This window comes from Nakamurella lactea DSM 19367, from assembly GCF_000426645.1.
Lineage (GTDB): Bacteria > Actinomycetota > Actinomycetes > Mycobacteriales > Nakamurellaceae > Nakamurella > Nakamurella lactea.
The window spans coordinates 114,944-171,964 of sequence record NZ_AUFT01000019.1 but is presented as its reverse complement, the minus strand read 5'-3'; the positions used below and the strand labels follow the sequence as shown (position 1 = coordinate 171,964).

Genomic DNA, 57,021 nt, shown 5'->3' with positions numbered 1-57,021 from the left:
CGCCGCACGGTTTCGGTCAACATCACCCCGCCGGCGTGGGACACCACACCCGACGCCCTCTGATCAACGCGGACCCGCGGATACAACGAGGTAGAGTTCGACACCAGAAAGGTGCTCCTGATCTTCAGCACGGACGGTCCCTAGACAAGACCAATCCTTGCAGGTCAGAGCACCTTTCTTCATGATCAACACACACCAGCGGTGCTACCTCGACGAAAGCACGAGGTTAATCCCGGCCCTGATAACAAGCGAAGTCGCCCCGCATCCGCCGCCTTGGCGACCCGTCGCTGACCACGAGCGAGCCTCCCCTCGGGTGGCGACTCGCCGCCCCAAGCAGCAACTACTCGGGTTCGGTCCCGTCATCTGGCACCGGTGATGAATCGTGGATCTGTGCTGTGTCCTGCACCGGAGATGGCACCTCGGCCTCGCTCGTCGCGTCGAGCTGCTGCCGCAGCGCAACGATCTGTGCGAGCAACTCTTTCCTGCTCGGCCCATCGGTAAGCGGTGAAGACGTCTGTGCCCGGACGTAGCGCGCGAATGCCGGCGTGCTGAACCCGATCTCTCCCCACCCCGCGGGTTGAAGGATCCCCTTGTCGATCAGGCTGCTGCGCTGTTGGCTGATGTCCTTGGTCGTGCGCTCCAGATCGCTGGCCACATCACTGATCTGGGCAATCCCTGCGGGGTTCAGACGTCGAACGACGGCCGTGAGAACCTGCTTCTCCATCGGTGTGGCCCGCTGCCACCTCGTCCGGAACATCCCGTGAGTAAGTTCTTCGCTGGCCACCGCCAACCCGCGCCGTGCGTGCTCGACGGTCAGCATTTGGGGGCGGTCCGGGGCGGCCGCCACCCACGTCTGATCGCCAAGCAACTGGATGAGATACGGGGATCCATCTGCCTCAGCCAAGATCAGGCCAACAGCGTCGTCGTTGAATCCCACGCCCAGGCGATTCGCCGGGGCGAGCAGAGCCTCAGCGGCCTCGCTCTCGGACAACCCGGGCAGCCTGCGATAGGTAAAGCGCTCGGTGAACGTTCCGGCGACCGTCAATGAATCCGAACTATTGGGTAGTCCAGCGCTGATGATGGTGGCAGGCACGGGAGCGTTGGGATCCTCCCCGAGGGACTGCAAGACGTGGCCGATGGTGATCCTGCCCGAGCGTGAAGCACTCTGGATCTCATCGATGGTGATCAACAGGCCGGGCCGGTTCTGCTCCCGGACGATCTGTGCGCTGCTCGCGATCAGCTCGTGCAGCACGTGCGGCTCGATGTGGCCGTCGGGACCCGGGTCCGCCTTCTTCGTGACGGTGACCAGGCCGGCCAGGTTGACCTGGACGTCGAGCCTGGCCAGACGGTCCTTCCACTGCTGCCAGGAGCCAGCAACGCGATTGCCAGGCAGATCGGCCAGGGCCTTCCCGATGGTGGTGGCCACCAGCTGGGGCACCGACGTCTCGGAGTTGGCCCTGACTGACGCCACGACAAAGCCACGGTTCTGCGCCTCGATAGCGACCTGCCGAAGCAGCACAGTCTTGCCCATGCCCCGGATCCCGGTGTACACCAAGGGTGCCCTCCCGACGGCGCCATAGTTCTCGATCCGTCTGAGCAGGGTGAACGCCTCGCTGAACTCGGCCTGGCGGCCCGCGATCTGCGGCGGTGCCAGGCCCGGGCCGGGCTTGTAGGGGCTCTCGAGTGACATCCCGCCTCCGTAGAAGTGCATAGAAATGGGCCACTTTCTATACAGTTCTATCAAACTGGGCGCCTCGGGTGACTCCGTTTAGGGTGATTCCGCGGAATCGCTTGTACCAGAAGCGGTGGCCGCGACGAGGCCAGTCGTCTGGCCGAGGTCGCACCCTCACCTTGAGCGGGAGGAGTGCCGGCGAATTCAAGTCCCAACGCCGGCCCACGGTGGCCGAACCGGCCCGGCCGCCCCGCCCAAGGTCAGTTGGGCGGAGAGCAGAACGCTGCGCATACAGTGTCCGGCTCGACCAGCATCTGCCGGTGAACGCCGCAACGGTTATGGGTCATGAGCCAGACCGTCATCGAAGGCGACCTGTCGACCGAACCCGAATGCCCCATCGCGGGATCGGGCGCCTGCTGGGTTCACTCATGGTCATCACCAGCCTGTGCTGCAAAGCTCGCGACGGCTACTGAACCGTCGGGCCGACAACCGCCGGCTAGGTCCAGGCATTCCGACGGCTCGCCCAACACATCACCGACAGCGTCGGCAACGGCCGAAGGGCTGTCGACGGCCTGTCGGCCAGCGAACCAAGAGGTTGTTGTCTAACAGCTGTCCACTTTCGTCCTGCGGATCAGCATGCTCCTAGTACAGACTCTCGATCCGAGAGCCAGACTCGATGTAGCGCGGTTGCTCAGGCGACCAGCCGAGCGTGCCAGTTCCGATATCCAGGCACGCCGGCCGTCCGCCGGGACATCGCGCCATCGGATCCGCATCTCAGGTGCATGGAGGAAACAATGAGTCATTCGCAGAGTCAGTCCCTTGATGCCGATGATGGCAACCGGCTCCTGAGCACCGACGAAGCGGCTGCCTACACGCCCTACAACGCACGGACTCTCGTCAACCTGCGAAGCGCGGGGAAGGGCCCGGCCTTCATCAAGGTGCGGAATGGCGCTGTCGCCTATCGTCTTCGCGACCTGGTCACTTGGCAGACAGAGTGGCGCCGGAGCACGCTGGACCAAGATTGAGGTCGGCAGCGCCGAACACGCCTACGGCCCCTCCGAGAACAGCCAACTTTGGGTTGGGACGCATCGCAAGCTGCACACATGCCTTGCCACACAGGACGCACAAGGCATCGCCATGGCTGAGGGCCTCGACGTTGAAGTGAGTGTTGGGCGCGCGAATACTTGTTGACCGCCTGAGGCGCACAGGCCGTGATGCCGCCGGACCACAGTATGGGGCCGCTGGCTGACGTCTGCTCCCAGTCGCTGACTATCGTCGCCCGACGAACGTTCTGCGCGAGCAAAGACCCTGGTAGTCAGCTCACCGGTCCGGCTTCGTTAGCGTTGTGGTTGTCATGACGTCTGCTCAGACCTCGTAATTGTGACCAACCGACGGGTCCGGTGCGTCCGCCTTACAGCCAGATCCGTGGCCGGCCCGGGCACATCGCAATGACACGTTTACTACACGCTTTCAAAGGGCGCTGCAGTGAGCTCGAGTGATGCCTCGCGACGTCTGCGTCGACGCCAAGCGTCGACTTGCAGACATACACGGACGCCATCTTCCTAGTCATGTCGCCTGGGGTAGGTTCATACAGCGGGTGTCGCAAGTTCGAATCTTGCTGGGGGCACCATCCGGCCTGACATCACGGTTTCCGGCCGATCACGGCACCGTTCGCGCCGGCGGCCTCGAACCAGACCGTACGGATGTCTTGGAAGCCCAGGTCACCGAGCCATGCGCGGTACTCGGCGGATGTGTAGTTGCGGCCCTCGGTCTCGACCAGCATGTTGAGGCTCATCAGTGCCGCGGACGGGGGTCCCGTCTGCTCGTCGTTGACCAGCAATTCAGCGATGACCACCACACCACCGCTCGGCAGCGCAGCCCAGCACTTCTGGAGGATCGCCCGGCAGCGGTCCTCGGCCCAGTCGTGCATGATCATCGACAGCAGGATCGTGTCGTGCCCATCGGGCAACGATGAGTCGGCGAAGAAGTCGCCGGTCACCGTTTCGATCCGCCCTGAAAGGCCTGCTTCCGCGACCTTTTCGGCCGCGATGTCGACGACCTTCGGCAACTCGTACACCGTCGCGGTCAGGTCTGGGTTGAGCCGGCACAGTTCGATGTCGAACGCCGCGGATCCACCGCCGACATCGAGCAACCTGCGCTGACCGCTCAGATCGATGGCCTGGCCAAGGGCGCGCGCGGTGAACGTCGACAGCGAGTGCATCGCCTCCCAGAACACGGCAAGCAGCCGGGGATCCTCACCGTCGAAGAGCGAGCTCTGCCGGTCGGGATCCCACGTGGTCGGGCGGTTCGAGCGGATCGCTTCGGTCAGCCTGGCCCAACCCGGGTACAGCCGCTGGTCGAGCATCTGCACCCAGCCGCCGAAGTAGTAGGGCTTGCCGCGGACCAGGAACTCCTCGGCCAGCGGGCTGTTGGCAAAGCGCCCGTCCACCTTCACCAGCAGCCCGAGTGCGGCACACCCGGTGAGCAGCATCGCGGCCGGTCGCTCCTGGATCGCCAATGCCTCGGCAAGGTCCCCGGCGGTCGTACCGGTCGTGCCGGACAGGCGGTGGAACAGGTCGAGCTCATGGGCGGCGGCGAGCGTCTTGAACGCCCAGAAGCCGGTCGTCAGTTGCATCAGTGGAACGGGCGACAACGCATGATCGGGGTCCGCGGTCATGCCGGCCGCGCCCGTCCGAGACTTGTCGTCGTTTCTCATCTCATCCTCCTGTGATGGGTGGAACGTCAACGGTGCCGATTCGGGGCCCCAGGCACATCCGTGGCCAGCACGGAGGCGTCGCCCACCGGTCGTGGGCTGGACTGATGAGGTGACCGTTGACAGGCAGACGACCCAGGAATCGACGCAGGCCGCCGGTGACGTCGTCGAGGCGAACAAGTACCTCGTGCTGGCCACCGCCACTCCGGGCGGTACGCCCTGGGTGACGCCGGTCTACTTCGCCCATGACGATTTCGCGTCGTTCTGGTGGGTGTCGCGGCCGCTGGCTCGGCACTCGCGGCTGATCTCGATGAACCCCCAGGTCGCCATCACCGTGTTCGATTCATCGGTCCCGGTCGGACGGGCCGCCGCGGTGTACGCCGAGGCGTGGGCAGCGCAGTGCTCCGACAGCGACGCGCGTCGCGAGATCGGTTCCTATTCGGAGCGTTCGCAACAACACGGCAACCGGCCGTGGACGGTCGACGACGTCTCCGGTGATGCGGAGTTCCGCCTCTACCGCGCCCGGACAGCCCGGCTGTGGCTCCTCGCCGACGACGGCGGCCCGGATCACCGCATCCCGATCGCCCTGGACACCCTGGCAGGGGCAGCGCGGGCCACACCATCGACGAACCCGGGTACCGACGACAGCATCAACCGGTGAAAGGACATCCACATGAGCAAGACCGTCTTCGACATCAGCATGTCCCTCGACGGCTACATCACGGCCGCCGAACGCAGTCCCGACCAACCGTTGGGCCGCGACGGTGAGCAACTGCACCAGTGGCTCCTCGGCGACGACAGGACCAGCCTGGAGTACTTCGCCCGGGTTTCGAAGGCCAACGGTGCCGTGATCACCGGACGGCGGAACTATGACGATTCCCTTCCGTGGTGGGGCGCGGACGGCCCGACCGGCGACCTCCGTCTCCCGGTCGTCGTCGTCACGCACTCGACGCCGAGGGCAGTGCCCGAAGGTGGTGTCTACCGGTTCGTCACCGATGGGCTCGAGTCGGCGCTCGAGGTGGCGCGGACGGCCGCAAAAGGCCGGGACGTCACCGTGATGGGCGGCGCCAGGCTCGCCCGGAGCTTCCTGACCGCGGCCCTGATCGACGAGATCTCGCTTCACATCGTGCCGGTCCTCTTCGGCCAGGGCACCCGCCTGTTCGACGAGTTGCCCGATCGGCACTGGGAGCTCGAGTTGATCGAGGCCGTGCCGGCGGCCCGGGCGGTGCACGTGCGCTACGCCGTACGCCGGCAGCCGCCGAGTCCCTAGCGAGACAATGTCGACGTGACTCCTGATTGGCTGGGATCCGTCACCCCGCGCGAGGCCGAGGTCCTCGCAGGCATCCGCGCGCACCAGACCAACGACCAGCTCGCCGACCAGTTGTTCGTCTCGGTGCGGACCGTGGAGAGTCACGTCACGTCGCTGCTGCGTAAGTCCGGAGCGGCGGACCGACGCGAGTTGGCGCGGTTCGCGGACGACCTCGACCGCACGCCCGCAATGATGGGGCTCCGGACCTTCGAGACCAGCTTCATCGGTCGCGACAGCGCGGTCGACGAGCTGGCCGTCCGCGCGGAGCGGGGGCGCATCGTCACGGTCGTCGGCCCGGGCGGAGTTGGCAAGACCCGACTTGCCCACGAAGTGCTCGCTCGGCTCGCCCGATCGTGGGATCTGGTGGCCGCCGTCGACCTGTTGCCGGTCAGCGCCGGCACTGCCGCGAGCGCCATCGCCGACACCCTCGGCGTTGCCGAGGAAGCCGGCGTTCCGGCGCGGACCGCTCTGGGCCGTGCACTCGGGGATCGGCGAGCCTTGTTGCTCCTGGACAACTGCGAGCACCTGTCCGCCGAGGTCGCCGACCTGGTCGGCGTGTTGCACTTCGGCTGTCGCCGAGCGACCGTGCTGGCCACCTCGCGCGAACCGCTGCGCCTCCCCGGGGAGGACGTGATGGTGTTGACGCCGCTGGTGGCGAGTACCGGCGCCGCCGTCAGACTGTTCTGTGACCGATCCGGCCTCGACCCGTCCCCTGACCTCGTGGACATCGTGGCGCTCCTGGAGGGCGTCCCCCTCTCGATCGAGCTTGCCGCCGCGCGGGTTCACACCTTGGGTCTCGATGGTCTGCGCGCCGGGCTGCACGGCCGCCTCCCAGCTCTCAGCGGCGGCCGGGATCCCGACCTGCGTCACCGATCGGCTTCTGCCACCGTCGCGTGGAGCCTCGCCCTCCTCGACCACGAGCAACGGGAACTTCTGCGCATCCTGGCTCGCTTCCAGCACGCCGTGGATCTGGACACCGCAGCGGCGGTGAACGGGACCTCGACGCAGCAAACCGCGCTGTTGCTGTCGGAGTTGGCTGCCAAGAGCCTGCTCCAGGTGCATCGAAGCGAACACCACACGCGTTGGAGCATGCTCGACCTGGTGCGTCACTTCGCCGGCGAGGGACAGGCCGGCGGCACGGTAGGCGAACGCATCGCCGGCTGGGCCGCCCGACGAGCGCGATGGTTGCTCGATACCGATGACACTCGGCCCGTTCGAGAGCTTCCCGACCTCGTCAACGCCGCCCTGAACTCCCCGCCCCGACCGGATCCATCAGTGCACGCACTGGTGCGTGATGTCGCCGCGTTGGCGCTGCGGGCGGGTCGTCTCACCGATGCCCTGGAATGTCTGGTCGCAGCCGCCGACCGCTCTCCCGATTCCCGGCTCGCCGTCGACGATCTGATGGATGCGGCGGCGGTCGGGGCGGCTCGCGCCAGCAACGACGCCACGCACCGATTGTTGGTTCAGGCAGGCGAACGAGCTGACGCCGCCGGCGACCGGGCTTCTCGCTCGCGAGCCCTGTCGTCAGCCATCGTCGCCTGGTACCGCTATCCCCCGGAATCACCCGCGACCGGTCCGTGCGGTCTTCCGATCGAGGACGTGCTGGCTATCGCCCGGCGCGACGTCGGGGACGACCCGGAGGACAGCGCAGCGCTGTCCGCCGCGGCGGCCTGGCACGACGGTGGCAGCGACGCCGCCGAACAGGCAGTTGCCGCTGCCGAGCAGACTCGGGACCCGGTTCGGGTCGCCGCCGCCCTCGACGCCCTCACCGTCGCCTGCATCGCCGAGCAACGCCTCCGCGCGGCGCGCGACGCCGCCCTCCGACGCGTCGAGCTGTTGCGCGGACAGGCGCATGCCACTCCTCGCGGTCTGGAGGAGGCGGTCGACGCCCTGCACGCGGCGGCCAGCACGGCGCTGATCGTCGGGCGACCGGTTGAGGCCCGCGGCCTGGAGGCCATCGGGCCCGGGCCGGGCCAGGACGGCCAGGAGTTGCCCCGCGAGGTCCGCGCGCTGACGCTGCTGGGCCGCCTTGACGACGCCACCGCAGCCGCGGAGACGATGTGGCGCAGGTGGCTCGTCGACGGCTGCCCGGCCCGTGCCTGGATGTCGACCGCCGGAGCCTTCACCGTCCTGGCAGTCGGACTGGCCGATAGACCCGGCGAAAGCGTCTGGCGGCAGCGCACTCTGCGACTCGCCGGCGTCGACGTGGCCGACCGCTCCCCCACACTGGCTGCAGTGTCGGCGTACGTAGACGCCCGCCTCGCCCTGCACCGCGGCGAACTCACGAGCGTGCCCTACCTTCTCGACCGCAGCCGGCAGGCCTTCGTCGATCGTCAATATGAGGGCTTCGCGCGCGCGGCGGGCGCTGAGCTGGCGGTCGCGGCGGGACACCCCGAGGCGGCTGCCATGGTCGACCGCCTGGCCGCGCCGGCCAAGGAATCCGACTGGGTCGACGCCATCCGCGAGCGGTGCCTGGCGCGGCTCGAGTCGGACAGCGGCCACGGCTCGCGTGCGCTTGCCCGATGGCAGGCGATGGGGGCGCGGTTCGAGGCCGACGCGACAGCGCGGCTGATCGCAGGTTCCGATGAGTCGGGGCGGTGAACCGGACGCGCACGTCGTTGCCGGGCTCCTACGATGGGCGGGTGGCTTTTCAGATCTCCGGCATCGACCACATCGTCCTGAACTGCGCCGACATCGACGCCACTGCCGCCTGGTACCAACGAGCCCTCGGCGTGCAGGTCGAAACCTACGGCGCTGGACGGACCGCTTTGGTATTCGGATCGCAAAAGATCAACCTGCGACCCGTCGGCGCTGACGGCTGGGAGACGGCTACCAGTGAGACGCCCGGCGCTCTGGACATCTGCTTCGAGACCGACGCAACGGTGGCGGAGATCCTCGCGACCTGGCAGGCCGCTGAGATCGCCGTGCAGGAAGGACCGGTGCAGCGAAATGGCGCCCGCGGACCGATAACGTCCATCTACACCCTTGATCCGGACGGCAATCTCGTCGAGGTTGCACACTATTCACGCCCGTAGGGCGGGGTCAGCGTGCGACTTGACCGCTCGTGGCCGGGTTCGCTGCTGTCGCGGCGTGAACCTTCTGCGCACCCGCGTCGTTGCAGACAGTGAACAGGTGTTCCCAGGACCGGCTGCCATGCTGGACCTGTGCCGGAACACCGGCCACGACCGAGAGGACACCTGACGATGCCGGGATCGCCCAGCCTGCCCAACCGCCGCACCGTACTCGCCGTCGGCGGTGGCGCCGCTGCCGCCGCGCTGGTCGCCGCGTGCGGCAGCAGCCCGACCGCGACAACCACCACCGTGGCGAAAGGCGCCGAATTGGCCGCCGTCAGCGACATTCCCGACGGTGGCGCGCTGGTCGTCGATCAGGTGGTGCTCGCCCGCACCGGCGACACGGTGACCGCCCACTCAGGGATATGCACCCATCAGGGGTGCGCGGTCGTCGCCGCACAGTCGGGCGACGAGGTCGACTGCCCATGCCACGGTTCCCGGTACACCGCCTCCACCGGCGCCGTCCTGCAGGGGCCCGCGACGGCGCCGCTGCCCGAGGTCCAAGTCACCGTGAAGAACGGCACTGTGCTTCAGGGCTGAGTTTCTCGGCTCCCCGGCGGTAACGGTCGGTCGCACAGGAAATACACAGCCGGGGCCTAGCCGCGGCACACCAGGATCACCGAGGATCGTCGGTATGACCAGCGCACCCATGTCCGGGGCCACCGGCGTCTCCCGGCCGACCCGCGAGATCCTGTCCGGACCCGACGGCCGGCCGATCCGCGTCCTGGTGGTCGACGACGAGCCGACGCTGGCCGAGCTGGTCGGCATGGCGCTGCGTTACGAGGGGTGGCAGGTGCAGGCGGTGCACGACGGCCGATCCGCCGTCAGCGCCGCCCGCAGCTTCAAACCCGATCTCATCGTGCTCGACGTGATGCTGCCGGACATGGACGGCTTCGAGGTACTGCGCAGGGCACGCGCCGACAGTGATGCAGTGCCGGTGTTGTTCCTGACCGCCAAAGACGCGGTCGAGGACCGGATCGCCGGGCTCACCGCCGGCGGCGACGACTACGTGACGAAGCCGTTCTCCATCGAGGAGTTGGTGCTGCGGTTGCGCGCCCTGCTGCGCCGCACCCATGTCGTCAGCACGGCCGAGTCGTCGACCATCACGGTCGGCGACCTGACGCTGGATGAGGACTCACGCGAGGTGTTCCGGGGCGGCGAGTTGATTCCGTTGACGGCTACCGAATTCGAGCTGTTGCGGTACCTGATGCGCAACGCCCGCCGCGTGGTGAGCAAGGCGCAGATCCTGGACCGGGTATGGAACTACGACTTCGGCGGCCAGGCGAACATTGTCGAGCTGTACATCTCCTATCTCCGCAAGAAGATCGACGCCGGGCGCGAACCGATGATTCACACGATGCGCGGATTCGGCTATGTCCTCAAACCCGTCTGATCCGCAGCACGATCCGGACGCCACCGGACCGATCGAGATCCGGCAACCGCCGCGCAGACATCGACCGATGACGCTGCGCAGCAAACTGATCGCCGGCTTCGTGGTAGCGATCATCGCGGTCTCCGCGGTGATCGGAATCGTCACCCAGGTCTTCCTTTCCGACTACTTGCTAAAGCAGCTGGACAGCCGGGTGCTGGCCACCCAGGTCCGCTTCGGCGGCCCGCCGCCAGGCGAGCAGCCGGACACCGGGACAACGCAGTCCAACGGCCGTTTCCGCAATCTGGAAAGCGGGTTGTGCACGGAGACCTCGGCCAGTGCCGGGCGGATCAATCCGCAACCCGACGACAGTATTGTCGGCGTCATCGTCGACGGGGCGGTCAGCACCGCCGCCCTGCGCAGCGCCTACCCCTCCTGCACCCAGCTCACCGCCGCGCAAGCGGCCCCGCTGACCACGATCGCGCCGGACCAGCCGCCGGTCACCGTGTCGCTCAACGACTTCGGTACCTTCCGGGTGGTCGCCACCGCCATGCCCGACAACCGGGTGATCGTCACCGGCCTGTCCACCGCAGACGTATCGGCGACCCAGAACCGGCTGACGGTGATCATGTTGATCGTCGCCGGCAGCGCAGTGGTGATCGGCGGCGTAACGATCTGGCTGATCGTCCGGCGCTCGCTGCGCCCGCTGGAACGGGTCGCCGCCACCGCCCGCAAGGTCACCACGCTGCCGCTGGATCGCGGCGAGGTCGACCTCGGGATCCGGGTGCCGGCCCGCGACACGGATCCGCGCACCGAGATCGGGCAGGTGGGTGCGGCGCTCAACCAGATGCTGGGTCACGTGTCCGAGGCGTTGTCTGCCCGACACGAGTCGGAGACCCAGGTCCGCCGGTTCGTCGCCGACGCCTCACACGAGCTGCGGACACCGCTGGCGGCGATCCGCGGCTACGCCGAACTCGCCGGCCGCAATCCCGACGACGCGGCGGGCGTGACCCACTCGCTCGCCCGGGTGCATTCGGAATCGGAACGGATGAGTTCGCTGGTCGACGACCTGTTGCTACTGGCCAGGTTGGATGCCGGCCGCCCGCTGGATCACGACCCGGTGGACCTGACCGCGCTGGCGATCGACGTGGTCTCCGACGCCAGGGTGGCCGGTCCCGACCACCACTGGCGGTTGGAACTGCCGCCCGAGCCGATCGTCGTCCGCGGTGACGGCGCGCGGCTGCACCAGTTGCTGGCCAATCTGTTGGCGAATGCCCGCACCCACACCCCGCCCGGCTGCACCGTCGTCACCGGGTTGCGCACCGAACGGGCGATGGCCGTGCTGACGGTCACCGACGACGGCCCCGGAATCGACCCGGCCCTGCAACCGGGGATCTTCGGTCGGTTCGTTCGCGGCGACCAATCCCGTTCCAGGGCAGCCGGATCCACCGGGCTGGGCCTGGCAATCGTGGCGGCCGTGACGGCCGCCCACGACGGCACGGTGGCGGTGAACAGCCACCCGGGGAGGACCACGTTCACCGTCCGACTCCCGCTCGATGCCGAGTCGACAGACTGAAAGGCACATCATGACCACCGCTCTCGCGGCCAATGCCACCCAGCCGGCCGATCCCCCCACATCACCACCGCCCGACGCGGGCCGGTTCGCCCGGCTCTGGCGTGGCCCGGCCGACGACCCCCGGTGGGCGCGCCCGGCGCTGCTCGGACTGCTCGCGCTGACCGCTGGGCTGTACCTGGTGAACCTGTCGACCTCGGGGTGGGCGAACGCCTTCTACTCGGCAGCCGCGCAGGCCGGTTCGCAGTCCTGGAAGGCGCTGTTCTTCGGTTCCTCGGACGCGGCGAACGCGATCACCGTCGACAAGACTCCCGGCGCGGTCTGGTTCATGGCGCTGTCGGTGCGGATCTTCGGCCTGTCGTCGTTCGCGGTCCTGCTGCCGCAGGCGCTGATGGGCATCGGATCGGTCGGGCTGCTGTACTCCTGCGTGCGACGGGTCGCCGGACCGGCGGCCGGCCTGCTCGCCGGACTGGTGCTCGCGCTGACACCCGTTGCCGCCCTGATGTTCCGGTTCAACAACCCGGACGCGCTGATGGTGCTGGCGCTGATCGCCGCGGGCTGGGCGATGACCATGGCCGTCGAGAGCGGCCGGACCCGGTGGTTGGTGTGGTGCGGCACGTTCATCGGGATCGCCTTCCTGGCGAAGATGATGCAGGCGTTCCTGGTGGTGCCCGGGTTTGCCACCGCCTACCTGGTGGCCGGGCCGCCGCGGCTGGGTCGCCGGGTGCGGCAACTGTTGCTCGCCGGGGTGGCGATGATCGCCGCCGGCGGCTGGTGGGTGCTGATCGTGCAGCTGTGGCCGGCGTCGTCGCGTCCGTACATCGGCGGCTCGCAGACCAACTCGGTGCTGGAGTTGATGTTCGGCTACAACGGATTCGGTCGGTTGACCGGCGACGAGGTGGGCAGCGTCGGCTGGCAGGACGCCAGCTCGATGACGAAACTGTTCGACTCGGAGCTCGGCGGACAGGTCTCCTGGCTGCTACCTGCGGCGCTGATCGGTCTGGTCGCCGGGGTGGTGATCACCGCGCGGCGTCCGCGCACCGACCCGGTGCGGGCTGCGCTGATCGGCTGGGGCGGCTGGCTGCTGGTGACGGCCGTGACGTTCACCGCGATGAAGGGCATCAATCACGCCTATTACTCGATCGCACTGGCCCCGGCCATCGCCGCCCTCGTCGGCATCGGAGCCCACCTGCTGTGGCAGCGTCGGACGAACCCCGTCGCGCTCGGAGCACTGGCCGGATCCGTGGTGCTCAGCGGAGTCTGGGCCAGGATCCTGTTGGGACGGACGCCGTCGTACGCATCCTGGCTGCCGGAACTGGTGCTCTACGGGTCGATCGCCGCGGCCCTGCTGATCGTGCTCGCGGCCAGGCCCGCCGGGCGGTCACTGCGCTGGATCGCCGGCACGCTGGCGGCGGCGGTGATTCTCGCCGGACCGACCGCCTACACCGTCCAGACCGTCCAGACCGGGCACACCGGCGCGCTGCCGACCGCCGGCCCTGCAACGAACTCCGGGCCCGGTGGGTTCGGCGGCAGCCGCCCGGCGCGATCGGGGCAGGCCGGGCAGTCCGGGCAGGCCGGGCAGGCCGGGCAGGCCGGTGGGCCGGCCATCGGAAGCCGCAGCGGCGGCCCTGGCGGCGGCGCAGGAGGCGGCACAGGCGGCGGCGCAGGCGGGTTGTTGAACAGCAGCACGCCGGGCAGCGAGCTGACCGCGCTGCTGCAGAACGCCGGAACCACCTGGGCTGCAGCAGTTGTCGGCTCCAACAACGCTGCCGGCTATCAGCTGGCGTCGGAGCAGCCGGTGATGGCCGTCGGTGGTTTCAACGGCACCGATCCGTCGCCGACGTTGGTCGGGTTCCAGCGACTGGTCGCCGACGGGCAGGTCCACTACTTCATCGGCGGCTCCCTCGGCGGTCGCGGTGCGACCTCCGGATCCGATGCCGCCACCCTGATCGCCCAATGGGTCTCGTCGAACTTCACCGCACAGACCGTCGACGGCGTCACCGTCTACGATCTGACCGCCCCCTCCTGACCTTCCCCCGCCCGCAACCGCTTCCGAACTCGACTACGTCCGTCACTCCTGTCCCAGATCGGGGCAGAAGATAGGCGCATGCAAAGTTGATAAGCGCCCCCCCGGGGGCGGTCACAGCAGGGGCACAGCAGCGACCCCGGGCGGGCACAGTGCGGCGGCAGATCGTTGATGCATGACGATCAATACGACCTCCCTGGACGGGCCCGCGCCGGCTCGGCTGCGGATCCCCACCCCCGGCGGCGCGATCGAGACCCCCGTCGGCGCCGCGGCTTTGGACATCGTTTCGGCCGGTCCCGGCGGACCGGTGCTGGACATCGTGGTGCCGGTCTACAACGAGGAGCGCGATCTGGTGCCCGCCGTCACCCGGCTGCGCGACTACCTGCAGCAGCGACTGCCGTTCAGCTTCCGGATCACCATCGCCAACAACGCATCCACCGATGCGACCGCCCGGCTGGCCGACCAGTTGGCCGACTCCTTCGACGAGGTCATCGTGGTCGAACTGGCCGCGAAGGGGCGCGGCCGCGCCTTGAACACTGTCTGGTCGGCGTCCGACGCTGCGGTCCTGGCGTACATGGACGTCGACCTGTCCACCGACCTGGCGGCGCTGCTGCCCTTGGTCGCACCGTTGGTGTCCGGTCATTCCGACCTGGCCATCGGAACCCGACTGCATCGCGGTTCACGGGTGGTACGCGGGCCGAGGCGCGAGTTCATCTCGCGCTGTTACAACCTGATCCTGCGCGGCACCCTGTCGGCGCATTTCTCCGACGCCCAATGCGGTTTCAAAGCGATCAGAGCGGATGTCGCCCGTCGACTGCTGCCACTGGTCAAGGACACCGGCTGGTTCTTCGACACCGAACTGCTGGTGCTCGCCGAACGGTCGGGTCTGCGGATCCACGAAGTGCCGGTGGACTGGGTCGACGACCCGGACTCGACGGTCGACATCGTCGCCACCGCCGTCGCCGATCTGAAAGGCGTGGCCAGGGTCGGCCGGGCACTGTTCACCGGCGCGCTGCCGGTGAGCCAGCTCCGTGCACAACTGGGCCGCGAGCCGATCGCCGACGCGACTCCGGACGTCCCGACCGGCATGCTGCGGCAGCTGGTCCGGTTCTCGATCATCGGCATCGTCTCCACCGCGGTATATCTGTTGCTGTACCTGCTGTTGCGCGGCGTGATGCCGGCGCAGCCGGCGAACTTCCTGGCGCTGGCCAGCTGCGCGGTCGCCAACACCGCCGCCAACCGACGGCTGACGTTCGGTGTCCGCGGCCGGGATGACGCCGGCAAACACCAGTTGCAGGGGTTCATGGTGTTCCTGCTCGGTTTCGGCATCTCCGCCCTGGCCCTGTTCGGTCTGCACCACTTCGCCCCGGACGCATCGACGGCGGCAGAGCTAGCCGTACTGTTGGTCTCCGGCCTGGTCGGAACGCTCGCCCGGTTCGTCCTCATGCGCGGCTGGATCTTCCGTCAGCGCTGTTCGATCGCCCTCGACCCGGTTCGATGAGACATCCTGCGCCACCGACGTTGTCGTCCCCGGTCAGCGGCGCCGTCAGTCCGCCGACCGAAATCGAGAAAGAGATCACGATGAGCACCCAGACCCTGGATGTGTCCCGATCCGCCGCCGATCCGGCGACCGATCCCGTCCCGGCGCCACCTGCCGCCGACCCGCCGTCAGATTCCGGCAGGCTCGCCCGACTGTGGCGCGGCCGACCGGAGGACCCGCGCTGGGTCCGGCCGACCCTGTACCTGCTGCTGGCCGCTACCGCGGCGCTGTACCTGGTCGATCTGTCGGCCAGCGGCTACGCCAACGACTTCTACGCCGCCGCGGTCAAGTCCGGGACCGAGAGCGTCAAGGCCTGGCTGTTCGGGTCGCTGGACGCCGGGAACGCCATCACGGTGGACAAGCCGCCGGCCGCGATGTGGCTGATGGTGTTGTCCGCCAGGATCTTCGGCTTCTCGTCATTCTCGATGTTGCTGCCGCAGGCGCTGATGGGGGTCGGCACCGTCGCGCTGACCTACGCCGCGGTCCGCCGCTGGTCCGGCTACGGCGCCGGGCTGATCGCCGGCGCGCTGATCACCACGGTGCCCGCCGCCGCGCTGATCTTCCGGTTCAACAACCCGGACGCGTTGCTGGTCCTGCTGATGACGGCGGCGAGCTACTTCGTGATCCGGGCGATTGGGCGGTCCGGCACCAGCTCCCGCAAGGCACTGCAGTGGCTGCTGCTGGCCGGCGCGGCACTCGGATTCGCCTTTCTGACCAAGATGTTGCAGGGACTGCTGGTGCTGCCCGCACTGGGCCTGGCCTACCTAGTCGCCGCGAAACTGCCGATCTGGCGCCGGATCTGGCACCTGCTGGCGGCGGCCGGCGCGCTAGTGGTGTCGGCCGGCTGGTTCATCGCGCTGGTCGCGCTGTGGCCGGCCGCCTCCCGGCCGTACATCGGCGGCAGCCAGGACAACTCGTTGTGGGAGTTGGCGATCGGGTACAACGGCCTCGGCCGGATCTTCGGCTCCGACGGCAATGGCGGCAATGGCGGCGGGGGCGGAGGTGGCGGCGGTGGCGGCGGATTCGGTGGCGCCACCGGCCTGACTCGGCTGTTCGGCACGGAGTTCGGCACCCACATCTCCTGGCTGATCCCGGCCGCGGTGATCGGACTGGTCGCCGGCCTGCTGTTCAGCCTGCGCCGGCCGCGCACCGACCGGATCCGCGCATCGCTGATCCTCTGGGGCGGTTCGATGGTGGTGACGGCGTTGGTGTTCAGCTACATGTCGGGCACCATCCACCCGTACTACACGGTGGCGTTGGCACCGGCGATCGCCGCGACCATCGCCGTGTCCGGGACCGAGCTGTGGCGCGGGCGGCGGAACACCGGGGTTCGGCTGGTGCTCGCGGCGATGATCGCGGTCACCGGGATCTGGACATTCACCCTGCTCGGCCGGGACGCCGCCGGCTGGCAACCCTGGCTGCGTTGGGTGGCGCTGATCGGCGCGCTGGCCGGAGCCGCGCTGCTGGCGGTGAGCGCCGGCTCGTTGAAGAAGCTCGCCGCAGTGGCCGTTCTGGTCGGCACGCTTACCGCGTTGAGCGGCACCACCGCGTATGCGATCGCCACCGCTTCGACAACCCATTCCGGATCCATCCCGAGCGTGGGTCCGGCCGGTTACTCCTCCGGTGGGATGGGTGGGATGGGTGGCGGCGGTTTCGGCGGGTCCGGACAGGCTCCGGGCGGATCGGACGGCAGCGCCCAGGACGGAACGGCGCCGGGCGGAACAGCGCCGGGCGGAACGGCGCCGGGCGGAACGGCCCAGGATGACGGCGCCCGGTCGGCCCCGACCGGAGGCTTCGGCGGCGGCACCGGCGGCCCCAAAGCCGGCGGCCAGACCAACTCGGAGCTGACGACCCTGCTCAACGCCACCAGCGCCAGGTGGTCGGCGGCGGTGATCGGCGACCAGAGCGCGGCCGGGTACATCCTGTCCACCGACACCGCGGTGATGGCGATCGGCGGCTGGAGCGGCTCCGATCCGGCCCCGACGCTGGCGCAGTTTCAGCAGTACGTGGCCGACGGCGACATCAGCTACTTCATCGCCGGCGGCGGAATGGGCGGCGGCGCAGGCGGCTCCGGGTCCGGCTCGGAGATCAGCGCCTGGGTGCAGGCCAACTTCACCGCCACCACGGCCGGCACCGCCACGGTGTACGACCTGACCGACAGCAGTACCAGCTGACCGTCAGCTCGTCGGGACCTCGCCGTTCACCGGGCGGTGATCGTGACCAGCACACAATCCGTTGGTTGCGCGGTCGATTCGGAAACCTGTCCACAGGGCCAACCGGACTGCCTGATGGTGATCACCCCGGCGACGGCCGGCGTGATCGTCCATCCGGCGACGGTGGCTGCGCCTGCCGGCACCGACGACAGGTGAATGTTCCTCGGCGCGGCGCCGGATCCTTCAAACGTCATGCCTTCGAACTGGAAGAGCAGCTTCTGGCCAACCTTCACCCCGAGACTGGGAGTCGGCGCACCGCCGACGGAGCCGTCGCACAATGCCAACGGTGTCCCGCCCGATCCCGTCACCCCGGCCATGACCTCTTGCGATCCGCAGGTCGTGGTGGGGGAGGCCGGCTCGGTCCAGGTTCCGAAAAGGGAACGGTCCGACCCTCCGGGAGTGCCGGGTGTCGAGGAATCCGTCAGCAGCTCGGAGCTGCTGCCCGCCTGTGCGCTGACTGATGGGAGCGCTGGCCGGTCCGATTCACTCGGCGTCGAAGACGTGCACGCGGTCGCCGCCTGAACTGCCAGCACAAGGACGCAGCTGACCGTGGACACTCTGGCCAACCTCCGTCGACTCCAGCCCGACATGATCTGGGCAAGGCAACTGGGGCAGCGGAGGCCCCGCCGCTCGAGGCGTGGAACTCCGGCCATTTCCTGCTCCTGTCCGTGGAGGTGATGAGCTTACTCCCGCTACCGACGCCACGGGACATCCGACAGGTTGCACGCCTGCGAAGCCGGAATGTGGTCTGGCGCATGCATCAGCTTGGGTGTGGCCAGCCGCTGAACCTCGAACGGTTAACGACAGGTGACTGTTGATAGCCAGATGCCCGTTGACGACGGATCCTGAGATGTGGTACGACTCCATTTGCCCTCCGCCGACACAGAACTGGGGGCCAGGATGGCGCGTCGCGTAGCGCGAGTGGTGGCCGCAGCTGTGATTGTGATCTTCTGTCCAAGCGGTTGGTTGGCGGCGACAACCAGCGTTGGCGCGGCCGCGACGCCTGGTGATCCCGTCTGCTACCACGCCAGTAAGACCTATTACATCGACAGTCGCGGTCAACAAGTTGTCAAGAACGATTCGACCACAGCGACGGTGTACTCGTTCGAGGAACTGGGCGGCGGCGAATTGATCGTTCCCCCGGCCGGATTTAGCTTCGAAAGGGCCAGCGATGAGCAGTTGGCAGCCTGGGGATACCCGCCCCGAGGCGACGGTTCGGAGGCTGATTGGACCACCACAGAGGGCGCCTTGCATGCACAATCGTATGACGTTGACCCGACTCTGTGTGAATACCCAGACAGGTACGCGTCATATAATGCGTCGCCCATTTGGACAGGAGTCGAGCCGCATGTCTCAGCAAATGATTTCAGGCGAGTATACGGCAGTTCTCGCATCCCGACGTTCCAAAATTCCACCTGCAGCGGGACCACCGCAGTCGCATTCTGGGTTGGTATCGGGAATCCTAACGGCCTGATTCAGAACGGCTGGGTTACCGATGACGGCTCACCGCAAGGCATGTTCCCCTTCTTTGAGTTTGTCAGTGGAAGCATCGGTGTGCCACTTACTCGGAAGCCAGGAGTCGGACAGGCCGGCGATCTCGTGAAGTCAGATACCTACTTCAATAAGGGGACCAGCCCACATCAGGTCCAGTTCAACTGGACGGATCTGACGACCGGCACGGTGCTGACCCCGTATGTGGTCAAGCAGGTGCGCGGCGACGATCAGCAGATCCACAACGTGGATGATTACTACGACGGCAGTCAGGTCGAATTGGTCGACGAAAGACTTGGCAGCACGCCAGTCAGATCGTTCTCTGTCGCAGGATGGGCAAATATGTACGCCGCGAGAGCGGGACAGTCGGCCGCCACGGTCGGTTCGTTTGCCTACAATACCTCTTACGTAACCGGCGGGTCAGGGACAATCTTGGGACTATCGGGCGGAGTGCTGACGTCGTCAACGCAGATGAACATTAAATGGGTGCGTTGCTCATGACCCCTAGGCTTCTGCGATTTGAGTAGCTCGGTCGTGCAACTCGTCCCGACTTGTGGGTTCGTCGGCAACGCCTCGGTGACCAAGCGCCGACCCGCGACGAACTGACCGAAGTCAGGTCTAACCTTCCATCGCGGCTGCTGACGACAGGGTGCACCGCCGGCGAGTGCGATGAAGCTTCGGCGGTTGTGGATGTCCGGTCAGAGCATGACCTCGATCAGGTCGGGACCGCGCGGATCGGCACGCAACACCTTCGCGCCGGGGCGCAGTCGCTCGTCGTCCCGATAGCGCCGCAACAGTCCCCGCTCGGCGGCCAGGTCCCCCGCGTCGGCTGCGACCAGCAGCGCGGCGACCTCGTCGATCAGTACATCGACGGCGCCGCCGTCAGCTGAGTCATCCTCCGGCCCGGTCATCGCACCCCAGTTGTCCCAGAGCAGCAGTTCGTCACCGAAGCGGTGCGCCACTTCGCGAATCACGTAGTCACGAACGAACCAGCGCCCGCGGATCACCGGCACCGACTCGTCGACGCCGAAGGTCTCCACGTCCAGCGACCCGTCACGGTGGCCCTGCCACACCTCCGCGGCTGTCCGGAACGGCGCGGCCGGACCGGCCGGGATGTCCAACGGGGTGGGCAGCGCAGCCGACGGCTCGGCGACCTCGGGGTCGAACCTCAGCCACCGCGCGCCGTTCCACATCTCGACGATGACATGGTCGTGGTTCCAGGTGGGACTGAAGTAGCTGGCAAAGCCGATCCGACTGCGGGCCGGAATGCCGTGCTGGCGTAGCACCCCGACGCTCAGCAGGGTGTGGTCCCGGCAGCATCCCTGCACCCGTTCGACCGGTTCCCGCGCGGCCGTCAGCGGTGCCGGGTGTCGCTCGGCGTCCCGGTCGAGGATCACCGACAACCACCGGGAGTGGATGTCCTGGTCGGTCGACGTCGGCAGCTCCCGCCCGGAAGCGCGGTAGTGCACGATGACGTTCCGCGCCACGGCAGACACGTCGGGGATCTCCGCCGGTATCGCGCGCAGCGCCGCGGCGTGCCGACCGGGGTCGGAGTAGCGGCTGTGCACGGAATGATCGACGACGGACGGAACGGGTGCGGCCTGCGACATCCGCCCAGTATTCACCCGGAGGCCGACCCGCCCGTCCGTCAGCAGCGCCGCCGGGCAGGCCGGCGCCGACCTGCCCGACTCACCTACCCTCCCCGACTCGCGAAGTGACATTCCTTCGTCGGCGGCGTCTGTACGGATGAGAGCATGCTGCAGATGGGGAGGCGATGTGGACGGCACTGAGGTGACGGCCGATGCGCGAGTCGCCGATCCTCCGACGCCCGCATCACTGCACGCCGAGCACTATCGGGATCTGGTACGGATGGCCGCCCTGATCACCGACAGCCGCACGGCGGCCGAGGACATCGTGCAGGACGCCTTCGCCGAGGTGTTCGCGCGCTGGTCGACCATCGAACCGGACCGCGCCCTGCATTATCTGCGTCGTACCGTCGCCAACGGCGCCAAGTCTGCGTTGCGCCGACGCCGCGCGGACCGCCGACGGCTATACGTCCCCGTACCCGATGTCGCCCCGGCCGACGATGCGGCCCTCCGCGCGGTCGGCCACCAGGCGCTGCTGACCGCCATCGGCGGGTTACCGGCCCGGCAGCGCGAGGTATTGGTGCTGCGCTACTTCTCCGGCCTGTCCATCGCTGAAACCGCTGCGGCGCTGGGTATTCGACCGAGCGCCGTGTCGACGTCTGCACACCGGGCAATGCGGACCCTGGCAGCCTTCGAGGAGGAACTGCGATGACGAACAAGTTGGAAGAGCGGATCGGCGCGGCGCTGAGAGCGGCTGCCGGGAACATCGATCCGACACCGCGACCGATGCCGCGGGCGACCGATGCCGTTCCGACGGGCCACCGGCGCCGCTGGGTCGCCCCGCTGGCCGCGGCAATCGCCGTCATCGCCGTGGTCGCCGGCGTCATCGCGCTGACCGCCGGCCGGGTCTCCCAACGGGAGATCGACCGCGCCGCAACGGTGACCGAATCGGGCGCGATCGCGGACGTCGGCGGGGTGCGGTTCCCGATTCCGGACGGCTGGTCGGTCGGCGTCGTCGGCGCGGATGCGCGGTCGGTCCGGGTGTGCATCGCCGCCGATCCGACGGCCGGCTGCAACGGCGTCAGCCTGACGATCGCCCTGCCCGGCGGCCCGGCGCTGGATGTCCGACCGCTCGGCGACTGTGCGGACGACACCCCCGATTATCTGATTCATGCCGATGACGGCGAAGCACTCGGCGGTCGGGGTGGCGTGCACTACTACCAGTGGTGCGGAAAATCAGGCCCGGTCAGTCATCAGTGGGTGCTGCTGGACTTCGGCCTGCAGATCATCACCCCGGCCGGCAAGTACGAGCAGCAGGGCCGGCAGATCGCCGACGGTCTCGATCTGTCACGCTGGCCGCGGTCACCCGGCGAGCAGCAGGTGCATTGGACGATGGGTACCCGCGCCGACGGCAGCACCGCGGCCGACGTGGTGACCACGAACGGCCGGATCTCGGTCTACGGCGCCAGCTTCCCGATCCCCGAAGGCTGGAGCAGCCTCGACATCTCCGACAGCGACACCGTGCGGACCATCTGCCTGGCTCTGACCCCGACCATCACCTGCGGTGGACTGACGGTGCGACTGGCCGCCCCGGGCGCTCCCCCGCTGACGGCGATCATGCCGGTGGACGACTGCCCGTCGAGCCCGAAGGTACCCGTGCTGGACGAGACGTTCTCGACGATGGGCGGCCGGCCGGCACAGCACATCATCGGCACCTGCGGCGCGAAGTCCGGGCCGGCGGAACACCTCTGGGAACTCACCGACCGGTCGCTGCAGATCAGCACACCACGCGGGGAGTACGCCGAGCAGGGCGCAGCGGTCGCCGCCGGGGTTGATCTCGACCACTGGCAGCGGACACCTGGCACCCTGACCGCTGGGGTGTCCGCCGGATCGGCAGCAGTCACCAGCGGCACCCGCTGACCCTGCGGGCTGCGTCAGCCCAGGTCGTCGCGCAGCAGATCCATCAGAAGCCCGTCGTGCCAACCATTCCCGTCCACGTCCCGCTCGTATTGACGCATGACGCCGACCGGCCGGAAGCCAACCGCGGTATAACAAGCGACCGCAGCTGCGTTGGCGGACGACGGATCGATCACCAGCCGGTGGTGACCACGCTCGGCAAACAGGAACTCGGCCAGGGCGCGTACGGCCGCCCGCCCGACACCGCGACCGTGGACGGCAGGGTCGAGGAACAGATCGACGCCCGCGTGGCGGTACTCGGGCACGTTCATCTCGGCGAACTGGATGAGCCCCACTACATCGGGTTCGCCCACTCCTTCACGCGGCGGGTCCAGGACCACGGTGTATCGCACCGTGTCGGGTTCGGACGGATCGTCGGCCGGCCAGCCGTCCGGCTGGTCCGGTTCGTCCCAGAACCGCCGGACCTCATCGGCCGCCAGGATGTCCAGCAGCCGCGCCCGGTGCTCGAGGGCGGCCGGCACCAGCCGGATGCCGTCACCGGTCAGCACCGGCATCGGCCCGCCGTCGGCCACCTCGCCTTCGAACAGCATGAGGGCAAGCGTACGGCCTACGGACGTAGCGGGGTTGTCCCGCCGACAGGCGTAGCGGGGTTGTCCCGCCGACAGGCGTAGCGGGGTTGTCCCGGCGGGACAACCCCGCTACGCCCGACCGGGATCAGTTGCCATGTGGACTTGACCCTGACGTAACGTCAGGGGGCAGCCTTGATTCCGGCGCCGAGAATCGACGCCGGGCAGGAAAGGAACTACAGGTGACGACGACCGAGTACACCGTCGGCAAGGTGGCCGAACTCGCCGGCGTGACGGTGCGGACACTGCATCACTACGAGCAGATCGGCCTGCTCGAGCCGGAGCAGCGCAGTCCGTCCGGCTACCGGCAGTACTCGCCGGCCGATCTCGATCGGCTGCACCACATCCTGTACTACCGCGAGCTCGGGCTCGCCCTGCCCGACATCGCCACGATCCTGGACGACCCGAATACCGATTCGGGCAGTCATCTGCGCCGGCACCGGGAGCTGCTGCAGCAGCGTCACGACCGGCTCGGCAACATGATCGCGGCAATCGACAAGGAACTGGAGGCATACACCATGGGAACCGACCTGACACCGGAAGAGAAGCTGGAGATCTTCGGCCCCGATTACGACCCGTCCTGGGAACAGGAGGCGCAAGAGCGTTGGGGCGACACGGACGCCTGGAAGGTGTCGGCGCAGCGAACTCCGACGTTCAGCAAGGACCAGTGGAAGAAGATCAAGGCTGACGGCGATGCGCTGATGGCCAAGTTCGGTGACGCGAAGCGCCGCGGCGTGGCACCGGACAGCGACGAGGCAATGGCGTTGGCCGAGGAGCACCGGCACAGCATCGAGGTCTTCTACCCCTGCTCGCACGCCCAGCAACGCGGGCTGGCCGACATGTACCTGGCCGACGAGCGGTTCAGTAAGACCTACGACGATGTCGAACCTGGTCTGGCGCAATGGGTCCACGACGCCGTTTATGCGAACGCGGATCGGGTCGGGGCACCGCAGAACAGCGCGGCGGCCTGGCAGCGTGACGACAGCTGAGCCGTCATCGCCCCGCGCAATCGTGGCCCGTCGGATCCGTCTCCCCGTCTGTGGGGAGCCGGTCCGGCGGGCCACGGTTCGCTCCGGCCGGCGGCATCGCGGAGACGCCGGAGGCCGGATCGCCGGGCGCGCGTCGACAGCGCACCCATCAAAGTTTCAACTCGCGGATCGGCTGCGGGCCACCAGCTTCAGCGCCAGCACCGGACAGGCGGCGGCCGCCGCCCTGGCCCGGCGCAGCAGGCGCACCGGGATCGGACCGGCGGCCAGCAGCGGGTACCCCCACTCGTCCAGCACAATCCCTTCCGGCAGTTCTTCGGCGCACAGCCCGAAGGCCCGGCAGTCGATCGGATTCCATTGCAGGGTCAGGTCAGTCGCTGTGCGAGCCATCAGGAGCCCCCCAACGACAGCACCGGGCGGGCACCGCAGGGTCCGCCGCGCAGGTGCGCATCCAAGTGCCCTCGCAACGGGCCGGACAACGCGGCCAACGCGCTCCCCGCCAGCGCGACCGCACCGTCCGGATGAGCGCAGCCTCCGCGACCGTCGATCACCGGCAGCCGGCGCCGCAGCCGCTCCGGCGCGGCGGGGTCACCGGCAACCAGCGCAGCTAGGTCGGCGGCGATCGCCGGCAGCCCGAACATGCACGGCCCGCAGCGGCCCGCGCTCTCCCGCGCCAGATAGCCGAGGATCCCGGCCGTTTCGACCAGCAGGCATCCGTCACCGAGCACCACGATCGACCCGACGCCCCGGGAGAGGCCCGCCGCCTGCAGAGCCGCTCCGCTGAATGCGGTGCGTCCCAACCGCTCCACCTCCACCCAGCGGCCGGCCAACCCGCCGACCAGGGCCCAGCCGCTGCCCGGTGCACCGGCGGCCAGCAACGGAATGCCGATGGCCGTCCCGGTCGGAATCTCATAGGTTCCCGGCCTGGCGACCCGACCGCTGACGCTGAGCACCGCGGTGCCGGGCTCGCCTGGATCACCGACCGTGGCGAACCCGGCCGGTCCGAGCATCGCGAGCACCGCGAGTTGGGCCGACGTCTCCGCATTCAGCACCATGGTCGGAGCGCCGTCGACTCCCCGCTCCCAGATCGGCGCGAGCCGGCCCAGCGGCCGGGCACCGCCACCGGAGGCCAGCGACACCAACGAACTCGCCTCCGACGCGACCAGTCGCGGCGGTACCGACAGCACCTCGCACCGACCCGCTTCCGGCCGCTGGGCGACGGCTGCGCCGACCCGGCCCGCCGTCGCGCTGCCGGCTCGGCAGGCGATGATCAGCCGGCGCGCCCGCGCCGCTCCGGCCAGCGCCAGCACGCCGTCGAGCACCAGGTGCGGCGACCGGTGGGCCAACGCCTCGTCCTTGACTGCGGTTGGATCTCCTTCGCACCAGTTCACGATCAGTACCGGCGGTCTCCCGGCGTCCGCCAGCGCGGAGAGCTTGCGGGACACCGGGAATCCCGCACCGCCCCGGCCGACCAGCGACACCGCCGAGGTAGCGGCGATCAGCGCCGCGAGCGACGGGGTCGGCAGCGGGCCGTACCTGGCGCGGTGCCCGGAATAGCCCGGCGCCGGAGAAGACGGCAGCAACCGGCCGTCCCGCCAGGCGTCGTCACCGGGCACGGCCCGGCCCATGGTCCCTGCCGGTCCGCGATCGGTCATCGGCGACGCTGCGTACGCGGTCACCGGACGTTCCCGGCCAGGTGACGGAGGTCGCCGGCCCGGCGGGCAAGGGCATCCGGGTGCTGATCACGCCGACGCCAGCGCAAAGCTGCCGCGACGACGGCGACCACATTGGCCGCGACCACCAGCTGCATCCACAGCGATGCCATGTCGCCACCGGCGGTGAACGCGGTGTGCAGCACGGCCAGTGGCCACATCGCATATGCGGTCAGGTGAATGCCGCGCCAGACCGGCCGCGGGATCCGGCTCCGCAACAGACTGCTCACGCCCACCGCCAGCAGCAGATCCACCGCCACCGCGCCGAAACCGATCCACAGCGGCGAGTAGTCCGCGCCGAACGGCACGAACACATCCAGCAGATTCAGCCCGACATAGCCGTCGACCAATGCCGAGGCGATGTGAACGACCAGGAAAACCAGTGCTACCAAAGACATCTCACGATGCAGTCGGTGCACCCCAGCTCTCGACAGTCCGAACCTCGACGGTCCGAACCTCGACGGGGCGGCCGGGGCCGGTGCAACTCCTGATGTTGCTGCTGCTGGTGAGCCGGCTCGGCCGGAGGTCGCCATTCCGAGCACCATGACGGCGGTCAACAACACCAACGACACCACGCCGGTCGCTCGGCTGACGTACCACAACACCTGCGCGTCCATCAGGCCACCGCCGCAGCGTCGGCCGGCCAGCCGGCCAGGTACTTCACGGTGCCGCTCTCGCCGACCAGTCTGGCCGCGATCCCCCTGGCGTCGAGCCAGTCGGCGGCCTCCCGGCCGAGCACGATCGCCGCGGTGGTAGCCGCGTTCGCGTCCACCGCCGAATCGGCAACGGCGGATGCGGTGCGCCAGAACGGCTCCGGGTTGTCGCCGGTTCGCGGGTCGACGATGTGATGCCGGACGCCCGAGGTGGTCCGCCAGCGGCGCACGCTGGTCGACGAGGTGGCTAGGGCGCCACGCCGGATCGTCACCACCGGGTTGCCCTGCTCGGCGGTGCGGTGGTCATCGCCCACCGCGACCCGCCAGCCGCCGGCCGGCGGCTGCCCGGCGACTGCGACGTCACCCCCGATACTCACCAGCACTCCGCAGCCGACCGCGGCGTGGATCTGCCCGGCCGCGTGGTCGGCCGCCCAGGCCTTCGCGGTCGCGCCGAGGTCGAGGCCGACGCCGCGCGGGACCAGCAGCCGCCGGCTGACCGGATCGTGGCGCGCGCCGCCGATCCCCGGGCTGGGCCGCGGGCCGGTGGCGGGGATGGTCAGTCCGATGTCGCGGTTGCGCAGGTCGCCGATGGTCCGGTCGTAGCCGACCCCGATCACCGCCGCCGCCACCGTCGGATCGACCAGGCCGCCGGTGATCCTGGCGGCCCGCAGTGCTGCGGCGACCAGTTCGTTCAATGTCGCCGACAGGGTCACCTCGCTGCCGGCGCAGCGATTGACCATGGCGATCTCGGAGTCGCGACGGAATCTGCTGGCCGCGTACTCCACGTCGAGCAGTTCGAGGTCCAACAGCCTGCCGGCGGCGCTGAGCATCTCGGGGTCGGTAACCACGACGGTGGCCGTGGTCGACCAGATCTCCCGATCGCTGCGGGCGGTGCCGCCGGACGGCAGCGCCGGGCCGACCGCGGTCATCACGATCCGCCCGATCCGGCGTGCGAGTTGCCCTGGCCACCGGCCTGTGGCGCCTGGGTGACGACGATCGAGTCGTCACCGGCCCCGGTCTGGTCCGACGAACTACCCGGGTCTGACGAGCTGCCAGCGCCGTCTGAGGTCACCGCGCCGTTCGACATGAGGGAGCCGTCCGGGGTGGCTGTGCCGGTCGAGGTGGCGGGGGCGGCCTGGCCGGCAAGGGCGGCAGTCAGGGCCGCTGCGGCGACGACTGCGGCGGCGCCGGTGCCGATGGTCAGCGATCGGACCCGCCGGACCATTCCGCTGCGCTCGGGATGAGGGTCGGTCGACATGGGATCTCGCTCTCGGGCTGACACCGGCTGGTCCGGATCGCTGACAGCGAGCGTCGGCCGACTACCTATGCCTTTGCTGTGTCCGGACGGTGTCGTCCGTGAGAGTTCATGGTCGGGCCCGGCGGTGGCCCCGATGGTCGCTGCCCGGAGTGTTCAACTCACGGTCACCGTGGGTTCGGTCGCTGATCCTGCGGACTGGGCCGATCCGTCGTAGCGTCCGGTCCTGCACGACCGCCCACCGTCGTCCGATCGGAAAGAGCTGGTTCAACGATGTCTGCTACCCCAGGCCGCGCCACCGCTACTGGCGTTCGAGACGGGAGGCGGCGATGGCTACCGATCCTGAGCAGCGCCGGCCTGGTTGCGGCCACCGTCATCGCCGCGAACCTGACCGCCGCCTCCGGCCCCGCCGCGGCAGCCGGACCGGCAGCACTCACCGCACCCGCGGCACCGGCCGCACCCGCGGAACTCGCCGCTCCCGCCGGACTCACGGCACCCGCCGCGGGCGTGACCAGTCCGACCGTGGTGATCGACCAGGACTTCGCGAAGCGGACCACCATCCCGGACGGCTGGACGCCGGTGGTCGGTGACTGGGCGGTGCAGGACGGGGCGCTGCGCCAGACCGCCACCGGCGACACTCCGATGTTGACCTTCGGCGGCCACCTGAACGACTTCCGGTTCGACGCCACCCTCACCTTCGATCACGCCGCCAACGCCGCCCGTTGGGTGGCGCTCGGCCTGGACGTCAATCCGGCCGGGGTCAAGCCGTGGTCGCAGGCAGCGGTCCGCAACGAGACCACCGCCGCCAACGGCCTCGAGCTCGCCAACATGCAGCCATCGGGCAGCTGGAACGTGGTGAGCGCGCACGCCGCTCCGACCTCCGTCGCCGACGGGAAACTGTTCCACCTGGCTGTCGAGGTGCACGGCACCAGCGCGACGTTGACCTTCGACGGGCAACAGATCATGACCACCAAGTCGTTGCAGCGCACCGCGGATGGTGTCTTCGGCCTCATCATGAACCGGGCGACGGCCTCGTTCCACCGGATCACGGTCACCGAACTGCCCGCACCGCCGATCGTGCCGATCGTGCAGCCGGGTCAACCAGGTCTGGTGGTCGGGCACCGCGGCAACCCCAAGGTCGCGCCTGAGGACACTCTGGTGTCCGAGGTGCAGGCGAACAAGTTGGGCGCCGATTTCATGGAACTCGATCTGGACATGACCAAGGACGGCGTCCCGGTGGTGATGCACGACAGCACCGTCAACCGCACCACCAACGGCACCGGAGCCATCCGCGACCTGACGCTGGCCCAGATCAAGGCGCTGGACGCCGGGTCGAAGTTCGATCCCGCCTACGCCGGGATCACCGTCCCGACGTTCGAGGAAATCCTCGCCTACGCCGCGTCGTCCGGCGGAAACGTGTTGCCGGAGCTCAAATCCGGCGGCAATTGGACCCGCGCCGACGTGCAGACCGTCATCGACCTCGTCCATCGGTACGGGATGACGAACCGCACCGCGTTCCAGTCGTTCTCGGCCGACCCGCTGAAGCTGGCGGGCGAGATCGACCCGACCATCCCACGTGCCTTCCTCGGGGTGCCGGCCGGCGACGTGGTGGAGTTCATGCAGCAGAACAACTTCCAGGTACTGCTGCCGAGCGCGGCCGCCGTCACCGGTAACCTGGTGCAGCAGCTGCACTCGGCCGGCATCCCATTGATGGCCTGGACCGTCGACAGCCCCGACGAATGGGCACGGCTCACCGCGCTCGGCGTCGACGGCATCATGTCGAACACCCCAGGCGAGCTGATGGGTTGGGTGGAGCGGTACCGCCAGCAGCTGGCACAAGGACCGGTGGTCACCCTGAGAAGCCCGGCAAACGGCGCCACCGTGTCCGGGACGGTGCAGGTGGCCATTGACCTGGCCGGCACCCAGCTGACGGCCTACAACCTGCGGATCGACAACTCGGGACTGGACTACGCCGCCAAGCCCGCAACCGGTCCGCGGACCTTCCCGTTGGACACCACCGGGCTGACGAACGGCGCCCACGACGTGCTGGTCACCGTCAGCGACGCCGCCGGCCACAAGGCCAGTGTCAGCGCCCGGATCACCGTGGACAACTGACAAGCCCCTGCGGGGGGCGGTGGGCTCAGGCGGGCGCCTTGTCGGCGACCGGAGCCTGCTTCTGCAGGGCGGCGAGCACGGCCGGATCCTGCAGCTGCATCCAGGCGATCACGTCGGAATAGGTGGTGCAGTAGGTGTCGGGCTTGCCGCAATATGCCTTCATGAACTTCAGCACGGCGGGGTTGAACGAATCCCCGTTCCAGCTGTTGAAGTGGTTGGCGATCAGCAGCGGCGCGCGGTTGCCGTGGTACGTCGCGTCGTACAGATGGGTGTAGGTCTGATAGACCTTCTCGCGCAGCGCGGGCGCGGTTTCCGGCTGGTTCTTCCCGCCGTTGAACTTGACCCACATGTTGTAGTCCATGTTCACCACCATGCCGCCGAAACCCGGTGAATAGACATACGGCATGTAGAACTCCCAGATGCCGTCCTTGTGCACCGGCCAGCTGACCCCCGAGGTCGGCCCGTTCATCGACGAATCGTAGCTGAAGTGGTGCTTCTTCCAGGCCGGCACCAGCTGGTCCCACTGGCCCTCGAGGCACGGCGTCCGGCCGCCCTTGATCGAGGACGCCGGTACCGTCAGCTTCGGCAGCTTCGCACCGGGATTGTTCGCCCGATAGTTCTTGTACAGCCCGAAGAACTCGTCCAGCTCGGTGTTCCAATCGGCCGTCGACCATGAGGCGCCGCTGGGTTCGGCACCGGCGCAGAAATGCCCGTTGTAGTGCGTCCCGATCTCGTGCCCGGCCGCGTACGCCGCGTTCAGGTCCTTGATCCGGGTGGCCACCTCCGCCGCGTCACCGCCGAAGCTGACCGATGCCTTTCCAGCCGAATGCCCCGGGCCGGTGTACTTCTGCTTGTTGTCTTCGGTCAACAGATAGATCCCGGTGAGGAATCCGTTGAATCGCGAGTCCGTCGGCTTGGCGGCGGCCATGAACTCCTGCCACTTGTCGTGGTCGCCAGCGCCGTCGAAGGAGAAAATGACGAACTGCGGCGCCTTCTGCCCCGGCTTGAGTTTCGTCATCGGGACGTTGGCGGCCGCCCGCGCCGGGGCCGCGTTGGTGGCCGCGGCCGTCCCCGGGCCGGGCTTCGTCACCCCCGGGGTACTACCGGAGGTGGTGCCGCCGGTGCCGGCCGCCGCTATCTCCGGCGGGTGGTTGCCGTGATACACCAGCACACCGGTGATCACCGCCAGCGCCAGCACGATTGCCAGCGTCACGTACCTGCGTGTCATTGCCCCTGCCCGATCCTGCCCTGCGGTGCCGGACGCACCGCTGTCCGCAGGGATCACGGTCGCACGGGTCGTCCCGCCGCGGCGGGACGCGCGCCGACCGGGACAACCACGCTACGGCGGGACAACCGCGCTACGGCGGGACAACCGCGCTACGGCCGAGTGGTGGTCAGGACGCCGGGCCGGCAGCCACCGGGGCCCTCTGTTGCAATTCCTTCAACACGGCCGGGTCCTGCAGCTCCATCCACTGGATCACGTCGGAATAGGTAGCGCAGTAGGTCTCCGGCTGCCCGCACTTGTCCTTCATGAACGCCAGCGCCGGCACGTTGAACGAATCGCCGTTCCAGGCGTTGAAGTGGTTGGCGATCAGCACCGGTGCCCGGTTGCCGTTGTAGGCCTGGTCGTACATGTAGTCGTAGGTCTGGGTGACGATGCTGCGCAGCTCGGGCGCCGTCTCCGGCTGCTCCTTGCCGCCGTTGAACTTGACCCAGAAGTTGTAGTCCATCGCCATCACCATGCCCTGGAATCCGGGCGAGTACACGTACGGCATCGGGAACTCCCAGATGCCCTCGCGCTGATCCGGCCAGGTGATGCCGGAGCCGAAGGTGAGCGAGGAGTCGTACGTCAGCCCGTGCTTCTTCCAGGCCGGCGCCATCTCCTTCAAAACACCCTCGAGGCAGGGGGTGCGGCCGCCCTTGATGTCGTCGGCGGTCACCTTGAGGTCCGGAACCTCGTCACCCCAGTTGTTGATCTTCTTGTAGTCGGTGACGAACTTCATGAACTGGTCGAGCTCGGAGTTCCAGGCCGCCGTGTCCCAGTCCTTGCCGGACGGCTCGGCGCCGGCGCAGAAGTGGCCGTTGTAGTGGGTGCCGATCTCGTGCCCGGCTGCGTAGGCCTTGTTCAGGTCCTCGATCTCGGTGACGATCTCTTCCTTCGTCCCGCCGAAGCTCACCGACGACTTCCCCGGGGAGTGGCCCGGCCCGGTGTAGGCCTGCTTGTTCGCCGTCTCCACCAGATAGATGCCGGTGAGGAACCCGACGAACCGCGAATCGGTCGGCTTCGCGGCGTCCATGAACAGGTTCCACTTCTCGTGCGACCCGGCGCCGTCGAAGGAGAAGATGATGAACTGCGGCGGCTTCTCGCCAGGCTTGAGTTTGCGCATCGGGATGTTCGATGCCGGGCGGCCGTCGGTCCCGCTGGTCGTCGTCGTCTTCGCCGTCTTCTTGGGCGGGGTCGTCGACGACGAGGCGCCCGGTTCGGCGGTTGTCGAGGTCGTCCTCGCCGGGCTCGAACCCGGGGCCGACGAGGCCGGCGAAGACCCGCCGCCCGAGGCGCTGCCGGGCACCGTGACCGACCCGGAGGAGACCGAGCCCGCGGGATCCTCGCCGGTGGGATCGGACACCACCGTGACCGTGACCACATCGGCGTCATCCGTGGTGTCGCCGGCCGAACAGCCGGTCAATACCACCCCCACCGCAGCAGCCATTGCCGGGATCAATCTTCTGGCCCGCATTCGCGCTCTCCCCTTGGTGTGGGTCATCGGTCGGTCTCGGTCTCTGCCAGGGTCTCACAGCCTGAGCTGCGCGTCCGGTGTGTCGAGCACCCGGTGAGGGCAAGTTCACGCTCCCCCCGCTTGGCCCCGGAGCGGCCTCTGACAGTAGGGTCGCAGTACCGACCGACGCCGTCGTCGCTGGCCGACCGAGCCCGCACGCGCGTCGTCCTGGGGAGCCCGGAACGACATCCGGATGCGTCCCACCGGGTGCGAACGAAAGGCGATGAACGCTCATGACCGAGGCCGTTTCCTCCTCCACCGATACCAGCAGTGCAAACTCCGACGGCCCCGCAACGGGTGGTGCGACCCTGAGCTACCGCGGCAAGACGCTCGATCTGGGGGCAGTACCGGCGACCGAGGGCGCGGGCGGGGTGGAGATCTCCAAGCTGCTCAGCACCCTGGGGATCGTGACCCTCGACCCCGGCTACACCAACACCGGATCGACCACCTCCGCGATCACCTACATCGACGGCGACGCCGGGATCCTGCGCTACCGCGGATACCCGATCGATCAGCTGGCCCAGAAGAGCAGCTTCCTTGAGGTCAGCTACCTGCTGATCAACGGCGAACTGCCCAGCAAGTCCGAGCTGGACGAGTTCACCGCCAAGATCAGCCGGCACACCATGCTGCACGAGGACCTGAAGCGGTTCTTCGACGGCTTCCCGCGGGACGCACACCCGATGCCGGTGCTGAGCTCGGCGGTGTCGGCGCTGTCGACCTTCTACCAGGACTCGCTGGACCCGTTCAACGCCGAGCAGGTGGAACTGTCCACCATCCGGCTGCTGGCCAAGCTGCCGACGATCGCCGCCTACGCCTACAAGAAGTCGGTCGGCCAGCCGCTGCTGTACCCGGACAACTCGTTCGGCCTGGTGGACAACTTCCTGCGAATGTCCTTCGGCATGCCGGCCGAGCCGTACGACCTGGATCCGAAGCTGGCCAAGGCCCTTGACCTGTTGTTCATCCTGCACGCCGACCACGAGCAGAACTGCTCCACCTCGACGGTGCGGCTGGTCGGCTCGGCGCACACCAACCTGTTCGCCTCGGTGTCGGCCGGTATCCACGCGCTGGCCGGGCCGCTGCACGGCGGCGCCAACTCGGCGGTGCTGGAGATGTTGGACTCGATCCTGGCCGACGGCGGCGACGTCGACGCGTTCGTCAAGCGGGTCAAGGCCAAGGAGCCGGGCGTCAAGCTGATGGGCTTCGGCCACCGGGTCTACAAGAACTACGACCCGCGGGCCGCCATCGTCAAGGCCACCGCCGACGAGATTCTGGAGGACCTCGGGTCCGACGATCCGCGGCTGGACCTGGCCAAGCAGCTGGAGCAGGTGGCGCTGAGCGACGAGTACTTCATCGAGCGCAAGCTGTACCCGAACGTCGACTTCTACACCGGCTTGATCTACAAGGCGATGGGTTTCCCGGTCCGGATGTTCACCGTGCTGTTCGCCATCGGCCGGCTGCCCGGCTGGATCGCCCAGTGGCAGGAGATGATCAACGACCCGGCCACCAAGATCGGCCGTCCGCGGCAGGTCTACACCGGCGAGTTGGAGCGCGACTACCGGGGCATCGACGAGCGCTGACGCCTTCCGTGGGTTCGCGGGTCGGGCCGTCGCGATGACGACGCTGCCGACGCTGGCGGTGACCGGGTCGACCGGTGCGCTGGGTGGCCGGGTGGCCAGGGAGCTGGCCGGCCGTGGTCTCCCCCAGCGCCTGCTCGCCCGGACGCCCGGCCGGGCACCCGAGTTGTCCGGGGCGGTGGCGGTGCCGTTCTCCTACGCAGACCGGACCGCTGCCGAGGCAGCGTTGGCCGGCGTGCGGGTGTTGTTCATGGTGTCGGCGACCGAATCTGCCGACCGCGTCGGGCAGCACCGCGCGTTCGTGGACGCGGCCGCGGCGGCCGGCGTGCGCCACCTGGTGTACACCTCGTTCGTCGGCGCGGCCCCGGACTGCACGTTCACCTTCGGCCGCGATCACTACGCCACCGAGCAGCACATCCGGGCGTCCGGAATGGCCTTCACCTTCCTGCGGGACAACTTCTACCAGGACATACTGCCCGGGTTCGTCGGTGACGACGGAGTGCTGCGCGGTCCGGCCGGTGACGGTCGGGTGGCCGCCGTCGCGCGCGACGATGTCGCCCGCGTTGCCGCTGCTGTGCTGTCCGATCCGGAACGGCACCGGGACGCGACCTACGACCTCACCGGGCCGCAGGCGCTGACCATGACGGAGGTCGCCACCATCATCGGCCAGGCGACCGGTCGGGACGTCCGCTACCACGACGAGACGATCGACGAGGCGTACGAGTCCAGGCGCCGCTGGCCGGCCGAGGACTGGCAGTACGACGGCTGGGTCTCGACCTACACCGCGATCGCCGCCGGCGAGCTTGCCGGGGTCAGCGACGACGTGCAGCGGCTCACCGGACGGGCACCGATGGGGCTGACGGAGCTGCTGGCGGGCTGACAGATCCGTCGACCTGCAGGATCTCCACCCGGTTGCCGTTGCCGTCGGCGGTATGAAAGCGGCAGTAACCGGGGAACCGGCCATCCCAGGTCACCGGGAAGCCGGCCGCCGAGCAGTCGGCAGCCACCGCGTCGACGTCGTCGACCAGGAACGCCGGATGCGCCTTGCCGGCCGGAGCGAAGTCGGGCTCGACACCGACGTGTAGCTCGATCGTCAGCCCGGCCCGTTCGGCGCGGAACCAGCAGCCGCCGCCAGCGGCCAATTCCGGCGGCTTGGCTACCTCGGGCAGGCCGAGCACGCCGCCGTAGAAGGCCCGCGCCGCATCCTCCCCGCCGTTCGGGCACGACACCTGAACATGGTGCAACATCAGCACTTCGGCCACCGTCAGCCCTGTTTGTGCGCGACGAAGAACACCCGCCGGAACGGCAGCAGCACGCCGCCCGGCCGGTCCGGATAGGCCGCCCGGAGCCGCTCCTTGAACTCCTGCGCGAACTGGTTCCGCAACTGTCCCGGCAGGGTCTGCAACACCGGCCGCGCGCTGGTCGCCGACACCCAGGTGAACACCGGGTCCGGCCCGGTGAGCTGGTGCAGATAGGTGGTCTCCCAGGCATCGACCGCCGCGCCCAGCGCCGTCAGCTTCTCCAGATAGACCTGCGGATCGTGCGAGCCCGGCCGGTCGATGCCGGCCAGATACTCCCGGTACGCCGGCTCCGATTCCAGCTCGCGACGCAGCACATGGCTCGGCTCGTCGAAGTTCCCCGGTACCTGGACGGCGAACCATCCGCCGGGCGCGACCTGCTGGTACAGCCCGGGCAGCAGCTCCAGATGATCCGGCAGCCACTGCAGGGTGGCGTTGGAGACCAGCACGTCGACCGGCGCCGCCGGCCGCCAGGTCCGCACGTCCCCGACCCGGAAGACAACCCCGGGAGTGACGGCCCCCTCGGCTCGCGCGATCATCTCCGGCGAGGCATCGACGCCGACCACGTCGGCCCCCGGCCAGCGCCGGGCCAGTAGCGCCGTCAGATTCCCGGGTCCACAGCCGAGATCGACCACCGACGCCGGCGCGGTGGCACCGATCCGGGAGATCAGATCGACAAACGGGCGGCCGCGCTCGTCCGCGAAGGTCAGGTACCGATCGGGATCCCAGCGGTTCTCGGGCATCGCGCCTCCATTATCTCGACGTCAAGATAACACTGCCCCCATAACTATCTCGATGTCAAGAATCTTGACTCCCCCCACACGCGACTACGCTCAGCCTCATGACGGACGAGGTCGATCGGCTGGTGGCCGACTGGCACCGCGAACGCGGTGATCTCGACCTGTCCGCTGTCGAGGTGTTCAGCCGGGTCGGCCGACTCGCCCGCCACCTGGATCTGGCCCGCCGCAAGGCTTTCAGTGCACACGGCATCGAGCCCTGGGAGTTCGACGTGTTGGCCGCGCTGCGTCGTTCCGGCGAGCCCTACCGGCTCTCCCCCGGGCAGCTGCTGCGGGAGACCATGGTGACCAGCGGAACCATGACCAACCGGATCGACCGACTTGCCGAGCGGGGCATGGTCCGCCGGCTACCGGACCCGGCAGACCGGCGAGGCGTGCAGGTGCAGCTCAGTGCCACCGGCCGGCGGGCCGTCGACGCCGCTTTCGAGGGCCTGCTGGCCTCCGAGCACCAGCTGTTGTCCGGCTTGTCCGGGCGGGATCGAACGACGCTGGCCGGACTGCTCCGCACCCTGATGGCGCCGTTCGACAGCCCCGCCGACTGACCGACCGGCGCTTATCAACTTCTCACGCGCTTGCGAAATCGACTACTTCCGTCACTCCCGTCCCAAATCGGCCAGGATGACAAGCGGATGCGAAGTTGAGAAGCGCCGTCAGGCGGGGTGCGGCGAAATCCCCCACGAGGCGGACCAGCTTTCGCCGGGCCGGACCGTCAGCACATCGCGGCCGGTATTGAAAGCGTTGGCACCACAGGTCATCGGCTCGATCGCGACGGCCGGCCGCGGGTTCGCCGGGTCGGCCGGGAAGTCCTGCGGGGTGTACAGCTGCACCCAGGAGAAGTCCGGGTCGGTCCACACGGTCACGCCGCGCCCGTCGGGTGCCGCCAGCCGGTGCTCGAACCGGCCGTCGACCAGCTCCAGGTCGGTCAGCGCGATGTCGGCCCGGACCTCGCCGAGCAGCTTGCCCGCCCGCAGATCGGGGCCGTGCTCGCCGACCGGGGCCAGTCCCTGCGGGATCCAGCGGTCGTCGATCGGCGCCTGGGTGCGGGCGCTCACCGTGAGGGTGAGGTCGGCGATCGGGGTGTCGCCGACCCGCAGATACGGATGCGCGCCGATGCCGAACGGCGCCGTTTCGGCGCCCCTGTTGGTCACCGTGTGGGTGACCCGGAGGCCGGCACCGGTCAGTTCGTAGCGAACGGCGGTGTCAAGGTTGAACGGGTAGCCGTGCTGGGGATAGACCGGCGCCGCCAGCGTGACGCTCGATGCCGACCGCTCGACCGCGGCATACGGGGTGTTCCGCAGCAACCCGTGGATCGCGCAATACCGGCCCGGCTCGGTGATGTCCAGCTGCTGGGCCGACCCATCCGGCGCGGTCCACTTCCCGTCCTCGACCCGGTTGGGCCACGGCGCCAGCACGATGCCCGCGCCCATCGGCGGCAGTGCGTCGTCGGCCCAGGTCTCGGTGTAGTGCACGCCGTCGACGCTGAACTCCCGCAACACCGCGGCGACCTGGCCGATCACCGCCCGGGCACCTCCGCTGCTCAGCACGAACTGCTCGCCGCTGGCCGGCCGCGCTGCCTCCACGCTGCCGTCAGCTCCGGTGCCGTCAGCCCCGTTGTTGTTCGTCATCCCCGTCTCCCTCAGCGCGCGATGGCGGAGAAATGCGACAGTGCGCGGCCGAACTGCAGCAGCCGCTGCATCTGTGCCAGCCCGCCGTCGCTGACCGACTTGGAGAACCGGTAGGTCTCGACGAACTGGGTGGTCCGGGTCTCGGTGCCCTCGGCGAGATCGGACACCGACCGCTCCGGGGTCTGCGTCGACAGGTAGAGCATCACCGCGTTGAGCGTGCGCGCGCCGTTGGATTCGGTGCGGAACCGGGTGCGCAACCCCTGGTCGACGATCGCGGCCAGCGGAATCGTCCGGACCGAAGACGAGAACATCAGCTGCTCGGGCCGCTCCTCGTCCGTCTCGTCGTCGCCGTGCCACAGAATCAGCCGGCGACCGTCGGTGACGGCCACCTCCTGCCACAGCGACTCGCCCCACGGCTGCGGCGAAGCGACCCGCTCCAGGCTGAACGCCTGGACCTGGCCGAGATCGATGACACCCGAGAGCGACTCCAGCGCCACGTCGGCGTCCCGGATGTAGGCCCGGGCGCCGTCCTCGAGCCGTTGGTAGGGCGCCCAGTCCTCGGGGGTGTGCGAGGTCGTCATCGCGGGTTCTCCTTCTCGATTCGCGCGGATTCTCGATTCGCGCTCACGCGGTTGCGGCGATGCCGTGTCGGCACCGCAGATCAGCTTGCAGTATTGCTGCCCGGCTCGCCGCCCGGCCACCCGCGGGCACGGTTCCGCCCTCGGCGCAATCGCCGAGGGCGGCTTCCGAACCGCAGGACCGACGAACCCCCGGGCTGACGAACGACGGGGCTGACGAACGACAGGGCTGACGACCGACAGGGCTGACGACCGACAGTTGTCAGGCGAGCCGCTTGACCCGCGACCAGGACTGGGTGTTGGCGCTCATCGCCATCCCGATCGCGATGGCCGGCAGGATCGCATAGATCAACGGCCAGATGATCGCCTGACCGAAGGTGGCGTCGTAGCTCATCGAGAAGATCAGCCAGATCACGCTCAGTACCAACGAGGCCGCACAGCCGGCGATCAACAGGGTCAGATTGCCGCCGAACGACTTGGCGCCGCCGATGATGAGCAGCGCCGCGCACACCAGGCCGAGCACGGCCAGGATGGTCAGCCAGGTGCCGGCGTTGTCGGTGGCGTCGTTCAGGTCGTTGTCCAGCACGATCGATCCGCCGGCCAGCGCGGCGATGGCACCGATCACCACCAGGCCGCCCTGGATGAAGGTCAGTACTGCGCCCGCGGTCACCGAACCCGGCCTGGCCGGCGCGGCGGGGGCTCCGTAGCCCTGCTGCGGGTATCCCGGCTGGCCGTAGGCCGGCTGCTGATACCCGCCGTAGGCCGGCTGCGCCGGCCCGCCCTGTTGGTAGCCACCCTGCTGGTAACCGGCCTGTGGGTAGCCGCCCTGTGGGTAACCGGCCTGCTGGTTGTCGGCCGCCTGCCCGTAACCGGGCTGATGCTGCCCGTAGTCGGGTTGCTGCCCGTACTGCTGGCCGCCGGTCGAGTCGGCGGGTTCGGACCCGGATGACGGATCCCACGGCTGGCTCATCGAACAGTCCTCCTAGACGTTCCGGCGACGAGCGCCCGGACCCGTGTCCGGGGCGCCTTTCTATTGCAGTGTTCTGGCAGGGATTGTGCCCGACGTCGGCACCGCGTGGTGAACGAAAGGCAAAAGCAGCGCCGTCAGCTGCCGGGTTGCGAGCGGCCGGTCCGGGTGTCGTAGCGCCACAGCACCGGCTGCACCACCACCGCGATCACCGTGCAGACGATCACCAGCAGCCCGCCGACGGTCACCGCGGTACCGGTCGAGGTGGCATCGGCCGCCAGCCCGTGCACGAAATCGGCCACCCGCGGGCCGCCGGCCACCACCACCGTGAACACTCCCTGCATCCGACCGCGCATCCGGTCCTCGATGGCGGTCTGCAGGATGGTCGAGCGGAAGGTCGCGCTCACCATGTCGGCCCACCCGCCGACCGCCAGCCAACCGACGGCCAGCCAGATGACGCTGGTGGTGCCGAGCATCGCCATGGTCGCACCCCACAGGCAGATGGCCAGCACGATCGCCACCCCGTGCCGGTGGACCTTGCCGAGCCAGCCACTGGTGAGCCCGCCGACCAGCACCCCGATCGCCATCGCGGCATTCAGTAGGCCGAGTTGCGGCCCGCCGCCGATCGGTCCGCCGAAGGTCTGCTCGGCCATCTGCGGGAACAGCGCCCGCGGCATGCCGAAGACCATCGCGATGATGTCGACGACGAAAGTCATCAGGATCAGCGGCTGGGTGCGCAGGAATCGCAGGCCCTCCAGCACCTTCGCCCGCTCCCTGATCTCACCCAGCGGCGGGATCGGCGGTAGCCGGAACACCGGGTAGAGCATCGCGACCATCGCCACCGCTTCGCAGAAATACAGCCAGGGCAGCCCGGTGATCGGGATCATCAGCCCGGCCAGCAGCGGCCCGGCCAGCACTCCGAACCCGAACACGGTGAAACCGAGGGCGTTCGCCGACGGCACCAGGTCGATCGGCACGATCCGCGGGATGATCGCCGATCTGGTCGGCTGGTTGACGGCGAAGAACCCCTGCTGCACGGCCAGCAGCACCATGATCAGTACCACCGAGTGCAGGTCGAACATCGCCTGCAGCCAGAGGCCGGCGGCGCTGACCGCCATCCCGGTGGAGGTGATCATCAGCAGCTTGCGCCGGTCATGGGTGTCGGCGATGGCGCCGCCCAGCAGGCCGAAGATGATCAACGGCACCAGCGCCACCAGAGAGGCCAGCCCGACGTAACCGCTGCTACCGGTGATGTCGTAGATCTGTTGCTGCACAGCAACTGTGCTCAGCTGGGAGCCGATGGCTGCGACGATGCCGCCGAGGAACAGCCGACGGAACGCCGGGTAGGTCAGGGGGCGCAGGTCAGGGCCGAACCGGTTTCGCCGCGGCGGCGTCGGTGGGGTCGGCGGCGATCCTGACGTCACTGGTGCCAGCATACGGCGGGCCCTGCGGCCGACTCGTGCGCCCGGTTGATGCGATTGCCCGGGACCGGCGGGCATAGCTCGCCACGCCTGGGTACTTGTGGCCGGGGCGCACACAGGAGATCATTCTGAAATGTCATTTCTTGTTGGCGCCTACGCCGCTGCCCCGTCAGACCCGTCCGCACCCGAGTTCGCCGAGTTCTTCCGGGCCCTGGCCGCCGAGGACCTGGTCGGTGGGCTGGAGCTGCCCACCTCGCATCTCACCGACGCCGCTGCCGTCCGGGCCATCACCGAGGCGGCCTCGCCGGACTGGACGTATGCCCTGACCTGCTTCCCCGGCACCATGTTCGCGCTGGCGAAGGACCCGAGTGTCGGGCTGGCCTCTCCATCGGAGGCGAGCCGCGGACAGGCCGTCGAGTTCGTCGCCGAGCTGCGCGAGCAGGCGGCCCGGTTCGACGAGGCGGCCGGCGGCGGCCGGCTCGAACGGGTCTTCCTGCACAGCGCCCCGGTGGGCGGAGTGCCGGACGCCCTCGCCACGTCGCTCGCCGAGATCGTTTCCTGGGACTGGGCCGGGGCACGACTGGAGATCGAGCACTGTGACGCCGCGGTGCCAGGTCAGGAGCCGCAGAAGGGCTTCCTGAGCCTGGCCGACGAACTGGCGGTGCTGGCCGACGTCGGGTCGACCGGTGTGGTGATCAACTGGGGTCGCTCGGCGATCGAGACCCGGTCGGCGGAAGGTCCGGTGCTGCACCTGCAACAAGCGCGGGAGGCCGGGCTGCTCAGCGGCCTGATGTTCTCCGGGGTGTCCGCGGTGGACACCGACTACGGTGCCGGCTGGCTCGACGCACACCTGGCCTCATCCACCCGTACCCCCGGCTCGATGATGACGCCGTCCGAGATCAGCCGCTGCGTCGCGGCCGCCGGCGACGCCTTCCTCGGCGCCAAGATCGGCGTCAAGCCGGCCGACGCGCCTGTCCAGGAACGAGTGGCCGCGATCATCGGGCTGCTGCAGGAGATCCGGGACGCCCAGGGCTGACGGCTCCGCAACAGGCTCAGGGAGCCAGCCGCTCGATGATCCAGGCGCCGTCATCCCGGCGGTAGCGGAGCCGGTCGTGCAGCCGACCGGACCGGCCCTGCCAGAACTCGACCGTCTGCGGTTCGATCCGCCAGCCGCCCCAGTGCGGCGGCACCGGGATCTCGTTCCCTGCGGTGGAGTCCGGTCCGCCGAACCGGGCCTCCACCTGCGCCTGCAGGGCGTCCAGTGCCGCCCGGTCGGCCACCACCGCGGACTGCGGGCTGGCCCAGGCGCCGAGCTGCGATCCCCGGGGCCGGGTCCGCCAGTACGCGAGAGTGGTTGCCGCGTCGACCTTCCGGACGTCGCCGCGGACGTGGACCTGCCGCTGCAGCGGCAGCCAGCTGAAGGTGACGGACGCCAGCGGGTTGCTGTCCAGGTCGGCACTCTTCGCCGACCCGTAGTTCGTGTAGAAGGTGACCCCGGACTCGTCCACCTGTTTGGCCAGCACGTTCCGCGAGGCCGGCACCCCGTCCGGCGACGCGGTGGCCAGCACCATCGCGTTCGGCTCGGCGACGGCGTGGGTCACCGCGTCGGCCAGCCAGGCGTCGAACTGGGTCCACCAGTTCGCCGCCAGATCGGACACGTCGAAGCCGGTCTCGCTGTAGTTGATCCGCATCTCGGCCAGGGACGGATGTTCGTTGTTCGTCACACCTGCGACGCTACCGCCGAACCCACGGCGCCCCCGGGTGCACCGACCGTGCTCACCCCTGCCTTCGGGGCGCGCCGTCGACGTCGGGGTGCCCGGGAACCGGCCCGCCACGGCACTGTTGGACAATGGGAGATCCAGTACTCACTGACCCATGGAGCAGCCCGATGACCAGTACCGCACCGGCGATCGTCATCCCCGATGAGCTCAGGCCGTCCGACGGCCGGTTCGGATGCGGACCGTCCAAGGTGCGGCCGGCGGCGCTGGCCGCGCTCGCCGAATCCGGCGGCTCGCTGATGGGCACGTCACACCGGCAGAGCGGGGTCAAGGGACTGGTGCACCGGGTCCGCGAGGGCCTGGCGACGCTTTTCGAGCTGCCGGACGGCTACCAGGTGATCCTCGGCAACGGCGGCACCACCGCGTTCTGGGACGCCGCGGCGTTCGGACTGATCCGGGATCGCGCGCAGCATCTGACGTTCGGCGAGTTCTCGGCCAAGTTCGCCACCGTGGCCGCGAAGGCGCCGTTCCTCGGTGAGCCATCGGTGATCTCCACCGATCCGGGTGACGCGCCCGTCCCGGTCCTGGACGAGTCGGTCGACGCCTATGCCTGGGCGCACAACGAAACCTCCACCGGCGTAGCGGTTCCGGTCCTGCGGCCGGCCGGGGCAGGCGACGATCAGCTGGTGCTGGTCGACGCCACCTCGGGCGCCGGTGGCCTCCCGGTGTCGGTGGCCGAGACGGACGTCTACTACTTCGCGCCGCAGAAGGTGTTCGGCTCCGACGGTGGGTTGTGGATCGCGCTGGCCTCGCCGCGCGCGCTGGACCGGATCGAGGAGATCGCCGGATCCGGTCGCTGGATCCCGGAGTTCCTGTCGATCGCCACCGCGTTGGACAATTCGCGCAAGGACCAGACGCTGAACACCCCGGCGGTGGCCACCCTGTTCCTGCTGGCCGACCAGCTGGACTGGCTCAACGGCCAGGGCGGGCTCGACTGGGCGACCGCACGCACCGCGGACTCGTCGTCGCGGCTGTACTCCTGGGCCGAGGCAACCGAGTTCACCACCCCGTTCGTGGCTCGGCCCGACCTGCGTTCGCAGGTGGTCGGCACCATCGACTTCGACGACGCCGTCGACGCGGCGGCCGTGGCAAAGACCTTGCGGGCCAACGGCATTGTCGACACCGAGCCGTACCGCAAGCTCGGCCGCAACCAACTGCGGATCGGCATGTTCCCGGCGGTCGAGCCGGACGACGTTTCGGCGTTGACGGCCTGCGTCGACTATGTGGTCGGCAAGCTCTGAGCATCGTCGCCGACCACCGGGTCGGCGCCGCTGGTCGTTGCCTCGCGGGTCCGGCGGAGCCAGTCCTCCACTCCTGAGATATGCACCAGCGCCCGCGCCGAGGCGAGTTCGGGATCGCGCCGGGCGATCGCGTCCAGGATGCCCTGGTGCTGCGCGATCGTCTGCGGGTACGCATCTTCCTGGGTGAGGCCACGCCAGATCCGCGCCCTGGTGGTGGGCATCGAAATCGACTCAAGCATCGATGCCAGCACCGAGTTGCCGGACCCGGCGGCGATCAAGGAATGGAACTTCAGGTCGTGGGCAACCAGGTCGGTGACGGAGGTGGACAGCGAGTCGGCTGCGACCGTGGCCGCCAGCTCGGCGATCGCCCCGTCCGACATCTTGCGGGCGGCCAGCGCCGTCGACGCCGGCTCGAGAATCCTTCGCACGGCCAGGAAATCCAGTACCGAGTCGTCCTGGTGGAAATCGACCAGAAACCCGACGGCATCGAGCAGCACATCCGGTTCCAGGCTCGAGACGTAGGTGCCGTCACCCTGTCGCACCTCGAGGATCCTGACCAGTGCCAGGGCGCGGACCGCCTCCCGCAACGAGTTGCGGGAGAGCCCCAGGTCTGCCGCCAGGTCTGCCTCGCGAGGTAGTCGCGAGCCGGGCGTGAGCCGGCCGGAGACGATCATTTCCTTGATCTTCTCGATGGCCTCGTCGGTCACCGCCATGGTTGCGCTCCTGCTCGTTCGGTCGGGTCCGGCGCGGCGTCCGTTCGGACACCTCCGATGATTCGTCAAGGCTAGTCCATCGGCTTCCCGGCTGGCACAGTGAGCGGGTGCCCATCACCGAAAAGTCGGCTGCCACAAAAGATGCCGCGTCCGGACCCGCTGCGGGGCAGCGCGCCCCGAGCGTCATCGACGCCCACGTTCACGTCTGGGACCTCGGCGGCGGCCCGTTCGGAGTGGAATATCCCTGGCTGCGACCGGAGTTGAGCCGGCTCTACCGGAGCTACTCACTGGCCGACGCGCACCCGGAGTTCGAGGCCGCCGGAGTCGGCGGCCTGGTACTCGTGCAGGCTGCCGACTCGCTCGCGGAGACCCGGGAACTGCTCAGGGCGGCGGCGGCGGAATCACTGCCCACGAAGGTGGTCGGATGGCTCCCGCTGTCGGACCCGACGGCGACAGCTGCTGCGCTACAGCAGTTCTCGTCCGCCGAGCTGGTCGGTGCCCGGCACCTGATCCACGACGAACCGGACCCGCGCTGGTTACTGCGGCCGGACGTGACTGACGGGCTGACGGTGCTGGCCGAGGCCGGACTTCCCTTCGACGCGGTCGCCGAACGGCCGGACCTGATCGCCCAGATCCCCGCCGTGGCCCGGCGTCATCCCGGCCTGACGATCGTCCTTGACCACCTGGGCAAGCCGCCGATCGCCGATCGCGGCTGGCAACCGTGGGCCGACCTGGTGGCCGCCGCGGCCGCCGAACCCGGTGTGGTGGCAAAGATCTCCGGACTGGGCACAGCGTCGGCAGCGGGCTGGACCGCCGACGACTGGCAGCGCTACGTCGACTTCGCGATCGAGGTCTTCGGCCCCGACCGGCTGATGCTCGGCGGTGACTGGCCGATCGCCCTACAGGCCGGCAGCTATGCCGACACCTGGGCCGCGACGCTGTCCGTCATCGACGGTCTGGACCCGGCAGGGCGGGCGGCCGTGCTGGGCGGCACCGCCGCCCGGGTCTACCGGTTCTGAGCCCCCAGCCCGGCGCTTATCAACTTCGCTCGCGCTTGCGAACGTGGCCGTATTGGGACAGATGTGACGCAAGTGAACGATTTCGTCAGCGTATGCGATGTTGATAAGCGCCACGAGCGGGGATGACGAGCGGCGGGCGCGGCCCCGAGGGAACCGCGCCCGCCGCGTCATGCCTCGTGCTTACTTGTAGAGAACCGCGGCGATCTTCGGATCGTCGATGTTGGTCTTGTCGTACCAGTAGAAGCCGGTGTCGATGGTGTCCGGCAGGCCCTCGCACTTGAGCGCCTTCATCGACGCGGCGACGACCTGCTCGCCGATGCCGACCGGGTTCTGGGTGATGGCGCCGGCCTGGACACCCGAGCGGATTGCCGTCATCTGGGCCTCACTGGAGTCGAAACCGACAATGTTGATGCCCTTCTTGCCGGACTCCTCGACGCCCTTCACCACACCGATGGCCGAGCCCTCGTTGGAGGCGTAGATCCCGGCGATGTCCGGGTTGGCGGCGATGATCGCCTTGGTCAGGTCAGCCGACTTGGTCGCGTCGCCGCCACCGTACTGCGGTTCGAGAAGCTTGACGTCGGGCGCGTTCTCCTTCATCCACTCGACGAAGCCGTCGCGCCGGTCGATGCCCGACAGCGACGTCTGGTCGTGAATCACCAGGCCGACGGTGCCCTTGTTGCCGATCAGTTCGGCCATGTGCTTGGCGGCTTCCGCCGCCGCGGCCTTGTTGTCGGTGGCGGCGGTGGTCAACGGGATATCGGAGTCGACACCGGAGTCGAACGCGATCACCGGGATCTTCTGCTCCTGCGCCTGCTTCAGGATCGGCTCGGATGCCTTGGAATCCAGCGCCGCGAACCCGATGGCGTCCGGCTTCTTGGTGAGCGCCGTCTTGAGCATGTCCAGCTGCGGCTGGACATCCGATTCGGAGGCGGGGCCGTCGAAGGAGATGGTCGCGCCCTCCTTGGCCGCTTCCTGCTCGGCGCCCTTCTTCACCGCCTGCCAGAACTGGTGCTGGAAGCCCTTGGACACGATGGCGATGTACGGCTTCTCCTTGGTGGTCGGCACACAGCCGGGCTCGACGTTGCTGCCGGAGGCTGCGGCGGAGCCGGAGGCACCGGCCGAGTCCGAGGCACCGGCCGAGTCCGAGGCACCGGCCGAATCGGACGCGGCGGCCGAATCGGAGGCACCGGCGGTGGTTTCGGCCGACGTCTCCGCCGCGGTCGCGGAGGTCTCGGCTGCGGCCGAACTGGTGTCGGTGGCGTTGTCGCTGGCCTTGCTGCAGGAGGCGAGAAGCAGCGAGGATGCCGCCACCGCCGCGATCGTCGCGACCTTCCATCTCTTGTGCGTCATTGCAGTTCGAACTCCTTCTGGTGTCGGGCGTTGATGGTGCTGTGGGTTTGGTGCGATGGGGACCCGCCGGCCGGTGCCGGCGGACGGCTAACCGGCGGCTGTCGCCGACTTCTTGCGGACCATGTCGATGTACACGGCGATCAGGATGACCACGCCGAGGATGACGTACTGCCATTCCTGCGGAACGCCCATCACCTGCAGGCCGTTGTTGAGCACACCGATGATCAGGGCGCCGATGACGGTTCCGACGATCGTGCCCTTGCCGCCGGCCAAGGATGTGCCGCCGATCACCACGGCCGCGATCGCCTGCAGTTCCATGCCCTTGCCGGCGCTCGGGCTGGCGCCGATCCGGGCGGCCGAGATGATGCCGGCGATCCCGATGAAGACCCCGGCCACCGTGTAGACGATGATCTTCCACTTCTTCACGTTGATCCCGGAAAGCGCAGTGGCCTCCTCGTTGCTGCCGATGGCGAAGGTGTACCGACCGAACAGCGTGCGGTTCAACAGGAACCAGGCGATCACGGCGCACACCAGGAAGATCAGCACAGCGTTCGGGAAGTTCGGGATCAACGTGCCGCCGGACAGATCCTGGAAGGCCGGCAGATCGTCGAAATAGATCGACGCGCCGTTGTCCGAGATGACGATCGGCAGGCCCTGGCAGACCAGCATCATTGCCAGCGTGGCGATGAACGGCGGCATCCCCAGGATCGAGATGTTGAAACCGTTGACCAAGCCGATCAACCCGCCGACCACCAACGTCAACAGCAGGCCGAGTCCCAACGGCAGGTCCCAGGTGATCAGGAACGTGCCGGCCATCATTCCGGTGAGCGCGATGCCGAAGCCGATCGACAGATCGATCCCGCCGGTGATGATGACGAACGTGGTTCCCAGCGCCAGGATCCCGATCTGCACCGTCGACACCAGGATGTTGTTCACCAGGTTGTCGTAATTGAAGAAATGGTCGCTGGCGACCGCGAAGAACGCGGTGATGACAATCAGGCCGGCGAAGGCGGCGAGTTGCTGCAGCCGCATCCGGACGTTGTCACTCATGCCGCGCCGCGCCGCCACCGGAACCTCTGCGGTGCTCACGTCAGGCCTCCTTGCCGTGCTGATGGGTGTTGTCGGAATCGGCCGGATCCACCAGGCCGAGTTCTACTGCGTCGGCCGCATTCTCGTCCGGACGCAGGGTGGCGTAATGCATCACGCTCTCCTGATTGGCATCGCCGGCGGCGAGTTCACCGGTGATCCGGCCCTCGCTCATCACGATCACCCGGTGCGACATCCGCAGCACTTCGGGTAGCTCGGAGGAGATCATGATGATCGACTTGCCGCCTTCGGCCAGCTCGTTGAGCAGACCGTAGATCTCCTCTTTCGCACCGACGTCGATCCCTCGGGTCGGCTCGTCGAAGATCAGCACGTCGCAGTCCTTGAGCAGCCACTTGGCGATCACCACCTTCTGCTGGTTGCCGCCGGAGAGGTTCTTGGTGATCTGCGAGATCGACGGCGTCTTGACCTTCAGTTGCGCCACGTACTCGCGCGCCGCGGCCTTGGCCGGCCGGTCCCTGACGAACCCGGCGGTGGAGAACCGCTCGGCGAGCGACGACAGCGCGATGTTGGTGGTGACGCTCTGGTCAAGCAGTAGCCCGTACCGCTTGCGATCCTCGGACAGGTAGCCGATCCGATACTTGGCCGCCTGCGCGGGATTCGCCGGGTCGATCGTCCGGCCGCGAAGCTTCACGGTGCCGGCCGAACGCTTGTCGGCACCGACGATGGCCCGGGCCACTTCGGTTCGGCCCGCGCCCATCAGCCCGGCGAAGCCGAGGATCTCGCCCTCCCGCAGCTCGAAGCTGACGTCCTTGAGCAGTCCGTGGGTGGACAGCCCCTGCACCGAGAGGATCACTTCACGGCCGCCGTGGACGTTCTCCGGCTTGGCGTTGACGTTCAGCTGCCGGCCGACCATCCGCGAGATCACTTCGCCCATGCTGGTGGTGGCGGTGTCGAGCGTATCGATGTACTGGCCGTCGCGGATCACCGTGATCCGCTGCGAGATCGCCTTCAGCTCGTCCATCTTGTGCGAGATGTAGATGACGCCGGTGTCCGGGCTGACGTAGTGCCTGATCAGCTCGTGCAGAGTCGCCACTTCCGCATCGTTGAGCGCCGCCGTCGGCTCGTCCATGATCAGCACCTGGGCGTCGTAGGACAACGCCTTGGCGATCTCCACCATCTGTTGCCTGGCCACCGTCAGGGCGCCGACCGGAGTTCGCGGGTCGAGCGGAAGATGTAGGCGCTCCAACAGATCCCTGGCCCGTCGGTTCAGCGTGCGGTTGTTCAGCAGGAACCCGCCTGACGGTTTCTCCTGACCGATGAAGATGTTCTCGGCGACCGTCAGGTCCGGCATCAGGTTGAATTCCTGGTGGATGATCGCGATGCCCTGTTGCTGGGCGTCCCGCGGACCGCTGACCCGCAGCGGGCGGCCCCGCAGGTAGAACTCCCCGCTGTCCGGGGTGTACACGCCGGACAGCAGCTTCATCAAGGTGGACTTGCCCGCGCCGTTCTCACCGACCAGTGCCAGCACCTCGCCGTACCGCAGGTTCAGTTGCATGTCGTCCAGTGCGCGGACGCCGGGGAAGCTCTTGTTCACCCCGCTCAGCTCGAGCAGGTAGCGATCGTCGGCCACTGGCGGTGCCGCGACCTTCGGGTCCGCCGGGTCCGGGTCGGTGTTCTTGTTCAGCTCCATCAGCCGCGCCACCTCTCGTCCGGCTGCGCCAAACCCTTGCGCAGTATCGCGTTCCCGTACGGTCGGAGCTCGCCGGTCCGGACGATGGCGAACGCCGTCGCCGCCTGCTCGTAAAAGGCGAATCTGTCCAGCTCGCGCACCGCGGCCGGTTCATCGGCGGTGTGGACGGCGGTTTCGCCGGCCAGCCCGGCGGCCGCCAGCAGCTCGTCCTGGACCGGCAGCCGGACCCCGTCGGCGGACTGCATCAGATCCAGCGTCGGTGCGTCGTCCAGCGGCAGCACCGCGCAGATCGCCCTGACCAGTTGCGGCGTGCTCACCCCGGGCAGGTCGATCAGCCGGTCGGCCAGCGCGGCCCCGGGGAAGTGCGCGTCGGCGACCACCACCGCGTCCGAGTGGCCCATGGCGTCCAGCGTGGCGAGTAGTTCGCCGGTCAACAGCGACGGAATCCCGTTCAGCATCGGTTTCCTCCCAGCAGGTGTGAGCCGACCGCCTCGGTGGCCGCATCGGCACGGCTCCACGGGTTTACCACTCGCGGGGACCACACGGCACACAGTGTGCCCGGTCGGTTCGTCATCCCAGCAACCCCTGCTCGGCCAGTTCGTCCCACAGGGCGTCCGGGATCGGCGTCGCCATCGCGGCCGCGCTCTCGGTGATCTGCTGCGGCGACGCGGCACCAACGATCACCGATCGCACCAGCTCGTTCCGCAGCCCGAACTGCAGCGCCGCGGCCGGCACCCGGACCCCGTGTGCATGACAGATCCGTGCCAGCGCCTGATATCTCGTCCGGATCGCCGACGGGACCGGGCCGTACTCGTAGCGGGCGTCGGCAGCGAGTTCGTCCTTGGCCAGTACGCCGGAGTTGAACACCGAGGCCAGCACCACGCCGGTGGAGTGCTTCGCGCAGGCCGGCAGAACACCTGACGCCGCAGGCTGTTCCAGCAGCGTGTACCGGCCGGCGATCATCAGCAGGTCCAGCGCGCCGGTATCCACCGCGGCCTGCAGCGCAGCGGTGTCCATGCTGCCGACCCCGATCGCGGAGACCACGCCCTCCTCCCGCAGCGCGATTGCCCCGGCCAACCCGGAATCCAGCGCGACGGTGAGGTCGTGGCGCTCCGGATCGTGCAGATACACGATGTCGACCCGGTCCAGCCCCAGCCGCTGCAGCGACTCGTCGACCGAGCGGCGGATCCCGTCAGCCGAGAAGTCCCACTCCCGGCGCAGGTCGGCCGGTACGGCGAAATCGTTCGCCAGATCGAGGGTTCCGGCGCCTTCGGGGTTCGGCCGCAGCAGCCGCCCGACCTTCGTCGACAGCACGAACTCGTTCCGCGGCCTGGTCGCCAGGAACGCGCCGAGCCGTCGCTCGGAGAGCCCGAGACCGTAGTGCGGGGCGGTGTCGTAGTAGCGGATGCCGGCATCCCAGGCGGCCTCGAGCACGGCCCAGGCCGCGTCGTCGGTCAATTCCCGGTACAGGTTGCCGACGTTCGCGGCTCCGTACCCGAGCGGCGGCAGAACCGGTGGTGCGTCAGCCATCGGCACCCCAGGTGTACTCGGCGATCGACGCCGGCAGCATCTCCGCACCCGAGCCGGGCGCTTCGGGCGCCCGATACTGCCCACCGCTGACCAACGCCGGGGTGACGAAATGCTCGTGCAGGTGGTCGACGAACTCGATCACCCGGTTCTCGGTGGTCTGCGAGACCGCAACGTAATCGAACATGGACAGGTGCTGGACCGCCTCACACAGCCCGACACCTCCGGCGTGCGGACAGACCGGCACACCGAACTTGGCCGCCAGCAACAGGTTCGCGATGTTCTCATTGACACCGGCCACCCTGGCCGCGTCGATCTGCATCACCTGCAGCGCATCTGCCTGCAGGAACTGCTTGAACATCACCCGGTTCGCCATGTGCTCACCGGTGGCCACCCGGATCGGCGCTATGCCCTTGGCGATCGCGGCGTGCGCCAGCAGGTCGTCGGGGTTGGTCGGTTCCTCGACCCAGGCCGGGTCGAACTCGGCCAGCGCGTTGACCCACTCGATCGCCTCGTCCTGCTCCCATCGCTGGTTGGCGTCGATGGCGATCTTGATGTCGGGTCCGACCACCTCCCTGGCGATCCGCATCCGACGCCTGTCGTCGCCCAGGTCGGCGCCGACCTTCAGTTTGATCTGCCGGAAGCCGTCGTCCACCGCCTCCCGGCACAGCCGCGCCAGCTTCTCGTCCGAGTAGCCGAGCCAGCCGGGGGTAGTGGTGTACGCCGGAAAGCCGTTGCGCCGCAGTTCGGCGATCCGCTCCGCCCTGGTCGGCTCGGCGGCCCGCAGGATGGTCAGCGCCTCGGCCGCGGTGAGCGCGTTCGCCAGGTACCGGAAGTCGACCAGGTCGACGATCTGCTCCGGGGTGAGTTCGGACAGCAAGAGCCACAACGGTTGTCCGGCACGCTTGGCCTTCAGGTCCCACAGCGCGTTGACCACCGCACCGACGGCCATGTGTATGACGCCCTTCTCAGGGCCCAGCCAGCGCAGCTGCGAGTCGTGCACGAGTTCGCGCCAGAAGCCGCCGAGGTCGTCCAGCAACGGCTCCACCTCGCGGCCGACCAGCCGCTGCGCCAGTGAGCGGATCGCGGTGAGCTGGATGTCGTTGCCGCGGCCGATGGTGAACACGAAGCCGTCACCGGACAGCTCGTCGCCGGCATCGGTCCGGACCCGCAGGTAGGCGGCGGAGTAGTCCGGATCCGGGTTCATCGCGTCCGAACCGTCGAGCAGCTGCGAGGTGGGAAAGCGGATATCGGCGGTGTCGATCCCCACGAAGGTGCTCAGCGGTGTCGATGATTCGTCCCCGCGGTTCCTCGGTCCGCTCGGTCCCGCGTGGGCCCACGCAAGCTCGCTCGGTGTCGATGGTTCGCTCGCAAGCTCGCTCACTGTGGGTGCCTCTCTGCGGTCCTGCTCGGCTCGAACTGCCCCGACCGCGCCCACCTGCCAGCGGCGCCGCCGTGCTGCGGCTACGCTATACATCGGATGTTTGTTGGTCAAATGCCGGCGACCACCGACCGTTGCGCCGAATCGCGCGGTTGGCCACGGGGGCTCCCGCCGGGTCATCCGAGCAATGCGGAACACTGACGGTCAGCCATCATCCACCACGATCCACCACAGCCCGAGGAGGCCTTTCGCATGTCCGACCGTGTGGTCAATCCCGAACCCGCCGGCACCGCCGGTGCCGTCAGCCCCGATGCAGTCGTCACCGCCACCGGCGAGTTCGCCGGCCTGGTCGCCGCCGTCACCGGTGGCGCCTCCGGCATCGGGGCGGCGATCACGACGCGACTGCAGGCCGCCGGCGCGCGGGTCGCAGTGCTCGACCGCGAACCGGCCGGTGCCCCGGAGGGCGCCGAGCCGATCCGGTGCGACGTCTCGGACGACGCCTCGGTGACGGCCGCCGTCGACGCGGTGATCGCCCGGTTCGGCCGGCTGGACATCGTGATCAACAACGCCGGTATCGGCGCCCAGGGCAGCGTCGAGGACAACGCGGATGACGAATGGCACCGCGTGTTCGACGTCAACGTGCTCGGCATGGTCCGGGTGAGCAGGGCGGCGCTCCCGCACCTGCGGAAGTCGCCGTCAGCGGCGATCGTCAACACCGCCTCGATCGCGGCCACCGCAGGTCTGCCGCAAAGGGCGCTGTACAGCGCCACCAAGGGAGCGGTGCTGTCGCTGACCAGGGCGATGGCCGCCGATCATCTGCGGGAAGGCATCCGGGTCAACGCGGTCAACCCGGGCACCGCCGACACCCCATGGGTCGGCCGGTTGCTCGAGTCCGCGACCGACCCCGAGGCAGAGCGGGCCGCGCTCAACGCCCGGCAGCCGCACGGCCGGCTGGTCTCCCCGGAAGAGGTGGCCGGCGCGGTCGCCTACCTGGCATCGCCCCTGTCCGGCTCGACCACCGGGATCGGGTTGTTCGTCGACGGCGGCATGCAGGAACTGCGGTTGCGGCCGCAGCAGTAGGCGCTCGCGCGCACGCGGTCGGCGTACCCAACCCGCCGACTCGGAGCGTTCCTCACCGCTCGGACGACCCTCCCGTTACCCAACTCACCGAGTCGGAGCGTTCCTCCCCGCCCGGACGACCCTCCCGTCAACCCAGCCACCGAGTCGGAGACTTGATCCCCACCGGACGAGCCTTCCCGCCACCCCTCTTGACTCAGTAATCGATTTCAGGCACCCTGATCGAACGTCGATTCGTCCGACCACCCAGTGGTCCGACCACAGACACGTCCGATCACAGGCAAGGGAGCCGACAATGACGGCGCAGTCAGTCAGCGGGTACACCGTCCCCGCACTCCGGGAGATTCCGCGGGCCGAGCCGGGCACGGTCTACACCGTCGCCAGCGGCGATCTGCGACCGGCGGCCAACCAGACCTGCTGGCCAACCCAGCGCAAGCTCGAGGCCGACTTCGCCGCCGCCGTCCAGCAGTTCGGCAAGCAGGTCCGGCGCGGCCACCCGGTCGACGAGGCCAAGGGCCACGGCTTCATCGACAGCCAACGGGCCGGCATCGAGGTGTTCAAGAGCATCCCGCCGGAGGCGCCGCTGGTGGTGGTCGACGCGGTCTGGCAGTACAGCCAGTTCGTGATGGCCGGCCTGCGCAGCCACACCGGGCCGATCCTGCTGGTCGCCAACTGGGCCGGCGAGTTCCCCGGCCTGGTCGGCCTGCTGAACCTGGCCGGCTCGCTGACCAAGGCCGGCGTTGCCTACTCGACGCTCTGGAGCGAGGACTTCACCGATCAGTGGGCGCTCGACGGGCTCAAAACCTGGCTGGAGACCGGGACGCTGGAGCACGACGTGAGCCACGTCCGCGACCTACCCCCGCTGGCCGACTCGCCGGAAGCCCAACTGGGGCAAGCGATTGCCGCACAACTCATGCAGGACAAGGCCATCATCGGCGTGTTCGACGAGGGTTGCATGGGCATGTACAACGCGATCTTCGATGACGAACTGCTGGCACCGCTTGGCATCTACAAGGAGCGGCTGAGCCAGTCCGCGCTGGTCGCCGAGATGAAGCGGGTACCGGACGCCGAGGCCGCCGCCGTCCGCAGCTGGCTGGACGAGCGCGGGATGGACTTCCGGACCGGCACCGATGAGAAGACCGAGCTGACGGATGCCCAGCTGCACAGCCAGTTCAAGATGTACATCGCCGCGTTGCGCATCTCCGACGACTACGGTCTTGACGCCGTCGGCATCCAGTACCAGCAGGGACTCAAGGACACGGTGCCGGCGTCGGACCTGGCCGAGGGCCTGCTGAACAACGTCGAACGGCCGCCGGTGCTGTCCAGGGACGGCAGCCGCGAGCTGTACGCCGGCGGGCCGCTGCCGCACTTCAACGAGGTGGACGAGGGCGTCGCGGTCGATGCGCTGGTGACGAACCGGATCTGGACGGCGATGGGACTCGACCCGGCGACCACCCTGCACGACATCCGCTGGGGTGAGGATTTCGACGGGCAGTTCGTCTGGGTGTTCGAGATCTCCGGGTCGGTGCCGGCCTCACACAACGGGGGGTACGACAAGTCGTACGCGATGCGTCAGCCGCCGATGTTCTTCCCGCTCGGCGGCGGCACCCTGTCGGGGGTGTCCAAGCCGGGCGAGATCGTCTGGTCCCGGGTGTTCATCTCCGGCGGCGTGCTGCACGTCGACCTGGGCCGCGGCACCGCGGTCGAGCTGCCGGCCGCGGAGACCGAGCGCCGGCTCAAGGCCACCAATCCGGAGTGGCCGATCATGCACCTGGTGATGCACGGTGTCGGCCGGGACCAATTGATGGCCCGGCACAAGGCGAATCACGCGAACGTGGTCTACGCGCCGGACGCGGCGACGGCGGACAAGGCACTGCTCGCCAAGGCCGCCGCCTTCCGGGATCTCGGCGTGCAGGTGCACCTCGCTGGTGACGTCGCGATCTGAGCAGCGCGAGCGACCACCGACGGTTCCGGGCCTGTCGCACCGACCGTTTCATCCCTTCGCTGGCCGAAGACCCGCCCGAACCATCGCCACCTTGTCCGGTGGCATGTCAGCACCGTTCGCGAGCGCAAGCGACCAACTTGGACAGTTCTGCTGGACGCACCGACTCTGCGGCCGAATCGCGGGCGCGCCTGAGACGGCAGCGCGCGCGTTCTCGATAACCTCGGGTGACGACTTCTGGGAGGAGACCGCGAATGCGCGCACTCGAGGTGCTCGGGCTGGCTGAGGACGGAGCTCATCTGGTGTGCCACGACGCGGCCACCGGTGAGGAATTCGTCCTGCCTGCCAACGAGCGTCTGCGTGCGGCAGCTCGCGGCGACATCACCCGACTGGGCCAGCTGGAGATCGAAATGGAATCGCAGCTGCGGCCGAAGGAGATCCAGGCCAGGATCAGGGCCGGCGCCTCGGTCGGCGAGGTTGCCTCGGCCGCCGGTACCAGCCCTGCCCGGATCGAGCGATTCGCCTACCCGGTGTTGATGGAGCGCTCCACCATGGCCGAGCTGGCGAACAGCGCCCGGCCGATGGGTGCGGCCGGCCCCGCGACCCGGTCGATCAAGGAGATCGTCGCCGACACCCTGTCCTCCCGCGGGCACACCGGCCCGGTCGAGTGGGATGCGTTCAAGGACGCCAATGGCTGGATGCTGGCCGTGCACTGGAAGGCCGGTCGGAGCGAGAACACCGCCGTCTTCGCCGTGCACCGCGGTCCCGGCGGCGGCACCGTCGTCGCCCGCGACGAGGCGGCCACCGAGTTGCTCGACCCGGCGCCCAAGCCGCTACGCACCGTCCGTAGCGCCGAACCCGCCGACGCCGCGACCATCGGCGACACCCAGCGGATCGCCAAGGTGATCGACGACGAGCCGGAGATCCTGGCCCAGGAGACCAAACCCGTCATCCGGGCCCAGGCGCCGGTAGCCGGAGCGGCCGCCCCGGCCCCGGCCCCGGCCCCGGCAGGCCGCGCCGACCGGCCGACCGGCAGGACGTCTGGGCGGACGAAGCCCTCGCTGGCCGAGCGGGTCGAGCCCGTGCGCGCCCAGGCGGGCCAGCCGTCGGCCCCCGGCCCCGAGGTCGAGCGACTGGTCGCCGACACCGTCGACGACGAGCGCGCGGGCGCCGCCGGTCACCAGGACGATCGCGAGCAGATCGCCCGGACCGGCACCGACCATGCCTCCTCCAGGTCGGCGAAGCCGACGAAGTCGGCCCGCTCCGGCAAGCCGGCGATGCCGAGCTGGGATGACGTGCTGCTCGGTACCGGGCTGCGTCAGCACTGACCTTCGGTGCCGTCGGCACCGTCCAGTACCCACACCGCCGCCCCCGGCGGCCAGCTGAACCAGC

Annotated in this window: 51 protein-coding genes; 25 read left to right on the top strand and 26 right to left on the bottom strand. The window is 68.7% G+C overall.

Annotated elements, in window-relative coordinates:
• Positions 1-340: 340 nt before the first annotated feature.
• Positions 341-1,690: an ATP-binding protein gene (locus tag K340_RS0118460; RefSeq protein WP_161632135.1), complete on the bottom strand. Its 1,350-nt coding sequence runs from the start codon at positions 1,688-1,690 to the stop codon at positions 341-343.
• A 776-nt stretch (positions 1,691-2,466) separates the two neighbouring features.
• Between K340_RS0118460 and K340_RS0118455 the strand changes: the two genes are divergently transcribed.
• A complete protein-coding gene (locus tag K340_RS0118455) occupies positions 2,467-2,697 on the top strand; it encodes a helix-turn-helix transcriptional regulator (protein ID WP_029137793.1) in 231 nt (76 codons plus the stop codon).
• Positions 2,698-3,314: 617 nt separating this feature from the next.
• Here the strand turns inward: K340_RS0118455 and K340_RS0118450 are convergent.
• Positions 3,315-4,349 carry a methyltransferase gene (locus K340_RS0118450; protein ID WP_407662241.1) on the bottom strand — a complete coding sequence of 345 codons (1,035 nt, stop codon included), beginning with the start codon at positions 4,347-4,349 and terminating at the stop codon, positions 3,315-3,317.
• Positions 4,350-4,497: 148 nt separating this feature from the next.
• Between K340_RS0118450 and K340_RS34525 the strand changes: the two genes are divergently transcribed.
• The 10 genes from K340_RS34525 to K340_RS31365 all read left to right on the top strand — a co-directional run bounded on the left by K340_RS34525 (position 4,498) and on the right by K340_RS31365 (position 17,447).
• The gene (locus K340_RS34525) at positions 4,498-5,046 is read left to right on the top strand and encodes a pyridoxamine 5'-phosphate oxidase family protein (RefSeq protein WP_161632134.1); all 549 of its coding nucleotides are present in this window, start codon (positions 4,498-4,500) and stop codon (positions 5,044-5,046) included.
• 12 nt (positions 5,047-5,058) lie between these two features.
• Positions 5,059-5,655: a dihydrofolate reductase family protein gene (locus K340_RS0118440; protein ID WP_029137791.1), complete on the top strand. Its 597-nt coding sequence runs from the start codon at positions 5,059-5,061 to the stop codon at positions 5,653-5,655.
• A gap of 15 nt (positions 5,656-5,670) precedes the next feature.
• The gene (locus K340_RS0118435; protein WP_029137790.1) at positions 5,671-8,295 is read left to right on the top strand and encodes a LuxR C-terminal-related transcriptional regulator; all 2,625 of its coding nucleotides are present in this window, start codon (positions 5,671-5,673) and stop codon (positions 8,293-8,295) included.
• On the top strand, positions 8,292-8,729 hold the full coding sequence (locus K340_RS0118430) for a VOC family protein (RefSeq protein WP_245599620.1): 438 nt from the start codon (positions 8,292-8,294) through the stop codon (positions 8,727-8,729). The genes K340_RS0118435 and K340_RS0118430 overlap by 4 nt, the downstream gene beginning before the upstream one ends.
• 168 nt (positions 8,730-8,897) lie before the next feature.
• Positions 8,898-9,305, top strand: coding sequence for a Rieske (2Fe-2S) protein (locus K340_RS0118425; RefSeq protein ID WP_029137788.1), 408 nt, complete (start codon positions 8,898-8,900; stop codon positions 9,303-9,305).
• Positions 9,306-9,399: 94 nt separating this feature from the next.
• Complete coding sequence (locus tag K340_RS0118420; RefSeq protein ID WP_029137787.1) at positions 9,400-10,158, top strand: response regulator transcription factor; 759 nt, start codon at positions 9,400-9,402, stop codon at positions 10,156-10,158.
• Positions 10,139-11,710 (top strand): sensor histidine kinase, encoded by a 1,572-nt coding sequence (locus K340_RS0118415; RefSeq protein ID WP_084614637.1) that lies wholly within the window; start codon positions 10,139-10,141, stop codon positions 11,708-11,710. The genes K340_RS0118420 and K340_RS0118415 overlap by 20 nt, the downstream gene beginning before the upstream one ends.
• Before the next feature lie 10 nt (positions 11,711-11,720).
• Entirely contained in the window at positions 11,721-13,736 is a 2,016-nt protein-coding gene (locus tag K340_RS0118410; protein WP_029137785.1) for an ArnT family glycosyltransferase, read from the top strand.
• Positions 13,737-13,908: 172 nt separating this feature from the next.
• The gene (locus K340_RS0118405) at positions 13,909-15,234 is read left to right on the top strand and encodes a bifunctional glycosyltransferase family 2/GtrA family protein (RefSeq protein ID WP_084614636.1); all 1,326 of its coding nucleotides are present in this window, start codon (positions 13,909-13,911) and stop codon (positions 15,232-15,234) included.
• Positions 15,235-15,314: 80 nt separating this feature from the next.
• A complete protein-coding gene (locus tag K340_RS31365; protein ID WP_037365581.1) occupies positions 15,315-17,447 on the top strand; it encodes a mannosyltransferase YkcB-related protein in 2,133 nt (710 codons plus the stop codon).
• A 26-nt stretch (positions 17,448-17,473) separates the two neighbouring features.
• On the opposite strand, the gene K340_RS31360 is transcribed toward K340_RS31365, so the two are convergent.
• Entirely contained in the window at positions 17,474-17,803 is a 330-nt protein-coding gene (locus K340_RS31360; protein WP_029137783.1) for a hypothetical protein, read from the bottom strand.
• 604 nt (positions 17,804-18,407) lie between these two features.
• On the opposite strand from K340_RS31360, the gene K340_RS36040 reads away from it, so the two are divergent.
• Complete coding sequence (locus tag K340_RS36040; RefSeq protein ID WP_154674346.1) at positions 18,408-19,478, top strand: hypothetical protein; 1,071 nt, start codon at positions 18,408-18,410, stop codon at positions 19,476-19,478.
• Positions 19,479-19,675: 197 nt separating this feature from the next.
• Here the strand turns inward: K340_RS36040 and K340_RS31355 are convergent, their stop codons facing one another.
• Positions 19,676-20,587, bottom strand: coding sequence for a transglutaminase domain-containing protein (locus K340_RS31355; RefSeq protein ID WP_037365490.1), 912 nt, complete (start codon positions 20,585-20,587; stop codon positions 19,676-19,678).
• A gap of 136 nt (positions 20,588-20,723) precedes the next feature.
• Between K340_RS31355 and K340_RS31350 the strand changes: the two genes are divergently transcribed.
• Together K340_RS31350 and K340_RS0118370 are read left to right on the top strand one after the other, a co-directional pair.
• Positions 20,724-21,275: an RNA polymerase sigma factor gene (locus K340_RS31350; protein ID WP_084614635.1), complete on the top strand. Its 552-nt coding sequence runs from the start codon at positions 20,724-20,726 to the stop codon at positions 21,273-21,275.
• Positions 21,272-22,483: a hypothetical protein gene (locus tag K340_RS0118370; RefSeq protein ID WP_029137780.1), complete on the top strand. Its 1,212-nt coding sequence runs from the start codon at positions 21,272-21,274 to the stop codon at positions 22,481-22,483. Before K340_RS31350 ends, K340_RS0118370 begins: the two co-directional genes overlap by 4 nt.
• A gap of 14 nt (positions 22,484-22,497) precedes the next feature.
• Here the strand turns inward: K340_RS0118370 and K340_RS0118365 are convergent, their stop codons facing one another.
• On the bottom strand, positions 22,498-23,034 hold the full coding sequence (locus K340_RS0118365; RefSeq protein ID WP_029137779.1) for a GNAT family N-acetyltransferase: 537 nt from the start codon (positions 23,032-23,034) through the stop codon (positions 22,498-22,500).
• Between the two features lie 254 nt (positions 23,035-23,288).
• Between K340_RS0118365 and K340_RS31345 the strand changes: the two genes are divergently transcribed.
• Positions 23,289-24,095 carry a MerR family transcriptional regulator gene (locus K340_RS31345; RefSeq protein WP_051266766.1) on the top strand — a complete coding sequence of 269 codons (807 nt, stop codon included), beginning with the start codon at positions 23,289-23,291 and terminating at the stop codon, positions 24,093-24,095.
• Positions 24,096-24,251: 156 nt separating this feature from the next.
• On the opposite strand, the gene K340_RS0118355 is transcribed toward K340_RS31345, so the two are convergent.
• The 5 genes from K340_RS0118355 to K340_RS0118335 all read right to left on the bottom strand — a co-directional run bounded on the left by K340_RS0118355 (position 24,252) and on the right by K340_RS0118335 (position 27,715).
• On the bottom strand, positions 24,252-24,482 hold the full coding sequence (locus tag K340_RS0118355) for a ferredoxin (RefSeq protein ID WP_051266764.1): 231 nt from the start codon (positions 24,480-24,482) through the stop codon (positions 24,252-24,254).
• A complete protein-coding gene (locus K340_RS0118350) occupies positions 24,482-25,771 on the bottom strand; it encodes an NADH-ubiquinone oxidoreductase-F iron-sulfur binding region domain-containing protein (protein WP_051266761.1) in 1,290 nt (429 codons plus the stop codon). Before K340_RS0118350 ends, K340_RS0118355 begins: the two co-directional genes overlap by 1 nt.
• Positions 25,768-26,202, bottom strand: coding sequence for a ferric reductase (locus tag K340_RS0118345; RefSeq protein WP_407662240.1), 435 nt, complete (start codon positions 26,200-26,202; stop codon positions 25,768-25,770). Before K340_RS0118345 ends, K340_RS0118350 begins: the two co-directional genes overlap by 4 nt.
• Before the next feature lie 218 nt (positions 26,203-26,420).
• Positions 26,421-27,386: an FAD:protein FMN transferase gene (locus tag K340_RS0118340; protein WP_084614634.1), complete on the bottom strand. Its 966-nt coding sequence runs from the start codon at positions 27,384-27,386 to the stop codon at positions 26,421-26,423.
• The gene (locus K340_RS0118335) at positions 27,386-27,715 is read right to left on the bottom strand and encodes a hypothetical protein (protein WP_154674345.1); all 330 of its coding nucleotides are present in this window, start codon (positions 27,713-27,715) and stop codon (positions 27,386-27,388) included. The genes K340_RS0118340 and K340_RS0118335 overlap by 1 nt, the downstream gene beginning before the upstream one ends.
• Before the next feature lie 270 nt (positions 27,716-27,985).
• Here K340_RS0118335 and K340_RS31340 point away from each other — a divergent pair, with 270 nt between their 5' ends.
• Positions 27,986-29,827 (top strand): glycerophosphodiester phosphodiesterase, encoded by a 1,842-nt coding sequence (locus tag K340_RS31340; protein ID WP_051266759.1) that lies wholly within the window; start codon positions 27,986-27,988, stop codon positions 29,825-29,827.
• A 25-nt stretch (positions 29,828-29,852) separates the two neighbouring features.
• Here the strand turns inward: K340_RS31340 and K340_RS0118325 are convergent, their stop codons facing one another.
• Positions 29,853-31,055, bottom strand: a complete 1,203-nt coding sequence (locus tag K340_RS0118325) for a polysaccharide deacetylase family protein (RefSeq protein ID WP_029137773.1) — start codon at positions 31,053-31,055, stop codon at positions 29,853-29,855.
• Positions 31,056-31,221: 166 nt separating this feature from the next.
• Positions 31,222-32,565: a polysaccharide deacetylase family protein gene (locus K340_RS0118320; RefSeq protein WP_211229525.1), complete on the bottom strand. Its 1,344-nt coding sequence runs from the start codon at positions 32,563-32,565 to the stop codon at positions 31,222-31,224.
• Positions 32,566-32,837: 272 nt separating this feature from the next.
• On the opposite strand from K340_RS0118320, the gene K340_RS0118315 reads away from it, so the two are divergent.
• Entirely contained in the window at positions 32,838-34,181 is a 1,344-nt protein-coding gene (locus K340_RS0118315; protein ID WP_084614633.1) for a citrate synthase, read from the top strand.
• Positions 34,182-34,215: 34 nt separating this feature from the next.
• Positions 34,216-35,058, top strand: a complete 843-nt coding sequence (locus K340_RS0118310) for an SDR family oxidoreductase (RefSeq protein ID WP_029137770.1) — start codon at positions 34,216-34,218, stop codon at positions 35,056-35,058.
• Here K340_RS0118310 and K340_RS31335 read toward each other — a convergent pair.
• Together K340_RS31335 and K340_RS0118300 are read right to left on the bottom strand one after the other, a co-directional pair.
• Positions 35,012-35,407 carry a VOC family protein gene (locus K340_RS31335; RefSeq protein WP_245599619.1) on the bottom strand — a complete coding sequence of 132 codons (396 nt, stop codon included), beginning with the start codon at positions 35,405-35,407 and terminating at the stop codon, positions 35,012-35,014. The genes K340_RS0118310 and K340_RS31335 overlap by 47 nt on opposite strands.
• 35 nt (positions 35,408-35,442) lie before the next feature.
• On the bottom strand, positions 35,443-36,219 hold the full coding sequence (locus K340_RS0118300) for a trans-aconitate 2-methyltransferase (RefSeq protein WP_029137769.1): 777 nt from the start codon (positions 36,217-36,219) through the stop codon (positions 35,443-35,445).
• Positions 36,220-36,317: 98 nt separating this feature from the next.
• Between K340_RS0118300 and K340_RS0118295 the strand changes: the two genes are divergently transcribed.
• A complete protein-coding gene (locus K340_RS0118295; RefSeq protein ID WP_029137768.1) occupies positions 36,318-36,815 on the top strand; it encodes a MarR family winged helix-turn-helix transcriptional regulator in 498 nt (165 codons plus the stop codon).
• A 108-nt stretch (positions 36,816-36,923) separates the two neighbouring features.
• On the opposite strand, the gene K340_RS0118290 is transcribed toward K340_RS0118295, so the two are convergent.
• The 4 genes from K340_RS0118290 to K340_RS31325 all read right to left on the bottom strand — a co-directional run bounded on the left by K340_RS0118290 (position 36,924) and on the right by K340_RS31325 (position 40,867).
• A complete protein-coding gene (locus K340_RS0118290; RefSeq protein WP_029137767.1) occupies positions 36,924-37,898 on the bottom strand; it encodes an aldose 1-epimerase family protein in 975 nt (324 codons plus the stop codon).
• An 11-nt stretch (positions 37,899-37,909) separates the two neighbouring features.
• Positions 37,910-38,479 (bottom strand): hypothetical protein, encoded by a 570-nt coding sequence (locus K340_RS0118285; protein ID WP_029137766.1) that lies wholly within the window; start codon positions 38,477-38,479, stop codon positions 37,910-37,912.
• Between the two features lie 259 nt (positions 38,480-38,738).
• Positions 38,739-39,446 carry a hypothetical protein gene (locus K340_RS36735; protein WP_051266757.1) on the bottom strand — a complete coding sequence of 236 codons (708 nt, stop codon included), beginning with the start codon at positions 39,444-39,446 and terminating at the stop codon, positions 38,739-38,741.
• A 134-nt stretch (positions 39,447-39,580) separates the two neighbouring features.
• Positions 39,581-40,867, bottom strand: coding sequence for an MFS transporter (locus tag K340_RS31325; RefSeq protein ID WP_051266795.1), 1,287 nt, complete (start codon positions 40,865-40,867; stop codon positions 39,581-39,583).
• Between the two features lie 130 nt (positions 40,868-40,997).
• On the opposite strand from K340_RS31325, the gene K340_RS0118270 reads away from it, so the two are divergent.
• Complete coding sequence (locus K340_RS0118270; protein WP_029137765.1) at positions 40,998-41,900, top strand: DUF4862 family protein; 903 nt, start codon at positions 40,998-41,000, stop codon at positions 41,898-41,900.
• Between the two features lie 16 nt (positions 41,901-41,916).
• Here the strand turns inward: K340_RS0118270 and pdxH are convergent, their stop codons facing one another.
• A complete protein-coding gene (gene pdxH / locus K340_RS0118265; protein WP_051266793.1) occupies positions 41,917-42,555 on the bottom strand; it encodes a pyridoxamine 5'-phosphate oxidase in 639 nt (212 codons plus the stop codon).
• Positions 42,556-42,752: 197 nt separating this feature from the next.
• Here pdxH and serC point away from each other — a divergent pair, with 197 nt between their 5' ends.
• Positions 42,753-43,883: a phosphoserine transaminase gene (serC, locus tag K340_RS0118260; RefSeq protein WP_029137763.1), complete on the top strand. Its 1,131-nt coding sequence runs from the start codon at positions 42,753-42,755 to the stop codon at positions 43,881-43,883.
• Here the strand turns inward: serC and K340_RS31320 are convergent.
• Entirely contained in the window at positions 43,862-44,596 is a 735-nt protein-coding gene (locus K340_RS31320) for a FadR/GntR family transcriptional regulator (RefSeq protein ID WP_051266755.1), read from the bottom strand. The genes serC and K340_RS31320 overlap by 22 nt on opposite strands.
• A 107-nt stretch (positions 44,597-44,703) precedes the next feature.
• Between K340_RS31320 and K340_RS0118250 the strand changes: the two genes are divergently transcribed.
• Positions 44,704-45,615 carry an amidohydrolase family protein gene (locus tag K340_RS0118250; protein WP_211229524.1) on the top strand — a complete coding sequence of 304 codons (912 nt, stop codon included), beginning with the start codon at positions 44,704-44,706 and terminating at the stop codon, positions 45,613-45,615.
• A gap of 180 nt (positions 45,616-45,795) precedes the next feature.
• Here K340_RS0118250 and K340_RS31315 read toward each other — a convergent pair whose 3' ends face one another.
• The 6 genes from K340_RS31315 to K340_RS0118220 all read right to left on the bottom strand — a co-directional run bounded on the left by K340_RS31315 (position 45,796) and on the right by K340_RS0118220 (position 52,499).
• Entirely contained in the window at positions 45,796-46,965 is a 1,170-nt protein-coding gene (locus tag K340_RS31315; RefSeq protein WP_084614630.1) for an ABC transporter substrate-binding protein, read from the bottom strand.
• An 87-nt stretch (positions 46,966-47,052) separates the two neighbouring features.
• Positions 47,053-48,054 (bottom strand): ABC transporter permease, encoded by a 1,002-nt coding sequence (locus K340_RS0118240; protein WP_029137761.1) that lies wholly within the window; start codon positions 48,052-48,054, stop codon positions 47,053-47,055.
• Position 48,055: 1 nt separating this feature from the next.
• Entirely contained in the window at positions 48,056-49,702 is a 1,647-nt protein-coding gene (locus K340_RS31310) for a sugar ABC transporter ATP-binding protein (RefSeq protein ID WP_084614641.1), read from the bottom strand.
• Complete coding sequence (locus K340_RS0118230) at positions 49,702-50,160, bottom strand: RbsD/FucU family protein (protein ID WP_029137760.1); 459 nt, start codon at positions 50,158-50,160, stop codon at positions 49,702-49,704. The genes K340_RS31310 and K340_RS0118230 overlap by 1 nt, the downstream gene beginning before the upstream one ends.
• 112 nt (positions 50,161-50,272) lie before the next feature.
• Positions 50,273-51,232: an aldo/keto reductase gene (locus K340_RS0118225; protein ID WP_037365556.1), complete on the bottom strand. Its 960-nt coding sequence runs from the start codon at positions 51,230-51,232 to the stop codon at positions 50,273-50,275.
• Positions 51,225-52,499, bottom strand: a complete 1,275-nt coding sequence (locus K340_RS0118220) for an L-fuconate dehydratase (protein WP_245599618.1) — start codon at positions 52,497-52,499, stop codon at positions 51,225-51,227. The genes K340_RS0118225 and K340_RS0118220 overlap by 8 nt, the downstream gene beginning before the upstream one ends.
• Before the next feature lie 363 nt (positions 52,500-52,862).
• Between K340_RS0118220 and K340_RS0118215 the strand changes: the two genes are divergently transcribed.
• The 3 genes from K340_RS0118215 to sepH all read left to right on the top strand — a co-directional run bounded on the left by K340_RS0118215 (position 52,863) and on the right by sepH (position 56,957).
• Positions 52,863-53,690, top strand: coding sequence for an SDR family NAD(P)-dependent oxidoreductase (locus K340_RS0118215; protein WP_084614629.1), 828 nt, complete (start codon positions 52,863-52,865; stop codon positions 53,688-53,690).
• A gap of 292 nt (positions 53,691-53,982) precedes the next feature.
• Positions 53,983-55,632: a fucose isomerase gene (locus K340_RS0118210; protein ID WP_037365486.1), complete on the top strand. Its 1,650-nt coding sequence runs from the start codon at positions 53,983-53,985 to the stop codon at positions 55,630-55,632.
• A 251-nt stretch (positions 55,633-55,883) separates the two neighbouring features.
• Positions 55,884-56,957 (top strand): septation protein SepH, encoded by a 1,074-nt coding sequence (gene sepH / locus K340_RS0118205; RefSeq protein ID WP_029137755.1) that lies wholly within the window; start codon positions 55,884-55,886, stop codon positions 56,955-56,957.
• The last annotated feature ends 64 nt before the right edge of the window (positions 56,958-57,021 follow it).

Excerpts from the sequence above, each read along its gene's own strand:
- K340_RS0118460 (WP_161632135.1), bottom strand. The coding sequence starts at position 1,690 with ATGTCACTCGAGAGCCCCTACAAGCCCGGCCCGGGCCTGGCACCGCCG.
- K340_RS0118455 (WP_029137793.1), top strand. The coding sequence starts at position 2,467 with ATGAGTCATTCGCAGAGTCAGTCCCTTGATGCCGATGATGGCAACCGG.
- K340_RS0118450 (WP_407662241.1), bottom strand. The coding sequence starts at position 4,349 with ATGACCGCGGACCCCGATCATGCGTTGTCGCCCGTTCCACTGATGCAA.
- K340_RS0118440 (WP_029137791.1), top strand. The coding sequence starts at position 5,059 with ATGAGCAAGACCGTCTTCGACATCAGCATGTCCCTCGACGGCTACATC.
- K340_RS0118425 (WP_029137788.1), top strand. The coding sequence starts at position 8,898 with ATGCCGGGATCGCCCAGCCTGCCCAACCGCCGCACCGTACTCGCCGTC.
- K340_RS0118420 (WP_029137787.1), top strand. The coding sequence starts at position 9,400 with ATGACCAGCGCACCCATGTCCGGGGCCACCGGCGTCTCCCGGCCGACC.
- K340_RS0118415 (WP_084614637.1), top strand. The coding sequence starts at position 10,139 with ATGTCCTCAAACCCGTCTGATCCGCAGCACGATCCGGACGCCACCGGA.
- K340_RS0118410 (WP_029137785.1), top strand. The coding sequence starts at position 11,721 with ATGACCACCGCTCTCGCGGCCAATGCCACCCAGCCGGCCGATCCCCCC.
- K340_RS0118405 (WP_084614636.1), top strand. The coding sequence starts at position 13,909 with ATGACGATCAATACGACCTCCCTGGACGGGCCCGCGCCGGCTCGGCTG.
- K340_RS31365 (WP_037365581.1), top strand. The coding sequence starts at position 15,315 with ATGAGCACCCAGACCCTGGATGTGTCCCGATCCGCCGCCGATCCGGCG.
- K340_RS31360 (WP_029137783.1), bottom strand. The coding sequence starts at position 17,803 with ATGGCCGGGGTGACGGGATCGGGCGGGACACCGTTGGCATTGTGCGAC.
- K340_RS31355 (WP_037365490.1), bottom strand. The coding sequence starts at position 20,587 with ATGTCGCAGGCCGCACCCGTTCCGTCCGTCGTCGATCATTCCGTGCAC.
- K340_RS31350 (WP_084614635.1), top strand. The coding sequence starts at position 20,724 with ATGAGAGCATGCTGCAGATGGGGAGGCGATGTGGACGGCACTGAGGTG.
- K340_RS0118370 (WP_029137780.1), top strand. The coding sequence starts at position 21,272 with ATGACGAACAAGTTGGAAGAGCGGATCGGCGCGGCGCTGAGAGCGGCT.
- K340_RS0118365 (WP_029137779.1), bottom strand. The coding sequence starts at position 23,034 with ATGCCGGTGCTGACCGGTGACGGCATCCGGCTGGTGCCGGCCGCCCTC.
- K340_RS0118355 (WP_051266764.1), bottom strand. The coding sequence starts at position 24,482 with ATGGCTCGCACAGCGACTGACCTGACCCTGCAATGGAATCCGATCGAC.
- K340_RS0118345 (WP_407662240.1), bottom strand. The coding sequence starts at position 26,202 with ATGTCTTTGGTAGCACTGGTTTTCCTGGTCGTTCACATCGCCTCGGCA.
- K340_RS0118340 (WP_084614634.1), bottom strand. The coding sequence starts at position 27,386 with ATGACCGCGGTCGGCCCGGCGCTGCCGTCCGGCGGCACCGCCCGCAGC.
- K340_RS0118335 (WP_154674345.1), bottom strand. The coding sequence starts at position 27,715 with ATGTCGACCGACCCTCATCCCGAGCGCAGCGGAATGGTCCGGCGGGTC.
- K340_RS31340 (WP_051266759.1), top strand. The coding sequence starts at position 27,986 with ATGTCTGCTACCCCAGGCCGCGCCACCGCTACTGGCGTTCGAGACGGG.
- K340_RS0118325 (WP_029137773.1), bottom strand. The coding sequence starts at position 31,055 with ATGACACGCAGGTACGTGACGCTGGCAATCGTGCTGGCGCTGGCGGTG.
- K340_RS0118320 (WP_211229525.1), bottom strand. The coding sequence starts at position 32,565 with ATGCGGGCCAGAAGATTGATCCCGGCAATGGCTGCTGCGGTGGGGGTG.
- K340_RS0118315 (WP_084614633.1), top strand. The coding sequence starts at position 32,838 with ATGACCGAGGCCGTTTCCTCCTCCACCGATACCAGCAGTGCAAACTCC.
- K340_RS0118310 (WP_029137770.1), top strand. The coding sequence starts at position 34,216 with ATGACGACGCTGCCGACGCTGGCGGTGACCGGGTCGACCGGTGCGCTG.
- K340_RS0118300 (WP_029137769.1), bottom strand. The coding sequence starts at position 36,219 with ATGCCCGAGAACCGCTGGGATCCCGATCGGTACCTGACCTTCGCGGAC.
- K340_RS0118295 (WP_029137768.1), top strand. The coding sequence starts at position 36,318 with ATGACGGACGAGGTCGATCGGCTGGTGGCCGACTGGCACCGCGAACGC.
- K340_RS0118290 (WP_029137767.1), bottom strand. The coding sequence starts at position 37,898 with ATGACGAACAACAACGGGGCTGACGGCACCGGAGCTGACGGCAGCGTG.
- K340_RS0118285 (WP_029137766.1), bottom strand. The coding sequence starts at position 38,479 with ATGACGACCTCGCACACCCCCGAGGACTGGGCGCCCTACCAACGGCTC.
- K340_RS36735 (WP_051266757.1), bottom strand. The coding sequence starts at position 39,446 with ATGAGCCAGCCGTGGGATCCGTCATCCGGGTCCGAACCCGCCGACTCG.
- K340_RS0118270 (WP_029137765.1), top strand. The coding sequence starts at position 40,998 with ATGTCATTTCTTGTTGGCGCCTACGCCGCTGCCCCGTCAGACCCGTCC.
- pdxH (WP_051266793.1), bottom strand. The coding sequence starts at position 42,555 with ATGCGGATCAACTACAGCGAGACCGGCTTCGACGTGTCCGATCTGGCG.
- serC (WP_029137763.1), top strand. The coding sequence starts at position 42,753 with ATGACCAGTACCGCACCGGCGATCGTCATCCCCGATGAGCTCAGGCCG.
- K340_RS31320 (WP_051266755.1), bottom strand. The coding sequence starts at position 44,596 with ATGGCGGTGACCGACGAGGCCATCGAGAAGATCAAGGAAATGATCGTC.
- K340_RS31315 (WP_084614630.1), bottom strand. The coding sequence starts at position 46,965 with ATGACGCACAAGAGATGGAAGGTCGCGACGATCGCGGCGGTGGCGGCA.
- K340_RS31310 (WP_084614641.1), bottom strand. The coding sequence starts at position 49,702 with ATGGAGCTGAACAAGAACACCGACCCGGACCCGGCGGACCCGAAGGTC.
- K340_RS0118230 (WP_029137760.1), bottom strand. The coding sequence starts at position 50,160 with ATGCTGAACGGGATTCCGTCGCTGTTGACCGGCGAACTACTCGCCACG.
- K340_RS0118225 (WP_037365556.1), bottom strand. The coding sequence starts at position 51,232 with ATGGCTGACGCACCACCGGTTCTGCCGCCGCTCGGGTACGGAGCCGCG.
- K340_RS0118215 (WP_084614629.1), top strand. The coding sequence starts at position 52,863 with ATGTCCGACCGTGTGGTCAATCCCGAACCCGCCGGCACCGCCGGTGCC.
- K340_RS0118210 (WP_037365486.1), top strand. The coding sequence starts at position 53,983 with ATGACGGCGCAGTCAGTCAGCGGGTACACCGTCCCCGCACTCCGGGAG.
- sepH (WP_029137755.1), top strand. The coding sequence starts at position 55,884 with ATGCGCGCACTCGAGGTGCTCGGGCTGGCTGAGGACGGAGCTCATCTG.